This is a genomic window from Ensifer sp. 38_S197, from assembly GCF_056924495.1.
This window is the reverse complement of record NZ_JBXOVZ010000002.1, coordinates 1,013,222-1,068,652: the sequence shown is the minus strand read 5'-3', so window position 1 is coordinate 1,068,652 and position 55,431 is coordinate 1,013,222. Positions and strand designations below refer to the sequence as shown.

Sequence of the window (55,431 nt, the reverse complement as noted above, 5' to 3'; positions counted from 1 at the left end):
CTCGCGCTCGATGACGCCGTTGACGACGAAAGCGCTGCCGACCTGGCGCTGGCAATCGCTGCAGTGACAGCAGTTGACGAACATCGGCGCGGCCTTCAGCCGATAGCGGATCTTGCCGCAGAAGCAGCCGCCGTTCAGTGTTTCACTCATCCGTCTACCTCCTCCAGAGCCGGATCCTTATTCATCCCGGCGCCCTCCCGGCGACCGATCGTCGCCACCCAGGCGCGAGCCAGCGCCAGGCCGGCAGCATCGGCCTGTCGGCCATGGCGGGCTGCGTGCTCGCGATAGCGGGCAAGCCAGGTGGGGTCGAGCCGGTTGATCGTATCCGGGAAGGCGCGGTTCCAATCCTCGACCAGGTGCGTGTCCGCCTCGAAATGGAATTGAGTGCCATAGGCGGCGCGGCCGATGCGGAAGGCCTGATGGGTGGTGGCGGCGTTTTCGGCGAGATGCACAGCCCCATCAGGCAGTGTGAAGGTGTCGCCGTGCCATTGGAAGATCGGGAAGCTCTGGCCGACGCTGGACAGCACCGGGTCCTCGGCGCCTTCGCTGCGCACCTGGATCTGGCACCAGCCGAACTCCCTGGCGGCGCCCAGCAGATTTTCTGCGCCATAGGCCCGCGCGAGAAGCTGGCTTCCGAGGCAGATGCCAAGCACGGAGCGGCCGCTGTCGCCGAAAGCGCGCATCAGCGCGGCAAGATCAAGCAGATAGGGATAGGCGGCATCATCGAGCGCGCTCTGCTCGCCACCGAGCACGACGAGCGCATCATAACCGTCGGGCGTTGCCGGCACGGTATCGCCAAGATAGGCGCGAAGGATCTCGATCTGCGCCTTGACCTCGCGAAGCGCCGTGCCGACCTGGCCGAGCTCGGTCTTCGCCATGTTTTCAACCACCAATACCCGCATCGTCACCTTCCCTTCGCCGTCGCGAACCGAGATTGACCACGAGCGCGGCCGCCGTTCAAGAGGCACGATGATCCGCGCGCCGTGCTTTGCCGCGCCCCGGTACGGGTCTTGACTTCCTGGTCAAACTTTCCGACCCTTGCGTCATCATGATGTCGACGACTTCTTCCTCTCACTGCTTCCGGGTGTGCCCGATCGCAGGAACCTGACCCCGGCCCGGATGTTTGCGCTCTCCGGGTGAGGGGAGCCCTGCCGCGTCGGCAGAAGAAATTTCAGACGCGGCGAAACGAGCGCCGAATTCCCAGAAAATCGATTCCGAGCGCGCCCGCAGGCGCCACGGCCGAACACGGCAGGTCACATCATGGCGGCATCCCGCAAGAAACTTCCCCCCATCATCATCAATGCCGAGGACCACAAGCGGCTGACGGCATTGGCCTCATCGGCGCTCGAGCGCGTGCCCGACGTGGCCGAATCGCTTCTCTCCGAGCTCGACCGCGCTCGCATCGGCGCGCCGGGCGCACTGCCGGCCGACAGCGTGCAGATGGGTTCCATCGTTGCCTTTGAAGCCGACAACGGCTTTGCCAAGCAGGTGACGCTCGTCTATCCCGGCGAGGCCGATATCGAGGCCGGACGCATCTCTGTGCTGACGCCTATTGGAGCGGCCTTGATCGGCCTTTCCGTCGGCCAGTCGATCGACTGGCAAGACCGGTCCGGCAAGGTGCATCGCATGACCATCCGCAGCGTGACGCCCCAAGCAATTCCAGGAAAAGTGTGAAACGGTTTTCCGTCCGGAATTGCGTATTCTATGAGGGCGGACCGGCATTCCATGCCGCCAAACAAAAATGGGGAGGCCGGTTTTCGCCGCCTCCCCGTTTCCCTGTTCATCGTTCGATCGATCAGAGCTGCTTGCCGAGCCTGGCGTCGACCGACTGGCCGTTGGCACCGCGGATGGCGAAGAAGAACAGGATCGCCGCCCAGAGGATCGACTTCTCGGCACCGAACAGGCCCTCGCCCTGCACGATGCCGTGGAAATAGACGGTGACGAGCAGAACGATCATGCCGGCGAAAGCCGCCGGGCGGGTCAGTAGCCCGATCGCAACCAGGATGCCGCCGAAGAATTCGGTGGCGGCGAGAAGCGGCGACCAGAAGACACCGGGATAGAAGCCCAGGCCTTCGACCATGCCGATCGCGCCGAAGGGATCCGTGATCTTGCCGAAGCCGTGGACAGCCAGCAGGGCACCGGCGAGTACGCGCAGCAGCGTCTCGGCAAAACCATCGAGCGGCAGATAGATCTTTTCCAGCACCGGCAGAATGGCGCGCGGGCGGGAACTGGAAACGGTGACGTCGGTCATGAAGGGCCTCTCCGGCGGTTGGGGTGCGACAATTTGTGCAATGCCGCATCTCTCGCCACGAGCGCGGATCAAAGCAAGCTACCCGCCGATAAAAACATGACTAAATTGGTTGACAATTGTGTGAGCACGGCGTGAGCAACTACAGCGCCGCGCGTCTTATCGGACGCGCAAAGGTCGCCGTAGCACTTTGAATTGCTGCATGTTTTGCTAGGATTAAAGGAAACATGCAGTAAGCGCGACGACGCAGTTGTTTCCGCCAGACGCCGCCGGTATGGTCGCCGGCCCGAGACATGTCCGAGACCAAGCCATGGACCAGAAGCCGCGCATTACCATCCTCTATTGCACCCAGTGCAACTGGCTCCTGCGCGCCGGCTGGATGGCGCAGGAATTGCTGCAGACGTTCGGACAATCGCTTGGCGAAGTGGCGCTCATTCCCGGTACCGGCGGAAATTTCGAAATCCGGGTCGACGACGCGCTCGTCTGGGAGCGCAAGCGTGACGGCGGCTTTCCCGGCCCCAAGGAACTGAAGCAGCGTATCCGCGATATCATCGAGCCGGAGCGCGATCTCGGCCATACGGACAGGAGCTGATCCTGGATTTCGGAATTCTCGCCGGCGTCTTCTCCGCTGCGTTCCTGTCGGCCACGCTGCTCTTCGGCATGTCCGAGGCTGCGGTCGTTGCCGCGGCCTTGCACGGAGAGGCAGGTCGATCCGCCCTCTTCGTCGCGGCGACGCTCGGCAACGTGCTCGGCGCCGTCGTCAATTTTGTCCTGGGGCGCTTTCTCATTCGCTTCGAAGGGCGGCGCTGGTTTCCGGTTTCGGTGGCCAGCCGGCAAAAGGCGGAAGCGCTCTTTGCCCGCTACGGCCAGCCTGTGCTGCTGCTCTCCTGGCTTCCCGTCATCGGCGACCCGTTGACGCTGGTTGCCGGCCTGCTGCGTATGCCGCTGCCGCTGTTCCTGCTGTTCGTCTCGATCGGCAAGGCGGCGCGCTATGCCGTCATCCTGTACCTGACGCCCTGACGCCAGGCCGCCACAGCTCTGCGGTCGCCGTCTTAGCTGTGCGCGAAGATGTCCGTCTCGTCCCAGCCCAGCAGGTCGAGCTTGGAGCGCGTCGGCAGGAAGGCAAAGCAAGCGTCGGCAAGCTCCAGGCGGCCGTCGCGGATAAGGCGCGCCGTCAGCTTGTCGCGCAGCGCATGCAGGTGCAGGACATCGGAAGCCGCATATTCGAGCTGCGCCGGCGACAGGATATCCGCCGCCCAATCGGACGACTGCTGCTGCTTGGAGATGTCGACGTCGAGCATCTCCTTGAGATTGTCCTTGAGGCCGTGGCGATCGGTGTAGGTCCGGGTCAGCCGCGAGGCGATCTTGGTGCAGAAGACCGGCGTCGTCGTCACCCCGAAGGTGTGGAACAGCACGGCGATATCGAAGCGGCCAAAATGGAAGATCTTCTGGCGGGCTGGATCGGCAAGCATGGCGACGAAGTTCGGCGCTTGCCTCTGGCCGGCGGCGATACGGATCACGTCGGCGGTGCCGTCACCGGGCGAAAGCTGCACGACACAGAGACGGTCACGGCGGGGGATGAGGCCGAGCGTTTCAGTGTCGATGGCGATCGCGCCCGTATAGCGCGCAGCGTCAGCCGCGGAAATGTCGCCTTCATGGACCCGTATTGCATTCGCCATCGAAAATCCCCAGATCAAACGAAGTGGTGTCGCCTATAGCGCAAGTTTGGCGCCGGCGATACCGTTACCGTGTGCTACCAACCGGTCGCCCGTCCGAAAGTCCTGACAATGACGTCTCTTCGCTCCGCTCTCACCCTTTCGGCCCTTGCGCTGACTTTGGGGTTCTCCGCCATCCCGGCACCGGCACAGACCTACCGGGATCTGCCCGGCGTGCGCCAGATGGACCCGCTGAACGGCGGCGGCGACCATATTGTATGCGAACAGACCTTCATCGACCGCAATTATCCGTTCGAATCGACGGCTCGCGGCCGCCCCGTCTACGACACGATCTACAATTGCCGCCGCGGTGATGGACCGGTCTTCCAGGGCAGCGATCTGCCGCCGTCGCTCTATCGGCAGAAACGCGGCCTCGGCTACTGAGGCAATCCATCGTCGGCCGCTCCCCGCTCGTATGCTCCGCGCCCCGACGACCGCGCCGCTTGGCAAGGCGCGGATTTGTTCCTAGCCTGACGACACAAAGCGGGGCTGCCTCCGGCTACAGCGCCGCGCATCCTACCAGACGCGCAAAGATCGCTCTAGCACTTTGAATTGCTGCATGTTTTCATCCCTTAATCAGTTACGATCAAAGGAAACATGCAGTGGGAGGAACCATGTCCGATACGAAGCCGCTCGCCATCAGCGCACCCGCTCCGCGCACGCTCGACCTGATCTTCACGCCGGAGGCGTTGGAGGACCTGCATCGGCGCTACCGGATCGTCGAAGCCGATCCGGACGACATCGCCGGCCTCCGCGACGCTGTCTTGTCTGAAGCGCGTTACATCATCGGCCAGCCGCCGCTCGATCACGCCACGCTGCAGCGCATGGGCCAGCTCCGGGCGATCCTCAACGTCGAAAGCAACCTGATCAACAACATGCCCTACGAGGTGTTGTTCGAACGCGGCATCCATGTGGTGACCACCGGCCAAGTATTTGCCGAGCCGGTCGCCGAACTCGGCCTCGCCATGGCGCTCAACATCGCTCGCGGCATCGTCGACGCCGACCTTGCCTTCCGCGAGGGCCGCGAGCTCTGGGGCGGCGACGGCAACCGCTCGGCGCGGCTGCTCTCCGGCGCCGATATCGGCATCATCGGATTCGGCGACCTCGGCAAGGCGCTGAACCGCGTGCTCTCCGGCTTCCGCGCCAGGATCCGGGTTTTCGACCCCTGGATGCCGGCCTCGATCCTCCGAGACAATGGCGTCGAGCCGGCGTCGCTCGATACGGTGCTCGGCGATAGCGACTTCGTCTTCGTCGTCGCTGCGGTCACCAGCGAGAACGAAGGCTTCCTCGGCGAGAGGGCCTTTGCCCGTATGCGGCCGGGTGCCGCCTTCATCCTGCTCAGCCGCGCCGGCGTCGTCGACTTCGAAGCGCTGATGGCCGCCGTCGCACGCGGCCATATCGTGGCGGCCAGCGACGTCTTTCCGGAAGAGCCCCTGCCGCTCGACCATCCGGTTCGCCGCCTGCCGGGCTTCCTGCGTTCGGCCCATCGCGCCGGCGCGCTCGACAGCGCCTTCAAGAAGATGGGCGACATGGTGCTCGAGGACATGGACCTGATGGACCGCAACCTGCCGCCGATGCGCTGCAAGCGGGCCGAGCGGGAAACCGTCGCCCGTATGCGCTCGAAGCCAGTGTCGGTGAACTGAACCACCGATTTTTCGCGACACCTGTCGGCGGGGGCGTGCATCCCGCCGATTAACGTGTTTTATGGGATTGGCATTTAACTTCCCTTGCACACACGACCGCCATTGCAACGTTAAGGTGGTCGCCGGTTGATCGGTTCGGAAGCAGAGATTCGCAATGGCAGACACGGCGCCCGGTGCTCGACAAAGCGGAAAGCGCGATGGCTGGAACAGCTCGCTGCGGTCGCTGTTCAGCCTGGTCATGGTCGCGATGCTGATCGTCGTCTCCGCCACGCTCGTCGGGCTCGATTATCATCGCTCGCGCAATGCCGCCATTGCCGATGCCGAGGCCAACATGCGCGGCTTCATGGACCGCCTCGTCGACCGGCTGGGCGTTCTCTCGGGTGACACGACCGCCCTCGTCAATCTCGTTTCCTCGGTCGCCAACTCCTTCCTGGTACCCCCGCCCGAACGCATGAACGACAAGGTCGCGGTCCTGCGCGAGGGCATCACCCGCTCGCCGCACATCGACGGGGTCTATGTCGGCTACCCCAACGGCGCCTTCTTCCACGTGGTCGACCTCAAGCAGATCGCCTGGCGCATGGCGCTCGACGCGCCGCGGGGTGCCGCCATTGCCGTGCGCTCGATGGAAAAGGATTCAAGCGGCAAACCTCTTCAGCGCGTGCTTTTCCTCGATAAGGACGGCATGCAATTTTCGGAACGGCGTCTGCCGCCCTCCAGCTTCGATCCGCGGACCCGTCCGTGGTACCGCGCCGCGGTCAATGGAACGGCCGCGGTTTCGACGGGCCCCTACGAAAGCGCTACGACCGAAACGCCCGGAATGACGATCTCGCAGGCACATCGCGGCAACCCGAAGATCGTCATCGGCGCCGACGTTGTGCTCGACACGATCACCGATTTCCTCGCCCGCGAACGGCTGACCGCCGGCTCGGTCTCGTTCATCCTCGATTCCGTCGGGCGTCCGATCATCCATTCGGACCGCGTGATAATGCGACGCATCATGGCGGCGAAAGACAAGGACGCGCCGATCGTACAGGCCGAGAGCGACCCCTTGATCCAGAGCATTCGCCTCAATCCGCCGGCGCCCGGCAAGGCCGATTTCGTCGAGGTCGGAGACCGAACCTATCTCGTCATGGTGACGCCGCTCGAATCCGCACTGCTTCTCTCCGGCACCCGCGCCGTGGTGGCGGCACCGCTCGACGAGTTGATGGCCGAGGCCAACCAGACGCTCGTGCAAGGGCTCGCGATTTCCGGCTCGGTCGTCGCGCTCGCGGTGCTCGCCTCGCTGGTGCTTGCGCATTTGATCACCAAGGGGCTCAACCAGCTGACCGCCAGCGCCAACCGGCTGCAGGATCTCGACTTCACGACTCCCATCGACGTCTCGTCGCATGTCAGCGAAATCTCCACGCTCGGCGGCGCCATGAACCGGGCGCGCGATGCGATCTTCACCTTCGCGCTCTACGTGCCCAAGGAACTGGTGCGCAAGGGCATCGAATCGGGCCAGTTCAGCGGCCGCTCGGCCTGGCGGCAGGAGGTCACGGCACTCTTCACCGACATCTACGATTTCACCACGCTCAGCGAAAAATATCCGCCGGAAGAGGTCGTGGCGATGCTGTCGGAGTATTTCGACATCTTCAGCGAAACGGTGGGAGAGCACGAGGGAACGATCATCCAGTTCCTCGGCGATTCGGTGTTCGCCATGTGGAACGCGCCGGCCGCCGACGAAAAGCACGCCGAACATGCCTGTCGGTGCGCGCTGGCCGTCGAGGATCGCCTCAGCGCCTTCAACGAAACCCAGCGCAAGAAGGGGCTGCCGGAGTTTCGCACCCGTTTCGGCATCCACACCGGCACCGCCGTCGTCGGCAATGTCGGCGCCAGGGAGCGGCTACAATATACGGCGATGGGCGACACGGTGAACGTCGCCTCCCGCCTCGAGGGCATGAACAAGAACTACGACACGACGATCATGGCGAGTGGCGCCGTCGTCGCCCAGGCCGGCGCCGCGATCCGCTTCCGGCCGCTGGGCTCGGCGCAGGCGAAAGGGCGCGCCTCAGCGCTGGAGATCTACGAGGTGCTCGGCGCCGAACCGGAAGAAAAGGCACCCATGGGCACTCCGCCGATCAGCCCGGAAGAGGCTGAGGGCGGTTCTCGCGAAGGCACGTGACGTGCCTCATGGCCCGACGCTGCGGCGCTGACGGGTCACCCAGCGGATACCGGCGATGACAGCAAAGGCGAGCAGCGGCCAGACGGCCCAGAACACGCCGCGCCACGTCAGCAGGTTGATGGCAAGGACCACCAGTCCCGCAAGGGCCAGCACGCCGATGCCGCGATCGACCCTCGGATTTGCCCTGAGCCAGGCGAGACCCGACAGAATGCCGAATCCGAGCAGTGGCCAAACGGACCAGAGCACACCGTTCCAGGTCAGAAGGTTCAACGCGACCAGCCCTGCGGCGATGATAGCGAGCACGGGAAGAGATCCTCGCTTGGCTGCCGCAACCGCCCCCTCGACACCCTTTGCCTCGGCTCTGGATCGGCCGGCATCTCCGCTCGCCTGGCCAGCGGAGCGTCCGAAGGCCTGGGCGCCGGGCGCCGGGCGGGCATCGGCCGTGCCGATGCGCACCGCGTAGCTCGGCACGCCGCCATCGATGTTCTTCACTTCGAGCGGTCCCAGAAAATCAAAGCCGACGGCGACCTTGTTGCGCACCTGGTCGTAGACCGTGCTGGAAATGACGATGCCGCCGGCGGGTGCTGAGGCCTGCAGGCGCGCCGCGACATTGACGCCGTCTCCATAGAGGTCGTCCCCCTCGGCAATCACGTCGCCAAGATTGATGCCGATGCGAAAGAGCATCTGTTCCTCGGCAGGGCATTTGGCGTTGCGCCCCGCCAGTTCGTTCTGCACGTCGATCGCCGTCCGCACGGCTTCCACGACACTCGGGAACTCGGCAATCAGACCGTCGCCCCAGGTGTTGACGACGCGCCCCTCATGCGCCTCGATCAGCCGCCCCATGGCGTCGCGATAGCGCTTCAACGTGGCGAGCGTGCCCTCCTCGTCGGCACGCATCAGCCGGGTGTAGTCCTGGACATCCGCGGATAGGATTGTCGTCAGCTTGCGACGCGTCTCAGACATCGCCTTGTCCTCGCTCGAGTTCCGCCGCCACGGCGGACAATTGCATGGTACCGCATTTGCGCGACCCGCACGCCTTCGTTGCGGATAGAATATCAATGTTGACGGTCAAGGCTTCAAGGCACGTTGCGCGAAAATAGCGACAGCGTACAACCAGAGTGAGGGAAAGAGAGTGCCGCCCGGCGGGAAACCAGCTCGAATTCCGGCCAAACGCCAGAAACGAAAAAACCCCGGTTGACCGGGGTTTTTCAAAACCAAATCAAGGATTTGGCTTAGGGAATTTGGTGCCCAGAAGAGGACTCGAACCTCCACGCCTCGCGGCACAGGTACCTGAAACCTGCGCGTCTACCAATTCCGCCATCTGGGCGACGAGCGGGGGTGTAAAAGGCCAGAGCTGAAGTGTCAACAGGCTTTTTGAAGTTTTCGTGTCGGATTGCAAAAAACTCAGTTCGACGCGGTTCCTGCCCAACGGCGGATTGTGGATAGACCTCTTGAGAGCAGCGCTTCGGCAGCCTCCGACGTCTCGGCCTCGACGTAGCACCGCATCTCCGGCGCATTCCCCGAAGGCCGGAAATGGATGATCCGGCCATCGTCGAGCGTCACCCTGAGTCCATCGATGTCGCTGACGGCAGAGACGCCACCGATCGGCGACAGGAACTCCGCAAGATTTGCCGCGTCTCCGCGCAAATGGGCCATCAGCCGGGCGCTTGTTTCGACCGGAAAGTTCTCAAGCCGATCGCTGAGCGCCACAGGCAACCGGTAGGAAGCGGCGAGTGCGGAAAGCGAAAGCTTGGCCTCGGCCGCGGCGGCAAGTGCGGCAACGATTGGCAGGACGCTGTCGCGCGTGGGCAGGGCCTCGAGTGTTGTGCCGTTGACGACGAAGGGGCTCGCGGTCAGCGTCCCCCCATTGGCCTCGAAGCCGGCGACCTTCTGCGCACCCTCTTTCAGCGCCTGCTGCATGCCGGCGATGACGAAGGGCGAGCCGACGCGGGTGCGCAGAACCGAAAGCCCTTCCCTGCCCTCCAGCCCGGAGTTCGACGTCACCGGAGTAACGGCCAGTCTCGCGCCGAGGAAGCCACAGGCCATCAGGCCCAGCAGGTCACCGCGCAGGGGCAGTCCGTTCTCGTCGGCGACCAGCGGCCGGTCGCCGTCGCCATCCGCCGACACGATGGCATCCAGGCGATGTTCGCGAGCCCAATCCTGGAGTCGCTCGATCGTCTCCGCCGAAACTGCCTCGGTGTCGACCGGAACGAAGTGTTCCGAGCGCCCAAGGGCCACGACATCGGCACCAAAGTGAGCCAGCAGTTCGGCGATCAGGTCGCGAGCGACGGTGCTATGCTGGTAGACACCGACCTTGAGGCCGGACAGCGCGCCGGCCGGCAGCAATTGCCGGTTCCTTTCCATGAAAAGCGCGGCAGCCCGGGCCGCGTGATCCTCGCCGGTCCCGGCATCGGCAACCGGGGCAATCTGATTCGCGATACCGTCGGCGATGCGGCTGATCGCAACCTCGTCCTCCTTGTCGATCTCGCCGTCCGGGCGATAGAACTTGATGCCGTTGCGATCGGCCGGAATATGCGAGCCGGTGATCATCAACCCCGCCGCCTTGTTGGCGAGACCGTAAAGCGCCAGCGCAGGGGTAGGCACCGCGCCGCAATCGAAGACACGCAGCCCCGCGCGCGACAGGGCAGCGGCGCAAACGGCCGCGATCTCAGGGCTCGAATCGCGAAAATCGCGGGCGATCAGGATGGGATCGCCAGGCTTGCTGTGCCCAGCCGCCATCAGGTGCCGGGCAAAGGCGGTCGCATAGCGGGCGGAGGGCTCTCCCTTCAGTTCCTCCGAGAGGCCGCGCAAACCACTGGTGCCAAACTTCAATTGCATCGCGTACCTCGTTGAAATGGGATTGAATGACAAAAGAACCACAGCCACACGGCCGAAGGATCGGCGCATCGTGCTGGGGGGGATGAACGGACAGAAATCCAGCGGCTCCAGTAACGACCCGCCACGTCCGTCGCCATGAATAAACCAAGAAAAACAAACGTAATAGGGCAGGGACACAAGCGGAAGGCTTCGCCTTCTGAAAGTGAGGACAAAATGACGGGATTTCGCAATTTCGTTATCGGCTGCAGCTTGGCCGCCACCTCCCTGATCACCCCCATCGGGCCTGTTGAGGCAATGCCTATCCAGGCGCCCGATCTCCAGATCAAGGCACAGGGCGACGTCCAGAATGTGCAATACTACCACCGGCGCCACTGGGGCGGCGGTTGGGGCCATGGATGGGGGTCTGGCTGGGGGCCCTACTACCGTCACGGTTGGGGCGGACCGTACTATGGCTCGGGGCTGAGCTTCTACTTCGGCTCCGGCGGCTACTACGGTGGTGGTTATTATGGCGGCTATTACCCCCGCTATGGCTACTACCCACGTTACGGCTACTACCCGCGCTATGGCTACTACCGCGACTACTACCCGCGTCGCTACTACGGCGGTAACTACTACCATCGCGACCGATATGTGCACGGCGGCTCACATGTGAGCTGGTGCATGTCGCGCTACCGCTCCTACGATCCGGCAACCAACCGGTTCCTGAGCTACGGTGGGGCCTACAGGGTCTGCTACTCGCCTTACCGATAGGCGAAACGCAACGCAACGTGAGGGCGATTGCGGCTCACGCGTATCTCCGTGTGCAATCGCGGAGAGAGCTGGCTTCGTGTGCCAAGCCCGTTCCGATTTGTGAGAGACCACGATTAAGCCGCCATTAACCGCAACGACCTAACTTTCGGAAAGCTCCACGATGCTGTCCGGGGATGAAACATGCTGCTTCCGACCCAGCAATCGACCGCCACCGCAACGACCAGCCTGGTCGGCTCGATCCTCAAGGACATCGAAAAGCGGCAGGCGGAAGAAGAAGAAAAGGCCAGAGGTGCCAAGGACGACAAGGTCCTGAAGGCGCAGGTCCAGTCCGATGGCGCCCGCAAGGCGGCCAATGACAAGATCAACGCCCATTTCTTCGATCGCACCCGGAACGATCCCAACAGCAATCGCGCGGCTCTCATTCGTCAGGTGGGAGAGTTCTTCGACCTCGACCGCGAGACGTTCAAATCCGACGCCGCCTTCGCCAGAGCGCTCGAAAACGAGATCAAGGCCCTGGATCCCGGCGATATCGCCAAGGTCGAGAAGCAGCTTGGGCTCGATAAGCTCGGCGTCTCCCTCACCGACCTGACTGAAGCGCTCAAAAATCCGGGCGGCCGGGAAAACGAGACGTTGAAGGCGGCGCTTGGAGAGACGAGCGGCAATGGGTCCCAAAGCCAGGCACAGGCTGCCAAGGCGGTGGATCGGCTGAAGAGCGCAGCGGAACCCGGGTCACTCGAGGAAGCCCAGGTCGACAGCCTGCGCAACGATCCCACCCGCAGCACCGACAAGCAGTCGCTGGTCGAACAGGACGAGCAGCTACGCGCACTCCGCCTCAAGGATGAACTGAAAAATGTCGCCGAGCGCCGCGAAACCGAGCTGCAGCCTTTGGTCCGCTTCGACGAGAACGGCCTCTACAGCCTGACGGCGCAGAGTTTCTGATCATTTCCTGCGCACGATCCCCAGCCGCGCCATGACCTCCTTGGGGATGCCGTAGCGGCGAACGGCATCGCGGCTGTCGCGCAGCCCGCAGATCTCGCGCTGGATGAAGAAGGCCCAGACGGCATCGGCTGCTTCATCGAGAAGCCGCTCGCGCAAATCCGGGACCACCTCCCCCTTTAATTCCGACAGTGCGGCAAGGGCCTTTTCCACCTTCAGCCCATGCCGGCCGAGCGCATCGGCGCGCTCGGACATGAGCTCATATTCGAGCACGTTGAAGGCGCCGGTGGTCGAGAAGGTCGGGCTCAGGGCTTTTGGGGGACGAACGGTCATCCGGAACTCCTCAGAAGTCCTGAAGATGGCGCTGTTGATGTCCACAGACAAGGGCGGTCGACCGCCGCAGCCAGCGAAACATGGTTAAGATTTCATAAACCTCTTTCACCTAACCTCGAACATCATGCCGATTCCCCTGTCCGCGACGTTGTCGCGGTCGTTCGGCCATTGGCCTTCCGCATGCTTCTTCAAGAACATGCAGCAGCCCAAAGAGCGACAGCGACCTTTGCGCGCCTCATAGGACGCGCGGCGCTGTAGACGCGCATGAGGCGCCAACCCGTAAGTGACGAAGAAAACAGTCCGCGCGCGAGCCGGAAATCGGTCCATGTGCAAGCGTGCAACCGCGTTTCGTCGGTCAACGACGATTGGTCAACCCGAGGTCAAGCGAGATGGAGACCAGAATGCTGATACCCATCCAGACGGGCCGAGCGGCAGCCGCCTCCGCAGAAGACACGAGCACCAAGACGCAGCAGCCGGCAGCGCTGTTGCCCGCCGGCCAACGCGGTGAAGCCATACAAAAGATCCTGGACGCGCTGACCCGACATCTCTCGGGCCGCGAAATCCTCTCCAAGGACGCGTTGGTACGGCTGATGGAGGACCTGGCGCGCATCCTGAAGTTCCCGCCCCTGCCGCAGGAAGGCGGACGGGATTTCGTTCGCCGCCTCGTCGCCTTCCTCGAATCGATGCCTGCCTCCGATCGGCTGCTGCTCGAACGTCAGCTCGGCGGGCGCAGCCTCGCCGTCCGGGTCGCCTTGCTTGCAGAACTGCCGGCGATCCGCAATGGCACGAGCGCGCCGGGCGGCACCGCCACTCCGATGCCTGCTCAGGCACGCGACGTCATCTTGCGCAACCCCTCTCTCCAGCCGGCCATGCCTCTCAGCCCGGTTGCCGCACGCATGCCGGTCGCCGGCGAGGTCGCGCTGCTGCAAGCGGTGCTGCGCAAGACCTTTGGCGTCGGCAACGACACAGACGTGCTCGAAGCGCGGGGTGATGAGCCGGACCAGGCCGGGACGACGGAGGCGCCGCCAAAAGGCCGAAACGCAACGCCGGTCGAGCGAAGCGAAACGCGTGCGAGCACAGGCAAATCCGCGTCCGCGGAAGGCACGCCGGTCGAAAACGCCGCGCTGCTTGCAGGCGAAGTCGAGGAAACATCTCCGCAGGCGGTCCCCGGGGCCGAGCCTGAGCAAACCGTCCCATCGGCCGATGGCGGGCATGTCGAAAGCGAGGCGTTCGCCAGCGAGAGCACGGCCGCGCCGGGCGAGGCCGATGCGACAGCCGAATCCGCCGAGGATGCGGATCCCGATGGCACCTATGGGCCGATGCCTGATGCAGACGAGGAGAATGCTGCCAAGACAGCAACGGCGGCCGGACGCGGCAATCCCGAGGCCCGGCCGGTGCGGGTGCTTTTCGAGGCGATCAAGACGCTCATTCGCGACAGCGTGACCCCGCCCGGAAGCACTGCCGGCGCCGAGGCCAAGCCGGTGACCGAGCACGCCGATGGAGTGGATGCGCCGACGCCCGCCTCGGCAAAGGAAGGCGCCGCGCAAGCACGCGCTATCGACGGCGCGGACCGCCCGCGCGAGACGCCGGATGGCGGCAACACCTTGCCGTCCTTGCTCGACGAGCAGTCCGAGGACGCAAAGGCAACTCAACGCACGCCTGCGGACACGCGGCCGCAAGGTGCAACAGACGAACAGACGATGCAGCAGGTCATCGCCAGACTGGTCGAAAACGGTCTGCCGCGCGAAGCCATTCCCTTTGCCATGATCCCCTACCCGCCGGCCGCCGGGGATGCGGCGGAAGCCGAAAACCTCAGCCATGAAATGCCGGGCGGATCGGAAGATCAGGCATCGGACGAAGAGCAGGGCGCAGAAGAGGGCGACGACCACGATCAAGCGGACGGGGCGGAGCCAACGGACGAGGCCGCGCTCGACGACAGGGCGGCGGAAGCACCCGACGCCTATGATCTTTATCGCAGGCTCGGCGGCCTCGGCTGAAAGTCCAAGCCGAACAAGCATTCGGCCAAAGAAAAACCCGCGGAGATCGCTCTCCGCGGGTTTTCCAGTTCAGATGTCAGGCAACGATTACTCGTTGTTCTGGCGGTTCTTCAGAGCCGCGCCAAGGATGTCGCCGAGCGACGCGCCCGAGTCGGACGAACCGAACTGAGCAACGGCTTCCTTCTCTTCGGCGATTTCCAGAGCCTTGATCGACAACTGGATCTTGCGGTCCTTCTTGGAGAAGTTGGTGACGCGAGCGTCGACAACCTGACCAACCGAGAAACGCTCCGGACGCTGTTCGTCACGGTCACGCGCGAGGTCAGCGCGGCGGATGAACGAGGTGATGTCTTCGTGGTTGACGAGCTTCACTTCGATGCCGCCATCGTTGATCGCGATGACTTCAGCCGAAACAACGGCGTTCTTGCGCAGTTCGCCGGAAGCGGCGGCATCACCGACCGAGTCCTTGCCGAGCTGCTTGATGCCGAGCGAGATGCGCTCCTTCTCGACGTCGACGTCGAGAACAACAGCGCGAACGACGTCGCCCTTGTTGTACTCTTCGATGACCTGCTCGCCCGGACGGTTCCAGTCGAGGTCGGAAAGGTGGACCATGCCGTCGACGTCGCCGTCGAGGCCGATGAACAGGCCGAATTCGGTCTTGTTCTTGACTTCGCCTTCGACTTCGGTGCCAGCCGGATGGCTATGCGCGAACGCCTGCCACGGGTTCTCGAGCGTCTGCTTGAGGCCGAGCGAGATACGACGCTTGGTCGGATCGACTTCGAGAACGACGACGTCGACTTCCTGGCTCGTGGACAGGATCTTGCCGGGGTGTACGTTCTTCTTGGTCCAGGACATTTCGGAGATGTGGATCAGGCCTTCGATGCCCGGCTCCAGCTCGACGAACGCACCGTAGTCGGTGATGTTCGTGACGGTACCGGAGATCTTCTTGCCGACCGGGTACTTCGCACCGATGCCATCCCACGGATCCGACTCGAGCTGCTTCATGCCGAGCGAGATACGGTGGGTTTCCTGGTTGATGCGGATGATCTGAACCTTGACCTGCTGGCCGATGTTCAGGATCTCCGACGGATGGTTCACGCGGCGCCATGCCATGTCGGTGACATGGAGCAGGCCGTCGATGCCGCCGAGGTCGACGAACGCACCGTAATCGGTGATGTTCTTGACGACGCCTTCGACAACCTGGCCTTCTTCGAGGTTCTGAACGATTTCAGAACGCTGCTCGGCGCGGGACTCTTCCAGAACCGTACGACGCGATACGACGATGTTGCCGCGGCGCTTGTCCATCTTGAGGATTTCGAAGGGCTGCGGGTTGTGCATCAGCGGGGTGACGTCGCGGATCGGACGGATGTCGACCTGCGAGCGCGGCAGGAAGGCAACGGCGCCGTCGAGATCGACGGTGAAGCCACCCTTGACCTGGTTGAAGATGATGCCTTCGACGCGTTCGCCGGCTTCGAACTTCACTTCCAGGCGCTGCCAGCTCTCTTCGCGGCGAGCCTTTTCGCGCGACAGAACAGCTTCGCCGAGCGCGTTTTCGATGCGCTCAACATAGACTTCGACTTCGTCGCCGACCTTGAGCGAGCCGTCCTTGGCCTTCGCGCCGAATTCCTTCAGAGCGATGCGGCCTTCGACCTTCAGACCGACGTCGACAACGGCGACGTCCTTTTCGATGGCCGTAACGATGCCCTTGGCAACATAGCCTTCGGCGAGATCGGTCTTCGCGAAGGATTCTTCGAGAAGGGCGGCGAAATCGTCACGGGTTGGATTGGTAGCAGACATGGAATCTCCTGCATGCATCTCATTCGAGACGCACATGCGCCGGGGGCTGGTGTTGAACAGGCCTGAACCCAGTCCGCTCCATTTGAAGGAGCAATCCGGCGCGTGGACGGAATTTCAGGCTATGCAAGAAGAGCGTTTCAAACGAGGTTTATGAAAGGGCTCTTCTTCAGATCTTCTTCATCAGGGCCGCATCGATCAAAGTCTTCGCGGCCTGAAACGCCGCCTCTATACTCATTTCGGACGTATCAAGCAAGTGCGCGTCGTCGGCCGGCCGCAAAGGACTGTCGGCGCGGCCCATATCGCGCTCGTCGCGCTTCTTCACGTCCTCGAAGATCGCCGCATAGTCGGCCGGTTGGCCGTTGCCGATGATCTCGTCATAACGTCGCTTCGCCCGCACTTCCGGCGAGGCGGTGACATAAAGCTTCACCGACGCATCGGGGCAGACGACCGTGCCGATGTCGCGGCCGTCGAGAACGGTTCCGGGCTCGCGCAACGAAAAGACGCGCTGGGCCTCGACCAGCGCCCGCCGCACCGCCGGCATGACCGCGATCTTCGACGCCGCCTCGCCGATCGCGTGGGCGGAGAGGACCGAGCGATCGAGCCCGGCGAGCTCGACGTCGCGCGCCATCTTCTCGGCCACCGCCTCGTCGTCGAGCGGCAGGCCCGCATCCAGCAGCGCCTTGGCGGTGGCGCGATAGGTCAGCCCCGTATCGAGATGATGAAAGCCGTATTCCTCGGCAATCAAGCGCGAGAGCGTGCCCTTGCCGGCCGCGGCCGGCCCGTCGATGGCGATGGTGAACGTCATTTTCCAACCTGCATATGTATATGGTCGTCGTGCCTGGCGGCCCTGCAACCCTGAAACCTAATGGATTCTGCCTCGACGCCAAGTCTTTGCGCCAGATGCGGCTCCACGAATATCTTCTCGATACCGAAGCTGCTCCCCTCGCCGGAGAGCCAGCGGAGCGCCTCGCCGGTCCGGCCTTCCTCCAGCGACAAGGACCTCCACAGCGACTGCAAGAAGTCCAAGTCCCAACGCAAGGTCAAGAGGTCTTCGCGATCCCGGCACGGAAGAATGCTACCCGGGCGCGGCTGCTCGAAGGCGAAATAGCCGATCGGCGAACGGGTCGCCTTGTCCAGATAGCCGCCAGCGGCATCCTGATAGAAGAACGCGATATCGAGCTTCCGGCCGTCCGAATGGGATAGATGCGGGAACAGCGGAAAGCCATTGAAGAAGGGAAAATTGGCGTCGAGCGCCAAGGTCGTCGTTCCGGGGAAAGCCTGATCCATATGCCGCGACAGGGCAAAGGCCGCGTCCTTCAGTTCCGGAACGACATATTGACGGTTCAGGACACAGAATAAAGGCGACTGCATCCTGAGCCGCGACGTGCCCTCGTCGAAACAGGGCAGCGGAACCCGGCCGAAGATCGGTGCCACGGCATGGCTAAGCGCGCTTCCCGCCGCATAGAGACCCAGAAAGAGTGCAAGAAACACGGGAACACCCGCCCTTCTTCGGCACGTAAGACCAAGAGCAACAAGCCAGACAAGGCCGCCGATCTGTGTCAGCAGCGTCAGGAGAACGACGACCGCAATTGTCAACAGCCATTTGAGCTTTGCCGCCAGCGTCGTCGGCTTCACGCGATCCTTGCCCCCAGCCCGGTCATCAGATCCGTGAACCCCGGAAAGCTCGTCGCAATCATCGACACATCATCGACCTGAACCGGGTGCTCCGAGGCAAGCCCCAGGACAAGGAAGCTCATGGCGATGCGATGATCGAGATGGGTCTTCACGACCTCGCCTGAAGCAGCGCCTAATCCTTTGCCGCCGGGACGGCCGCGGACAACAAGCGAGGATTTGCCTTCGTCGCAATCGACGCCGTTGAGTTTCAGACCCGCAGCGATCGCGGCGAGGCGATCGGACTCCTTCACGCGCAGCTCATCGAGACCGCTCATGACGGTCGCGCCTTCAGCAAAGGCGGCGGCGACAGCGAGAATGGGATACTCGTCGATCATCCAGGCTGCACGCTCATCGGGCACCGTGACGCCTTTCAGATCGGAATGGCGCACCCTCAGATCCGCCACGTCTTCTCCGCCGGCCTGCCGGATGTCGATCACCTCGATGTCGGCGCCCATCTCCTGCAAGGTCAGGATCAGGCCCGTGCGGGTCGGGTTCATCAGCACGTTGCGGATCGTGATGTCCGAGCCCGGAACGACGAGTGCCGCAACCAGCGGGAAAGCCGCCGAGGACGGATCGCCCGGCACCTCGATCTCCTGGCCGACGAGCCGGCCACGGCCTTCGAGCCGGATGGTCCGGACACCGGCGGCATCGGCCTCCATCGAAAGTTCGGCGCCGAATCCGCGGAGCATGCGCTCCGTATGGTCGCGGGCCAGTACCGGTTCGATGACGGTCGTGATGCCCGGCGCATTGAGACCGGCAAGCAGCACCGCCGATTTCACCTGGGCGGATGCGACCGGCACTCGATAGGTGATCGGCGTCGGCGTCTTCGGTCCGCGAAGCGTCACCGGCAGGTGATCACCGGCAGCCGCCTTTACCTGCACGCCCATCTCGCGCAAGGGGTCGAGCACGCGCGCCATCGGCCGCCGGCCGAGCGAGGCATCACCGATGAAGGTCGTTTCGAAATCATAGACGCCGGCGAGGCCCATGATGAGCCGGCAACCCGTGCCGGCATTGCCGAAATCGAGCGGCGCTTCCGGCGCAAGCAATGCGCCGTTGCCGACGCCGTTGACGATCCAGGCGTCGCCGTCCTTGCGAAGCCTGGCCCCCATGGCCTGCATGGCCCGGCCGGTGGCGATCACGTCGTCACCCTCGAGCAGGCCGGTGATGCGCGTCTGGCCGGCGGCAAGGCCACCCAGCATCAACGACCGATGCGAAATCGACTTGTCGCCGGGAATGCGGATCGATCCCTTGAGGCCGTCGGATTTACGGGCGGTGGCGGGGCTTTGGCCCAATCCTTGCGACATGCGGTATCCTCGAAACAAGCAAGTCAGTGTCGTGCGCTCGAAGCGCACCAAAGTCGCGGCAGCACGTGAACGGCTGTCCGTTTTTATTCTTAGACCGGATAGGATTGAAGAAAACAATGCAGGCCGGCGCCTGCTTTCCGCAGCACCGCGACCACAACCCCTGCTGCATGCCTTCACAAATCACGGCGGGTGGGTATGCTTGCACGCGCCGGAACGCCCGGGACATAGGCGCTTGCAAGTTTTGTCTTTGACAGATGCTGTCAAGATGATTATGGGGACCGGCTAATCATCATAAGCTTGATACCCTTTCCACCCGCCGGCTTTCCGGCAAGCGCCGGCACGGCCGGCCATTCAAGAGGCTTTGACTGTGGCAAAACCGGAACTTGGAACAAAGCGCATCGACCCGGAAACGGGGCGCAAATTCTATGATCTGAACCGTGATCCGATCGTTTCGCCTTACACCGGCAAGTCCTACCCGCTGTCCTTCTTCGAAGAAAGCTCGGTCGCCAAGGTGCTCGAGAAGGAAGAAGAAGAAGACGTCACGGAAGTCGATGCAGAGAACACCGAAGTCGAACTCGTTTCGCTCGAGGATGCCGATGATGAGGCAGCGGGCGGCGACGACCTGCCGGATCTCGGCGACGACGATGTCGAAATCGACGGTGACGACGACGACACCTTCCTCGAAGCCGACGAGGACGAAGACGACGACGACATGAGCGGCCTCATCGGCGTGTCCGATGACGAAGAAGACGTCTAAGCGCTTCAAATGACATAGGAATGCTCCCGTCCTCGGCCTTTACGGCCCGGACGGGAGAAAATCGGCCCGGACTGAAAATAAATCCACAGGCCACGCATTTTTCGGCTTGCCATCCTCAAAAAGGGGAAGTAATAAGCCGCCACTCGCCGGGCACAACAGCCCGACGAACTTCCCGGACCGGCCTAGCCGGAACCCGATATGGGGCTATAGCTCAGCTGGGAGAGCGCTTGCATGGCATGCAAGAGGTCAGCGGTTCGATCCCGCTTAGCTCCACCAAACTTCTCCTTCGATTGAACACCCTTGGACCGTCAAGGTCCCTCGCCGCTTCCCAATTCGTCCAGCGAATCCAGGATCATGGTCAGCAGGCGGATGATGTCGGCCGACTCGAGCAGGGCGTTGCGGATTTCGCGTTCCGAACGGTTCGGCACGGAGGCGGCAATGTCGAGCAGGACATTGGTGACATCGGGCGCCTCGGTGTTCGGTTCCATGCCGGTCTGTTCGCGCATGCAGCGGATCAACGCCACTGCGCCTTCGAGCAGACGTTGTGCCTGTAATGGGGTGAGTTCATGGACCTCATTGGCGGCACGAAACAACTGGGATCTGAAGCCCGATATCGTGGTCATCTCCCGGATGATACTCCTTTCGGCTTCAAATGAAAGTGGTGGCCGCAGCCACCCGTGCAACGTTCGGATGAGCATGTTACGCGCGCGACCTTGCGCGAACACGAACAGGACTGCTGATCCGCACAGCCACGCATCGGGTCAGCCGGGCCGCTCCGATGCGCGTTTATGATTTGTTAAGCATCGAAACGCAGAAGCTGATGCCCATGTTCCTGATCTCGAAAATCTTCTGGCTGGTCGCGCAGCCGCTGTCGTTCTCCTTCTTCGCCGTCTTTGCCGGACTGCTGACGACAGGTGCGGGCTTGCGCCGCACCGGCACTGTCTTTTGCGGCCTCGGCGCGCTGGTGCTCTTTGTTTCGCTGTTCACCACTGCCGGCCCCTATGCCCTGCAAGCACTGGAGGATCGCTTTCCTCGCCCGGCGCCACCCGCCTCGCTCTCCTGCATCATCGTGCTCGGCGGCGCCTTCGAGAACGAAGTGATGGCAGGCCGCGGCGGCGCGGAGTTCAACCAGGCGGCGGACCGTTTTATCGAGACCCTGGCGCTCGCCAAGCGCTATCCCGAGGCGCGTATTCTCGTGTCCGGCGGCGACGGCTCGTTCAGCGGCGCCTATGCCGGCGATGCCGAGGCGTCGGAAAGCTTCCTCGCGGCGTTCGACGCCGGCGGCGAGCGGCTGATTCGCGAAGAGCAATCGCGCACGACCTTCGAGAACGCCCGCAACACCAAGGAATTGCTGGCGACGCACGGGCTTTCGAATTGCGTACTCGTCACCTCCGCCTTCCACATGCCGCGTTCGGTCGGGCTCTTCCGCGCCCTCGATATCCCCGTCATCCCCTGGCCGACGGACTACCGCACCAGCGGCAAGCTTGGCCTCGGCTTCGACTTCACCCAGCCGTCGCTCAACGCCCAGCTCACGACGACGGCGGTGCGCGAATGGATCGGGCTCATCGGCTACTACCTCGCGGGCCGGACAGCCTCGATCCTGCCGGCGCCCTGAGAGTTGACGCCGGGGCACGAGATAGCCCAGCTTCAAAGCGAACCGCCGATTCTAGTCCGGAGCGCCCATGCCGATCCTCGAAATCCTCGACTATGCCGGTGTCGCCGTCTTTGCAGCGACCGGAGCGTTGTCGGCGTCACGCAAGCAGCTCGACATCATCGGCTATCTCTTCCTCGCCTCCGTGACCGGCATCGGCGGTGGCACGATGCGCGACGTCGTTTTGGGCGCGACACCGGTCTTCTGGGTTACCAATCCGACCTATCTGCTGGTTTGCGCCACGGTGGCGGTCATCCTCTTCTTCACGGCCCATCTCTTCGACTCGCGCTACCGGGTCCTTGTGTGGCTCGATGCAATCGGCCTTGCGGCCTATTGCGTCATGGGTGCTGCGAAGGGATTTGCGGCCACGGGCTCCGCGGGTGTCGCGCTCGTTACCGGCATGCTGACGGCCACCTTCGGCGGCATCTTGCGCGATCTGCTCGCCGGAGAGCCTTCAGTGCTGCTCAGGCCGGAAGTCTACGTCACAGCGGCGTTGATCGGCGCCGGCGCCTTCGTGCTTGCGACGATGGCCGGCTTGCCGCTTGCGGCGGCATCGACGCTCGGCGTGATTTCGGCCTTCGTCGTGCGCGGCGGCGCACTCAAATACGGCTGGACGCTGCCGACAGGCAAGGCGCTGCCGGGCAGAGATCCGGACGATGTGATGTGAATTGGGGCACGATCGACACGAAGGCCGCGATCAACTTATTTTGAAGATCGCCCTGCGGGCCAGTTTGAAACCCCGCCGTTCCGGACGGAACACCGCTTCACACTTTTCCCAGAACCGTGCCGATGTCAGCGGCCGTTCTTGCGACGCAGACGGATCACGACGTCGACATGCGAAATCTCCATACCCTCGGGCGGCGCCGGGAGATTGTCGATCTGGATGTTGCTGACGGGAATATCGAGAACCTCGTTCTGGCCCTCAATGAAGAAGTGATGATGATCCGATACGTTGGTGTCGAAATAGGTCTTGGCACTTTCGACCGCCAGGACGCGGATCATTCCGGCTTCTGTGAACTGGTGCAGCGTGTTGTAGACGGTTGCCAGCGAAACCGGCACCCCGGCCATGACGGCTTCTTCGTGCAATTCCTCGACGGTCAGATGGCGATCACCCTTGGCAAAGATCAAATCGGCGAGGGCAACGCGCTGACGGGTCGGACGGAGGCCTGAGTGGCGCAGCCTTTCTTCCGAACTCACTTCTGTTGCTTTCGTCATCAAGGGTCGTTCCATGTATCCCGGCGAAATTCACAATACTTCCGTTGCGATATAACTTTTGCGCCCCGCGCTTTCAATAGATTCTCATCCAGACATGCGTTGCAAAGCCTGAAAAACCGGTCAAACTCGGGGAAGGCTGGCAATTAACTCTGGTCGCGCCCACATTGATCCTGTAAGCGACGGCGGAACGAAAATGCCATCTGAGGCGGCGGTGACCGGGCCGGAAACGAGAAGATCCGGGTTCCCCGCGCTTCATTTCAAGCCGAACTTGCTCTAAAGCAGATCGGATAACACGTTAAGTCATTCGGGGAAGCACCTATTCATGACCACCAGACAATCCAGCTTCAGCTACGAGGAAATCCTGGCCTGCGGCCGTGGCGAGCTGTTTGGCCCCGGCAACGCGCAGCTGCCGCTGCCGCCGATGCTGATGGTTCATCGCATCACTGAGATTTCCGAAACGGGCGGCGCCTTCGACAAGGGCTTCATCCGCGCTGAATACGACGTGCGTCCCGACGACTGGTACTTCCCCTGCCACTTCCAGGGCAATCCGATCATGCCGGGCTGCCTCGGCCTCGACGGCATGTGGCAATTGACGGGCTTCTTCCTGGGCTGGCTCGGCGAGCCCGGCCGCGGCATGGCGCTCTCGACGGGCGAAGTGAAATTCAAGGGCATGGTTCGCCCCGAAACCAAGCTGCTGCAGTACGGTATCGACTTCAAGCGCGTCATGCGCGGCCGGCTCGTGCTCGGCACTGCCGACGGCTGGCTGAAGGCCGATGGCGAAACTATCTATCAGGCAACCGACCTGCGTGTCGGGCTGTCGAAGGATAAGGCCGAGTAAAGACCAGGCCTGCCTGCACCGAACGAAATAAAGAAAAGGTCAGTATCATGAGACGGGTTGTTGTCACGGGCCTCGGCATCGTTTCCTCGATCGGAAACAACGCCGACGAAGTCACGGCGTCGCTGCGCGATGCAAAGTCGGGCATCACGTTTTCTCCCGATTTCGCGGAAAACGGCTTCAAGTGCCAGGTCTGGGGCGCCCCGTCGCTCGACCCGACCGAGCTCGTCGACCGCCGCGCCATGCGCTTCCTGTCGCAGGGCGGCGCCTGGAACCACGTGGCGATGAAGCAGGCGATCGCCAATTCCGGCCTCGAAGAGTCGGTCGTTGCCCGCAACGAGCGCACCGGCATCATCATGGGCTCGGGCGGCCCGTCCACCCGTACGATCGTCGACGCCGCCGACATCACCCGCAAGAACGTCAGCCCGAAGCGCATCGGCCCGTTCGCCGTTCCGAAGGCCATGTCGTCCACGGCTTCCGCAACGCTCGCGACCTGGTTCCAGATCCACGGCGTCAACTACTCGATCTCTTCTGCCTGCTCGACCTCGGCGCACTGCATCGGCAATGCGGCCGAGATGATCCAGTGGGGCAAGCAGGACGTGATGTTCGCCGGCGGCCACGAGGATCTCGACTGGACCATGTCGAACCTCTTCGACGCCATGGGCGCCATGTCCTCGAAGTACAACGAAACGCCGGCGACGGCATCGCGTGCCTATGACGTCAACCGCGACGGCTTCGTCATTGCCGGCGGCGCGGGCGTTCTCGTTCTCGAAGAACTGGAGCACGCCAAGGCCCGTGGCGCCAAGATCTATGCCGAAATCGTCGGCTACGGTGCGACCTCCGACGGTTACGACATGGTGGCCCCGTCGGGCGAGGGCGCGATCCGCTGCATGCGCCAGGCGCTTTCGACGGTGAAGGGCGACGTCGACTACATCAACACCCACGGCACCTCGACTCCGGTTGGCGACAGCAAGGAGATCGGCGCGATCCGCGAAGTGTTCGGCAGCAAGATGCCGCACATCCAGTCGACGAAGTCGCTGACCGGCCACTCGCTGGGTGCTGCCGGCGTACAGGAATCCATCTACGGCCTCTTGATGATGCAGGCCGGCTTCATCGGCGAAAGCGCGCATATCAGCGAACTCGACCCCGAATTCGAGGGCGTTCCGATCGTTCGCAAACGCATCGACAACGCCAAGATCGATACGGTTCTTTCGAACTCCTTCGGCTTCGGCGGCACCAATGCCACGCTCGTTTTCCAGCGCTACAACGGATAACACGATGACGGGACTGATGATTGGAAAGCGTGGCCTCATCATGGGTGTGGCCAACAACCACTCTATTGCCTGGGGCATCGCCAAGGCGCTTGCGGCGCAGGGCGCCGAACTCGCCTTCACCTACCAGGGCGAGGCCCTCGGCAAGCGTGTCAAGCCGCTGGCCGCCGAACTCGGCTCCGACTTCCTGCTCCCCTGCGACGTCGAAGACATCGAGTCCGTCGATGCCGTGATCTCTGCGATCAAGGAGCGCTGGGGCAAGCTCGATTTCGTCGTGCATGCCATCGGCTTCTCCGACAAGAACGAGCTGAAGGGCCTCTATGCCGACACCTCGCGCGACAATTTCAGCCGCACGATGGTGATCTCCTGCTTCTCCTTCACCGAGATCGCCAAGCGCGCGGCCGAGCTGATGAACGACGGCGGCTCGATGCTGACGCTCACCTACGGCGGCTCGATGCGCGTCATGCCGAACTACAACGTCATGGGCGTCGCCAAGGCCGCGCTCGAGGCTTCCGTACGCTACCTCGCCGCCGATTACGGCGCGCGCGGCATCCGCGTCAACGCGATCTCCGCCGGCCCGATCCGCACGCTTGCCGGCGCCGGCATTTCCGACGCCCGGGCGATGCTGTCCTGGCAGCAGAAGAACTCGCCGCTGCGCCGCACCGTCACAATCGACGACGTCGGCAACTCGGCTCTCTATCTGCTGTCGGATCTGTCGCGCGGCGTCACCGGCGAGATCCATTACGTCGACTCCGGCTACAACATCACCTCGATGCCGGCTCTCGACACGCTCAGGACAGCCGACGCCGAGTGAGGCGTTCAAGCGGAAACGCATGACAAAGCCCACGGACTACAGCGACCTTTGCGCATCTGATAAGACGCGCGGCGCTGTAGTCCGTGGGCTTTGTCATTGATGGGCGGTTCAAACCAATACGAACAGCACGAACAAGGCGGCGATGACCGCCAGCACGACAAATCCCGTATGGGTGCGCCGCCCCGGATCCAGCGGCAGATGATAGAGGCTTTTCAGGAACGACATGGGCACTTCGGAGGTGGCCCCATGTCCCTCGGCATGCTTGATGTCCCTGGCGACAGCCTCGGCCGCATCCTCGGTCAAGGGCGGCCTGTTCACTCCCGACGTCATCGCACTCATCCTCCGACGAGAAACACCGACGGCGTCATGGTGGGCCCGAACAGGAGCGATGGCAACAGGCAAACTGTCGCTGCTCGTCGGCCGAAGCGAAGGGCACAGAAGGCAACGAGCCGGGCGAATGGCCCGGCTCGTTGCTCGATCCTCGATGGTCTTCAGCGCTTCGCCCAGAGCACCTTGAAGCGGGCGTTGCGGCAGGTTTCGCCGTATTCCTTGGCGTTCTCAGCCAGTACCTGCTCGTAGGGCAGGCCGCGATTGGCGACCAGCATCAGCTTGCCGCTCTGCTTCAGCGCCTTCAGCGCCGTCTTGATGATGGCAATGCCGAGCGCCGGCTCGGCGGCGTGGGCCTCGTGGAAGGGCGGGTTCATGACGATGAGATCGTACTTGTCGCGCGGCTCTTCGCTCGTCAGGTCGAACCAGTAGAAGCGCGCCGGCGTCGACGGGGCATTTGCCATCATGTTGACGCGGGCAGCCTCCAGTGCCTCGTGATCGGCCTCGAAGAGATCGACGCCCTTGAGGCCCGGCGAGGCTTCGGCGAGCTTGACGGCGAGATAGCCCCAGCCGGCGCCGAAATCGGCAGCATGGCCGTGGAAATCGTTCGGCAGGCGCGAGGCGAGCAGTTCCGAGCCCGCATCGATGCGGTCGTGCGAGAACATGCCAGGTGACGCCTCGAACAGGCCTTCGACGCGTACCGGCGCCTTGGCGAGCTTGTGCACGGCATCCGTGACATCGTCGGGGCGGGTGAACCAGAAGGCGACGCCGTGATATTTCGGCAGGTGGTCGCCCTCCCACTCGAACTTGGCGATCCGCTTCTTCAGCGACTGGATGCCGTCTTCCTTGCCGCCGGCAACGACGATCAGGCCACCCTCACGCGTGCGCTTCAACGCCTCCGCGATCCGGTCCTCGTTCTCGCCCTTGTGCTTGCCGCAGAGCACCAGCGTGACGTCGTAGTCCTCGCCGGTGATCTCCGGCGTCACATCGGCGCGTACGGCCTCCAGGGCGCGATAGAGCGGCCTCAGCGGCTGCACGGCCGCGACCGAGGCTTCGAAGCCCTGGGGCAGCTTGTAGCCAGCCTCGGCGCCGAGAAAGAGAACGCGCTCGCCTTCGCCCGGCGGGTCGATCACGCCGCTATCGAACGGGTAAAACAGGGTCTTCAACGCATCTCGGCTCATCGGTCTATCCGTCTCTTCCTACAAGAAAGGGGCGCGGAGCGATCCGCCCCGCGCCCCGAATGCATTCGGGTGAAGCCTGCTTATTCGGCGGCTTCGCCGTCGCCCTTCTTCTCAGACTTCTCGGCAACGATTTCCTTGCCGGTCGCCTGGTCGACAACCTTCATCGACAGGCGAACCTTGCCGCGCTCGTCGAAGCCCATGAGCTTGACCCAGACCTTGTCGCCCTCCTTGACGACGTCGGTCGTCTTGGCAACACGCTCGGCGGCGAGCTGCGAGATGTGGACGAGGCCGTCACGGGCGCCGAAGAAGTTGACGAAGGCGCCGAAGTCGGCGGTCTTGACGACCGTGCCTTCATAGATCTGGCCAACTTCCGGCTCGGCGACGATCGAGTGGATCCACTTGCGGGCCGCTTCGATTTCCTTGCCGGACGAGGAGGCGATCTTCACGGTGCCGTCGTCTTCGATGTTGATCTTGGCGCCGGTCTTTTCGACGATTTCGCGGATGACCTTGCCGCCGGAGCCGATGACTTCGCGGATCTTGTCGACCGGGATGTTCATGACTTCGATGCGCGGAGCGAACTCGCCGAGCTGGCCGCGGCTTTCGGAGATGGCCTTGGCCATTTCGCCGAGGATGTGGAGACGGCCGCCCTTGGCCTGGTTGAGCGCGATGCCCATGATCTCTTCGGTGATGCCCTCGATCTTGATGTCCATCTGGAGCGAGGTGATGCCGGCTTCCGTGCCGGCGACCTTGAAGTCCATGTCGCCGAGGTGGTCTTCGTCGCCGAGGATGTCGGAGAGAACGGCAAAGCGCTCATCTTCCTTGATCAGGCCCATGGCGATACCGGCAACCGGCTTTGCCAGCGGAACGCCGGCATCCATCAGCGCCAGCGAGGTGCCGCAGACGGTGGCCATCGAGGACGAGCCGTTCGACTCGGTGATTTCCGAGACGACGCGCAGGGTGTAGGGGAACTGTTCCGCCGTCGGCAGCATCGGGTGGATGGCGCGCCAAGCGAGCTTGCCATGGCCGATTTCGCGGCGGCCCGGGGAACCCATGCGGCCCGTTTCGCCGACCGAGAAGGGCGGGAAGTTGTAGTGCAGCATGAAGTTTTCCTTGTACATGCCCGTCAAGGAATCAACGTACTGCTCGTCTTCGCCGGTGCCGAGCGTGGCAACGACGATCGCCTGGGTTTCACCGCGGGTGAAGAGCGAGGAGCCGTGAGTGCGCGGCAGAACGCCGACTTCGGCGACGATCGGACGAACGGTTTCGAGATCGCGGCCGTCGATGCGGCTCTTGGTGTCGAGGATGTTCCAGCGAACGATCTTGGCCTGCAGGTGCTTGAAGACAGCGCCGATTTCTTCCGCCGTATGGGCCGGATTCTCGATGCCCTCGGGCAGGAAGTGTTCCTTCACCTTGGCCTTGACGGCGTCGACGGCAGCGTAGCGGGCAGCCTTCTCGGTGATCTTGTAGGCATTGCGCAGCTCGTCTTCGGCGATCGAGAGCATGGCGTTCTCGAGAGCGGAATGATCTTCCGGCTCGAATTCGCGCGGCTCCTTGGCGGCCACTTCAGCAAGCTTGATGATCGCGTCGATGACCGGCTGGAAGCCCTTCTGACCGAAGACGACGGCGCCGAGCATGATGTCTTCCGGCAGTTCCTTGGCTTCGGATTCGACCATCAGCACCGCGTCCTGGGTGCCGGCGACGACGAGGTCGAGGGTCAATTCGTCCATCTCGTCGAGATGCGGGTTCAGAACGTACTGGCCGTTGATGTAGCCGACGCGCGCGCCACCGATCGGGCCCATGAAGGGGATGCCCGACAGCGTCAGCGCAGCCGAAGCGGCGACCATCGACAGGATGTCCGGATTGTTCTCGAGGTCATGCTGCATGACCGTGACGATCACCTGGGTGTCGTTCTTGTAGCCTTCCGGGAAGAGCGGGCGGATCGGACGGTCGATCAGGCGCGAGACGAGCGTTTCGTTTTCGCTCGGACGGCCTTCGCGCTTGAAGTAGCCACCCGGGATCTTGCCGGCGGCATAGGTCTTTTCCTGGTAGTTGACGGTCAGCGGGAAGAAGTCCTGGCCCGGCTTCGGCGCCTTGGCCGAAACGACGGTGGCGAGAACGACGGTTTCGCCGTAGGTGGCGAGAACGGCGCCATCAGCCTGGCGGGCGATCTTGCCGGTTTCGAGCTTGAGCGGACGCCCAGCCCATTCGATTTCAACCTTGTGGGTATCGAACATGTTCTGTCCTTCGTGTGCGGCGGACCTTTCCGCGGCTGTTGCAGCGCGGGTGGTCGAGGGGCCGCATGGAATGGCGCATCACGGGCAAGACAACGGGAGGCTTCACGCTTGAAATCGGCTTGTTTCCGCTTCACCGGGCCGCTCATCGGCGACGTTCCGGCAAGCAGGGCCGAAGCATCCTGCAATCCTGCCCCATGACGGGCCATCGGTTGATCCGCGAAACCGGCCCATCCGGTTCGCTGGATTCTCTCCTGAAGCCACGCTTCCTAGGCGGCCGGAGAGTTCATTCGTCGAGCGTGCACCGCTCCATAAAAAAGCCGGCGGGTCGCAAAGACCCGCCGGACAAGTCGCTTAGCGACGGATGCCCAGGGCACCGATCAGCTTGCTGTAGCGCGCTTCGTCTTTCTTCTTCAGATAGTCGAGGAGCGAACGACGGCTGGAAACCATTGCGAGCAGACCACGGCGGGAATGGTTATCCTTCTTGTGGCCCTTGAAGTGCTCGGTCAGGTTGTTGATCCGTTCGGTCAGGATAGCAACCTGGACTTCCGGGGAACCGGTATCGCCTTCGACGGTTGCAAATTCCTTGATGAGCTGAGCCTTACGCTCTGCAGTAATCGACATCGGATGATCCTTTCGATTTCGAGGATTTCGGGACGCCTTCAGCCGGGATGTCGTCCAGCTGCGGCCGTGAACGCAACGGGCATGCGCCTTTTGCTGGCGTGCCTATAAACGAAATGGATGAAAAAGGAAAGGGTCATGAACTGGCACTCCGGAAGGCCGGTGGGACGCATCAGTTGCTCGTCGGGCGCGGTCGCATCGGCGCGGATTTCTGCAGGTCGCGATTGACCGAAACGCAGTCGAGATAGGCGGAGAAAGCCCAGCCAAGCGCTCCGGCCTCGTTGGCGACCAGAGACCAGCGCTTGCCCCCGAGATTGCGCTCGCCCGCCCTCTTCACCCTCGTGCCGTTTGACAACGTCATCACGAACCGACCGTTCGGCGCGTCGCGGATATTGAGCGGCGTCCCGGTCGGGTCCGCGATGGTGCAAGCGATATCCGTACCGCGCGCCGGCCCGCCCGTCAAAAGGAGGAGCGCCGGGATCGCGGCCAGCAGAGACAAGCGACCGAACGACCGTTTCATCGCGTGCGCCCTCCCCCGGCTCGCCTTCATGACCCTTCTTCCTTCGCATCGCGGGGAATGGTGATCCGCCACTCAATGCCGTCGGCATGCATTACCCGCTCCAGTGCAGCGTTCAGCGCCATGCCGAGCATGCGCTCCAATACCAGGGTCCCGAAGCCCTTGCGGACCGCATCCGAAGGCTTGCCCGCGAGATCCGCGCCCTCCTCCCGCCAGCGAATGGCAATGCCGTCATCCTCCAGCGACCAGCTCAGCTTGACGACCCCGGTGGTGTTGGCAAGCGCACCGTATTTGGTGGCATTCGTCGCAAGTTCGTGCAGGGCCATGCCGAGCGTCTGGGAGATCTGCGTGTCGAGCCTCAGGGCGGGGCCGGAAAGGATCATGCGTTTCGGATCGTCGGGCGTAAACGGCTGCAATTGGTTCTGGGCGAGCTCGCGGAAATCGACGCCTTGCGCCGCGTTGGCAATCATCAGATCCGTCGAGCGCGCAAGCCCGGCAATACGCTTGCGGAAGGATTCGGCGAAGTCCGCGGCACTCTCGGCCGAATAGACCGACTGGTTCAGCATGGACTGGATGACGGTCAGCTGGTTCTTCGAGCGGTGCGCCACCTCGCGCATGAGGAAGCGGATCTCGTTTTCCGCCTTGCCGCGCGCCGCGGCGGCGCGTGCCAGCGCCGTCGAGACCTGCTCGACCTCGGAGATCATGTGCGGCCGCGATTCGATCCGTTCGCCGGCACCGAGACGGCGCGCATCCTGCGCCACCAGCTTGACGCCCTGCGACAACAGCCGCGCGATCGCCAGCGAACCGGCGATCGCGATACCGGCGAAGAGGATGCCGCCGAGCGACAGCCAGAGGAACGACCAGACGGCCGGCGCATCGACGGTTGCGCGCGGTGCCCAGGCAATGATCCGCCATCCGGTGACGACGGAGAACTCGGTCGCGACGCGATATTCCGTGCCGTTTTCCTTGATGTTGCGGACGCCGATGCTGATCGCCGGCACCTTATCGAGGAAGAACGGTTCGCCAGCCTTCACGGCCGCATCCGACGAGATGATGACCTTGCCTGCGCTATCGACCAGCGCTGCGTTCCAGCCGGGGGAGAGCGTATCGCGGTTGACGGCCTTGGCCATGTTCTCGGCGTTTTGCGTCAACGTCAGCACATACTCCTCGCCGGTCGACAACTTCGCCGGCAGGTAAACGTTGAACACCCATTTTCCCGCGGTCTGGCCGAAGAAGACGTTGGAGACGAGTGGCGCGCCATTGTTGGTAAAGGCGCGCTCGACGGAGTCCGGATCCGAGACCCTGTTGAGCTTTGTGCCGAAAGGCACGCGAGTGTTGAGCAACTGGTTGTGCTTCCGGTCGATGACGATCAGGTAGGAATCCGTATCGGCAAGTGCAGTCGAGGCCCTGCCGTAGAAGGCCTCCATGTTGCCGTCTTCGATTTCTTGCGATGTCGACAGCACCTTCAGCGTCGTCAGCATGCCTTCGATGTCACGCTCGACGATACGCGTGACCGACCCGGTCGAGGCCTGCAGCAGCGCCGTGATCACTTGCTCCTGCTGATCGACGCTGCGCTTCAGCACCACGAGCGAAAAAATGAAGGCCGGAACGATGGCTACCAGCAGCAGCGACGTCAGGTAAAAGCTGAAGGGCCGGGTCAGGCGATGACGAAGGAGATCGGCGATCGCCGACAGGCCATTCGCCGCTCTTCGCTTTCCTTCTTCCGACACGCCCGTCACCTCAGTCGTCCGTCTTCATTCCGAGCCAGCGGGCACAGCCGCGTTCGGCGGACGCTGTCGAAGGCGGCGTGAACGCCAATCGGGTCTGGAGCACGGCAAGGAAACGGAATCACCTCGGACGGATTAGAAGCCCATGCCGGGGATCATGCGTCAAGGATGGGGCAAAGGCAAACGCTTCCGGGCGTTTAGCCGGTGGCGAAAACACGCTTCGGCCGGAACTCGCCCTCGGCGATCTCGCCGATGGCAACCAGCTTGCCGCGTGCCGTCGCATAGGCTTCAGGCGTCGCAAGCGGGGCATCGCGGCCGCGCAGAATGATCGGGTTGCCCATTCTCAGGCGATGCGCCTGATCGTCGTTGACGGCGACATGCGGCAGGTTGGAAAGCGCCTCGCCAGTCTCGATCAGATACGTGTCGAGCGCAGCCAGGCGTTCTTCGTCACCCTCGATTTTTTCCAGCGCCACCAGATCGGCGAGCGGCACCATGTCCTCTTCGCCAAACGGCGCGACGAAGGTGCGGCGCAGCGAGGCGATATGGCCGAAACAGCCGAGGTCGCGCCCCATGTCGCGGGCGAGCGAGCGCACATAGGTGCCCTTGCCGCATTCGATTTCGAAATGCGCGAGATTGGGGGCGGCCCCCAAGAGCGTCAGGCGGTGCACCTCGACCTCGCGGGCCGGGATCTCGACCGTCTCGCCATCGCGGGCGAGATCGTAGGCGCGCTCGCCGTCGATCTTGATCGCCGAGAATTGCGGCGGCACCTGGCTGATGACGCCGGTATATTTCGGCAGCAGCGCGCGGATCGCCTCTTCGTTCGGTCGTTCGCTCGACGAGTGCGTGACCTCGCCTTCGAGATCGTCGGTCGAGCGTTCCTCGCCCCAGGCAACGGTGAATTCGTAGATCTTGCGGCCGTCCATCACGTAGGGAACGGTCTTCGTCGCATCACCGAGCGCGATCGGCAGCATGCCGGAGGCCAACGGATCGAGCGTGCCGGCATGGCCGGCCTTCTGGGCCTTGAACAGCCACTTGATCTTCGAGACGGCTTCGGTGGAGCCGAAGTCGAGCGGCTTGTCGAGGATCAGCCAGCCCGAGATCGGGCGGCCTTTGGGCTTACGCGGTTTGGACATGAAATCTACTATTCTTCGTCTTCGCTGGTCTGGTCGAGATCGCGGCTGACTTCCGGCGAGCGCAGGAGCGCGTCGATCTTCTTGTAGTTGTCGAAGCTCGTATCGTCGCGGAAACGAACGTCGGGCATGTATTTCATCTGCCTGAGCTGCGGGCCGAGGCGGCCGCGAATGTACTTGGCATTGCGGTTGAGCGCCGCGATGACTTCGGCATGATTGGGCACGCCGAGCGGCGTAACATAGGCCGTGGCAATCTTCAGATCAGGCGACATTCGCACTTCCGAGATCGCGATGACGGTCTTTTCGATCACGGAATCGCGGACCTCGCCACGCTGCAGAACCTGGGTAATGGCGGCGCGCACCTGTTCACCGACGCGCAGCATGCGCTGGGAGGGGGCAGAGGATGTGGCTTTGCTCATGGACGGTACCTCAAAAAAATGCGAGCGCCGAAGGATAACCCGGCGCCCGCATAATCTCTAATCGGACGGATCTTAAAGCGTCCGCGTGATGTGCTCGACGCGGAAGCACTCGATCGTGTCGCCGGCGCGGATGTCTTCGTAGTTCTCGAAGGCCATGCCGCACTCCTGACCGACGTTGACTTCCGAGACCTCGTCCTTGAAGCGCTTGAGGGTCTTGAGCTTGCCTTCGTGGATAACGACGTTGTCGCGAACCAGACGGACGCCGACGCCACGCTCGACCTTGCCCTCGGTGACGCGGCAACCCGCGACCTTGCCGACCTTGGTGATGTTGAACACCTCCAGGATTTCGGCGTTGCCGAGGAAGGTTTCGCGGCGCTCCGGCGAGAGCAGACCGGACATCGCCGCCTTCACGTCATCCACCAGATCGTAGATGATGTTGTAGTAGCGGATCTCGATGCCGGCACGCTCGGCGGCCGAACGGGCCTGCGCGTTGGCGCGGACATTGAAGCCGATGATCGCGGCGTCCGACGCTTCGGCGAGCGAAATGTCGGACTCGGTGATACCGCCGGCACCCGAATGCACGATGCGCGCACGCACTTCGTCGGTTCCGAGCTTTTCGAGAGCACCGGCGATCGCTTCGATCGAACCCTGCACGTCGCCCTTGATGACCAGCGGGAACTCCTTGAGACCGGAGGTCTGGAGCTGGCTCATCATCTGCTCGAGCGAACCGCGCGAGCCGGACTGGCGAGCAACCGCCTTCTCACGGGCAAGCCGCTGGCGGTATTCGGAGATCTCGCGGGCGCGGCCCTCGTTTTCGACCACGGCGAACTTGTCGCCGGCAGCCGGCGTGCCCGAAAGGCCGAGAACCTCGACCGGCATCGACGGACCGGCTTCCTTGACGTGTTCGCCCTTGTCGTTGACGAGTGCGCGCACACGGCCCCACTGATCACCTGCAACGATGATCTGGCCGGGCTTCAGCGTGCCCTTCTGGACGAGGACGGTCGCAACCGCACCGCGGCCGCGGTCAAGCTCGGCTTCGACCACCGTACCTTCCGCCGTCCGGTTCGGATTGGCGCGCAGGTCGAGGATTTCGGCCTGAAGCAGGATCGCTTCCAGGAGCTTGTCGAGGTTGGTGCCGTTCTTCGCGGACACTTCCACGTCGAGAACTTCACCGCCCATGGATTCGACGAAGACTTCGTGCTGCAGCAGTTCGGTGCGAACCTTCTGCGCATTCGCCGTCGGCTTGTCGATCTTGTTGATCGCCACGATGATCGGAACGCCGGCCGCCTTGGCATGGTTGATCGATTCGATCGTCTGCGGCATCACGCTGTCGTCAGCCGCAACCACCAGGATCGCGATATCGGTCGCCTGGGCACCGCGGGCACGCATGGCGGTGAACGCTGCGTGGCCGGGGGTGTCGATGAAGGTGATCTTGTTGCCGTTCTGCTCGACCTGGTAGGCGCCGATGTGCTGGGTGATGCCACCGGCTTCGCCGGCCACCACGTTGGCGTGGCGGATCGCATCGAGCAGCGAGGTCTTGCCGTGGTCGACGTGGCCCATGATCGTAACGATCGGCGGACGCGGCAGCATCTCCTCTTCGGCGTCCGAAACGTTGAAGATGCCCTCTTCGACGTCGGATTCCGAAACGCGCTTGACCGTGTGGCCGAATTCGCCGGCGATGAGTTCCGCCATATCGGCGTCGATCAGATCGCCGGGCTTCATCATCTGACCTTCCTTCATCAGGTACTTGATGACGTCGACGGCGCGTTCGGACATGCGCTGCGACAGTTCCTGAATGGTGATGGTTTCCGGCAGGACGACTTCGCGCGAGATCTTCTCGCGGGTTTCCTGCATCTGGCTGCGCTTGAACTTCTCCTGGCGGCGACGCATGGCCGACAGCGAACGGTTGCGCTGGCCGCCGTCCTCGTCGACCGCAGCCGTCAGCGTCAGCTTGCCCTGGCGGCGGCCGTCGTCGCCCTTCGGGCGGGCCGGAACCTTAGCAGGCTCAGGACGCACGACCTTGCCGCGCGCCGGACCGGCATTGCTGCGCGAGCCGCGATCGTCGTCTTCGTCATCGCTGCGGCGACCACGGGCGGCAACGCCCGCAGGTGCCTGCGGCGCGGCGGCAGGTGCCGGACGCGGCGATTGCGGACGATTGTCGGGGCGACGCTCGGCGACCGGCGCCGGTGCAGCGGCGGCTGCAGCAGCCGGGCGCTCCGCGACCGGTTCGGCCGGCTTCTCGGCAACGGCGCGCGCAGCTTCTTCAGCGGCGCGGCGCTCGGCCTCCTCCTTCTCGCGGAGGATCCGTTCTTCTTCCTCGCGCTTGCGGCGGGCTTCGTCCTCGGCGCGGCGCTTGGCTTCCTCGGCATCGCGGATCTGGGCTTCGGCCAGGGCGCGACGCCGCGCTTCCATCTCACCGGCGGAGAGATCGTTCAGGACGACGCCGACGCGCGGGCGGTTCTGCTCCTGGCGCGGCTGATGTGCCTGCGGCTGTGGCGCCGGACGGCCCGAAGGCTGCGGCTGTTGAGGACGCTGCTCCGCCGGACGCGCGGCCGCACTCACGGGCGTGATCGGACGCTCGTCCTTGGGCCGATTGAAAGAAGTCGGGCGCTTTCTGGTTTCGACCACGACCGCTTTGGTGCGGCCGCGGCCCATGTCCTGACGCACCGTTCCCTGCTGAACCCCATGGGGCTTCAGGGTCAGCGTCTTCTTGCCTGCTACGCTGATGGTCTTGTCGTCTTTGTCGTCGGTCATTCCGTTCCGTTCCTAGCGATCAGGCCCGGATGCGTATCACCCGACCCCGTCTTCCAATTTGTCTCAAACAATACCCGCGATGCCGGCACTCGCCGGTGACGCGCGTCATTGCTGTGGCTTGCCAGCGCCGCCTTCGGCCCGGACCGGGACGGATCCTCGGTACTTTTCGAGCATGATTGCGCGCTTCACTACACCCTCACCCGCCTGCCCTGCAAGCGCTGCGGCATGGATAAAAGCATTACTTCCCAAAAGGCCCTCCATTTCCGCCCCGGTGAAGGGACGGAACGAAGGTATTTCCGTTTCGTCGTCGGCCACGAAGCTCATCGCCTTGCGGGCCTGGTCTATCTTGCGCACGCCGTCGGCCGCAGCATCGGCCGCATGGAACACGGCAAGCGCCGCAAGGCCGCGCACGGCCTGCTCCGTCTTCGTCGCGCCGGAGATGAACTGGGCGGCCTTGCGCGCCATGTTCATCATGCCGGCCAACTGCTCGGCGAGCAGCCGGTCGACGTCGTCGGCAAGTGTCGCGTCGGCCTTGACGTCCGCCTTCAGGGCGCGGGCGAAGAACTTCTTCGCCACCGCCTTTTCGACGAGCACCCGCTCGGCCTTCACCCAGCAGCCGCGTCCCGGAAGCTGCCGCTTCAGATCGGGAACGACGCGACCGTCGGGCCCGGCAACGAAGCGGATCAGTTCGTCGGGCGAACCGCTTTCACGGGTGACGATGCAGGTCCGCGTGCTGCCGTTCCGATCCTTCGGCCCCCTATCGGTGGGCAGGACGTCGGCATCATCAGAGGCGATCATCGTCCTCAGGCGTCCTGCTCGGCGCCTTCGGCAACGTCGATCGGCTCTTCGCCTTCGGCCTCATCGCTTGCCAGATCCTCTTCCGTGATCCAGCCGGCCGCCAGGCGGGCCTGAACGATCATGGCTTCGGCTTCGGCGCGCGAAACGTCGAACTTCGAGAAGGTGCCCTCGAAGCGCTTGGTCTCGCCGTCCTTGCGCTCGCTCCAGCCGACGAGATCGTCGGCCGCGCAACCGGCAAAGTCCTCGATCGTCTTGATGCCTTCTTCGCCAAGCGCAACGAGCATCTGGCTCGTCAGGCCGTCGATCGAGCGCAGTTCGTCGGCAACGCCGAGTTCCTTGCGCTTGGCATCCATTTCCGCTTCGAGCTTGTCGAGGAACTCGCGCGCACGGGTCTGGATTTCGGTTGCGGTCTCCTCGTCGAAGCCGTCGATCGACGAGATTTCGTCGAGATCGACATAGGCGAGCTCCTCGACGGCGGCAAAGCCTTCGGAAGCCAGAACCTGGCCGACCATTTCGTCGACGTCGAGTGCTTCCATGAAGAGGTTGGTGCGCTCGGTGAATTCCTTCTGGCGACGCTCGCTCTCTTCCTGCTCGGTGAGGATGTCGATGTCCCAGCCGGTCAACTGCGACGCGAGGCGAACGTTCTGGCCGCGACGACCGATGGCGAGCGACAGCTGCTCGTCCGGAACGACCACTTCGATGCGCTCCGCATCTTCGTCGAGAACGACCTTGGCCACTTCTGCCGGCTGCAGCGCATTGACGATGAACGACGCCGGATCCTGCGACCACGGAATGATGTCGATCTTTTCGCCCTGCAGTTCGCCGACGACCGCCTGAACGCGCGAGCCGCGCATACCGACGCAGGCGCCGACCGGGTCGATCGACGAGTCGTTCGAGACCACCGCGATCTTGGCGCGCGAACCGGGATCACGGGCAACCGACTTGATCTGGATGATGCCGTCGTAGATCTCGGGTACTTCCATGGTGAAGAGCTTCACCATGAACTGCGGATGGGTACGCGACAGGAAGATCTGCGGGCCGCGCTGCTCGCGGCGAACGTCGTAGACGAAGGCGCGGACGCGGTCGCCGTAACGCATGTTTTCGCGCGGGATCATCTCGTCACGGCGGATGATGCCTTCGCCACGACCGAGGTCGACGATGACGTTGCCGTATTCGACGCGCTTGACCGTACCGTTGACGATCTCGCCGACGCGATCCTTGAATTCGTCAAACTGGCGATCACGCTCGGCTTCGCGGACCTTCTGCACGATGACCTGCTTGGCAGACTGGGCGGCGATACGGCCGAAGTCCATCGGCGGCAGCGGATCGGCGATGAAATCGCCGAGCTTGGCATCCGGATTGCGATCGCGAGCAAGCTCGAGCGGGATCTGCGTGGAGTAATCGTCAGCCTTCTCGACGACTTCCAGAAGACGCTGCAGGCGGATTTCACCGGTCTTCGAGTTGATGTCGGCGCGGATGTTCGATTCCGACCCATAGCGCGAGCGGGCGGCCTTCTGGATCGCATCGGCCATTGCGGCCAGAACGATCTCGCGGTCGATCACCTTTTCACGCGCGACGGCATCCGCGATCTGCAGAAGCTCGAGCCGGTTAGCACTGACTGCCATGTCTTGTCTCCGTTTGGGTTGCAGGGGGCTTCACGCTCCGCCCGACTTATTCCTCAATAGGTGAATCTTCGTCTTCGAAATTCTCGTTCGCGGCGCGCGCAGCCTTCGCCTTCTTGTCGGCCGTCAGCGCATCGCGGATCAGATCGTCGGTCAGGATCAGCCGCGCTTCGGAAAGCGTGGTGAACGGGATGACGACAACAGGCTCCTCACCGTACGCAGGCTGGTCGCGCTCGAGCCGGAAACCATCGTCGTCGACGGAAACGATCTTGCCGCGGAACCGCTTGCGGCCATCGACCAGAACCGACGTCTCGCATTTCAGCAGGTGACCCTGCCAGCGGAAGAAGTCGGACTTGCGCACCATCGGGCGGTCGATGCCCGGCGACGACACTTCGAGATGATACGCCTTGTCGATCGGATCTTCCACATCGAGCACCGGCGAAATGGCCTTGGAGATCTCTTCGCAGTCCTCGACGGTCATGGTGCCGTCGTTCCGCTCGGCCATGATCTGCAGCGTCAGTCCGTTCTGGCCGGACATGCGCACACGCACCAGGCGATAGCCCATCGGCACGATAACCGGCTCGATGATATCGGCGATGCGCTGGTCGAGACCGGTTTCGGTGATCAGGCGCGGTTCATTTGCATTTTCAGCCGTTGTCGTATCGGACAAACGATCATCTCCTCATCGGACCGGCTAATAAAAAAGAGCGGGTCCTGACGGGCCCACTCTTCATCTACCGATCAAGAATTTGAGGCTCATATACGCTTCATCGCCGCAAATTGCAAGGCGTTGGGCCGTGTGCTTCAAATGCCTCGATCCGCGCGCAGCCGACGATCTTCGATGACAGGGTCAGTTTCAGCGGGTGGCACTTCGCGTCCTCCGGCCTATAACAGGAATCGAACCGCTTCGAAACGACAATCAAGGACGAGAGAGAAGACGAGGTGCCCCACCGTATTTCGCCGCTTGCACCCTTCAAGCACGACATCTTCCGCACGATCTGGATTGCGAGCCTCGCATCCAATTTCGGCGGCCTCATCCAATCGGTCGGCGCCGCCTGGCTGATGACCTCGATCTCCTCATCGGCGAACATGGTGGCGCTGGTGCAGGCATCGACCTCGCTGCCGATCATGCTCTTCTCGCTCGTCTCGGGCGCGCTTGCCGACAATTTCGATCGACGGCGGATCATGCTGGTGGCGCAATGTTTCATGCTGCTCGTCTCGGCGCTTCTGACGATCTGTGCCTATGTCGGGCTGATCACGCCCTGGCTGCTCCTGCTCTTCACCTTCCTCATTGGCTGCGGTACGGCGCTCAACAACCCATCCTGGCAGGCCTCGGTCGGCGACATGGTCCCGCGCGACGACCTGCCGGCGGCAGTGGCGCTGAACAGCATGGGCTTCAACATCACCCGCAGCGTCGGCCCCGCCATCGGTGGCGCGATCGTTGCGGCGGCCGGCGCCGCGGCCGCCTTCTTCGCCAACACGCTCAGCTATTTCGCGATCCTTTTCGCGCTGCTGCGTTGGCGACGGGAGGTGCCGACGAACACCCTGCCGCGCGAGACGCTGGGCCGCGCCATATCCGCGGGCCTGCGCTATGTCGCCATGTCGCCCAACATCGGCAAGGTGCTGCTGCGCGGTTTCCTCTTCGGCCTCTCGGCAAGCGCGATCCTCGCACTCCTGCCGCTCGTCGCCCGCGACCTCGTTCAAGGCGGGCCGCTCACCTACGGCCTGATGCTCGGCGCCTTCGGCCTCGGCGCGATCGGCGGGGCGCTGCTCAGCGCGCGCTTGCGAGAAAAGCTGTCGAGCGAGGCGATCGTCCGTATCGCCTTCACCGGCTTTGCCGCCAGCGCCGCGATCACGGCGCTCAGCACCTATGCCTGGCTGAGCTGTCTCGTGCTGCTCGTCTCCGGTGCCTGCTGGGTGCTGGCGCTGTCGCTTTTCAACACGACCGTGCAGCTTTCGACGCCGCGCTGGGTCGTCGGGCGGGCACTGTCGCTCTACCAGACGATGACCTTCGGCGGCATTGCCGGCGGCAGCTGGCTCTGGGGCACGGCCGCCGAACAATACGGCGCCGCCAACGCGCTGATGGGCTCCTGTCTCCTGATGTTCGCTGGCGTCGTGGTCGGCTTCCGGCTGCCCTTGCCGGAGTTCACCTCGCTGAACCTCGATCCGCTCAACCGCTTCAACGAACCACCGCTCGAACTCGATCTGAAGCCGCGCAGCGGCCCGATCGTCATCATGATCGACTACGAGATTGCCGATGACGACATCCCGGAATTCCTGACGACCATGGCGGAACGCCGGCGCATCCGCATCCGTGACGGCGCGGGGCATTGGGCACTGATGCGTGACCTCGAAAACCCGACCACCTGGACCGAGACCTACCACGTGCCGACCTGGGTCGAATATGTGCGCCACAACCAGCGCCGCACCCAGGCCGACGCCGCCGTGGGCGACAAGCTGACGGCGCTGCACAGCGGCGCTGCACCGCCGCGGGTGCACCGAATGATCGAGCGCCAGACGATCGTGCCGACCCACTACGAGCGCTACAAGCGCCAGGTCAATGTCGACATGCACTGAGGTTCTTCGCCAGCGCCTGCACCGACATCGACCGAGACGACAGAAAGAGGCCTTGCGCCGCAGGGCCTCTTTCGTGTTGGCGGTTCCGCGTCCGGCTGGAACGACCTAGAGCGTGCTGCATTTTTCCGGAATCGGGGATTCGCAAATCAGTTGGGATGTGATTCCCTGTCCATGCCGGGAGGATGGCCGGCATGGATGACGCGAGCTTATTCGGAGGACCTGCGGGAGCGGGCGCTAGCCCGATTGCGTAGCGGGGAGACGACGCGGTCGATCGCGGCCGCGCTTTCGATTGCTCCCTCCTGCGTTTCAAAATGGAAGCGACGTCTTGCCGAGACCGGCTCTCTTGAGCCCGGCCGTGTCGGCGGACGCAAGAAGCGCACCCTGTCGGGCGAGCGGGCGGACTGGTTGCGTGAACGCTGTCAATCCGGGCCGTTTACGACACGGGGATTGGTGGCGGAATTGGCCGAACGTGGCATCAAGACCGACCGTCGAGCGGTTTGGGTCTTTGTTCGAGCCGAAGGCCTGAGCTTCAAAAAAAACAGTTCTGCCGGCTGAGCAAACGCGAGTGGACATTGCCCGCAAGCGGCTGCGATGGAAGACCCACCAGCATCGGATCGAAGCCCGTCGGCTGGTCTTTCTCGATGAAACCTGGATCAAGACGAATATGGCGGCGCTCAGGGGCTGGGCGCCGCGCGGCCGGCGGCTCGCTGCGCCGGTCCCACACGGCCACTGGAAAACCCTGACCTTCATCGCCGCCTTGCGCTGCGACCGTATCGATGCGCCTTGGGTCATCGACGGGCCGATCAACGGCGAGCTCTTCACCCTCTATGTCAAGAAGGTCCTCGTGCCCACGCTCGCCAAGGGCGACATCGTCGTCCTCGACAATCTCGGCAGCCACAAGGGACAAGCCGTCCGTCGCGCCGTCAGGGCCGCAGGGGCGCACCTCTTCTTCCTGCCGCCCTACAGCCCCGACCTCAATCCCATCGAGCAGGTCTTTGCCAAACTCAAGCATCTCATCAGGAAAGCAGCCCCACGGACCGTCGAGGCAACATGGCGCAAGGCCGGTGAATTGCTCGACACCTTCTCGCCAGCCGAATGCGCCAATTATCTCAGAAACTCAGGCTATGCTTCCGAATGAAAGCAGCATGCTCTAGCGCAGCTTCGCCTTCAGCGAAGCATCGGGGAAGCAGGTTGCGGCAAGGCCGCTCTTCGCCTGCCAGTCGCCGAGCGAGCGACGCGTCTTGTAGCCGGGAAGACCATCGACCTTGCCGACATCGTATCCCTTGGCAACCAGCGCCTTCTGCATGGCGAGAACGTCCGAGCGCAGCATGTTGCCGACGTCGCCCCAGTCGCCACGAAACGCGCCGCCGCCGGTGGCGATGCGGTCGGCGAGGTTGCCGATGAACAGCGCGTAGAGGTCGGAGTTGTTGTACTCCTTGAGCACGTAGAAGTTCGGCGTGACGATGAATTCCGGCCCATGCCGGCCGGCCGGGACCAGCATCATCGAGGATGCCGCAAGCTCGTGCGACGGGAACCCCTTGCCGGAGATCCGTGTGATGCCCTTGTCGGCCCAGTCCGAGATCGGCCGGGCTAGGTCCGGCCCTTCCTGCGCGCAGGAAACGGCTTCGGGGATCGATACTTCAAAACCCCAGTCGCGGCCGCGCTGCCAGCCTTTCTTGACGAGATAGTTGGCGATCGAGGCCAGGCTGTCCGGCACCGAATTCCAGATGTCGCGGCGGCCGTCGCCGTCGAAATCGACGGCATATTGCAGGAAGCTCGACGGCATGAACTGCGGCTGGCCCATGGCGCCGGCCCAGGAGCCGCGCATCGCCGCCTCGTCGACGTCGCCGCTGTCGAGAATGTGCAGCGCCGCGATCAGTTCACGCCGGAAGAGGTCGGGCCGGGTCGACATGAAGGCCTTGGTCGCCAAGACGTCGACGACCGGATAGGGGATCTTGGCGCGGCCGAAGCCGGATTCTCTGCCCCAGATCGCCACCACCACCGAGCCGGGAACGCCATAGGTGCGTTCGATCTTCTTGAGGGTCGAGGCATGGGTGGAGGCAAGACTGCGGCCGGTCGCCGCGAGACCCTGCAAGCGCTTTTCCGAAAAGTAGCTGCCGGGCGAGGAGAACTCCGCCTGGCTCTGCTTCTGCTCCTTCGGCTTCGGAAAACCGGGCGGCGCCAGATCCGGCAGATCCCAGTTGAGCTTCACCTCGGAAAACGCCGCCTTGAACGAGCCGGCAGAAATGCCTGCCTGCTTCGCTTCCGGCCACAGATCATTCTGGAGCCAGGTGCGGAACTGAGCTTCAACATCCGCCTTGGTGGCGGCGTGAGCGGGAAGGTGAAGGACAAGGAAGGCGGCGACGGCTGCGAGGAGGGGAGCACGGCGCTTGCCCCCCTCACGACCGGCAAACCACGAGTGAACACGAGATTTCGAACGCATCTGCATCCCTTCAGATCGACGTGCGGGCACGAAGTGCCGCCGCCAGCGTGCCTTCGTCGAGATAGTCCAGTTCGCCGCCGACCGGCACGCCATGGGCGAGCCGGGTGATCTTCACCTCCATGCCCTCGAGCTGGTCGGTGATGTAGTGCGCCGTTGTCTGGCCCTCGACCGTCGCATTGACGGCGATGATCAGTTCGCGAACGCCGCCATTGGCGACGCGCTGGACGAGCCCCTTGATGTTGAGATCGTCAGGACCGACGCCGTCGAGCGGCGAAAGCGTGCCGCCGAGCACATGGTAGGCAGCATTCAGCGCCCCCGCCCGTTCCAGCGCCCAGAGATCGGACACGTCCTCGACGACGATGATCACCGATTGGTCGCGTCGCTCGTCGGAGCAGACGGTGCAGGGATCGATCGTATCGACATTGCCGCAGCAGGAGCAGATCCGGACCTTGCGGTGCGCCTCGCCCATCGCATCGGCGAGCGGGCCCAGCAACTGGTCCTTCTTCTTGACGAGATGGAGGGCGGCGCGCCGGGCCGAACGCGGCCCGAGCCCCGGGACCTTTGCCAGGAGCTGGATGAGTTTTTCGATTTCGGGGCCGGTGACTCGTTTTGCCATGCCGCGCTTTTAGCCCATATCGGCCCCGAACGGAATCGTCTTCGAAGCGCCAGGGCGACGCCTTTCAGGGTATCTCCGGCGTCTGTGGTCGCAAGCCTTGCCCTTGGCGACGAGCTCGCTCTCGTGCGGAGCCAAAGCGGCTATGTCTGCCCGGACTGGATAGGTGGACCAGGGCGCTTACCGCCCAGCAACCTCTTCGAGGGTGAAGACGATCAGAACGGCAGCTTCATGCCGGGCGGGATCGGCAGGCCGGCGGTCAGCTCGCGGGTCTTTTCCGCCTGGACGGCTTCGGCCTTGTCCTTGGCGTCCTTGTGGGCGGCAACGATCAGGTCTTCGAGGATCTCGACATCATCTTCCTTGAAGAGCGAGGGGTCGATCTTCAGGCTCTTGAGGGTGCCCTTGCCGTCGAGGCGAACGGTCACCAGACCGCCGCCGGACGTGCCGTCGACTTCGAGTGCGGCGATCTCCGCCTGCATCTTCTCCATCTTGGCCTGCATTTCCTTGACCTTGCCCATCATCCCCATGATGTCGCGCATCGTCGTCTCCTGTTGTTCTGTTTCTGCTCGCAGACGGGACTATTCGATGTCGTCGCCAGGGACGATATCGCCATCGGCGGATTCGGCTGTCGCCGGAGCAACGCTCTCGGCCTCTTCTTCGACGGCGCGAATGCGCACGTCGGTGATCTTTGCGCCCGGGAACCGGGCGAGAATGGCGGCAACGTCCGGATCCTGGCGCGCATCGTTGACGCGCTGCTCCTGCGCCCGCTGTTCGGCTTCGATCAACGTCGGCTCGCCGCGCTCGCGGCTGTAGCTGACGATCCAGTGGATGCCGGTCCATTCCTTGAGCTTGACCGCAAGCTCGCCGAGCAGCGTCTTCGGCGCGTCGTCGGAGACGTTGACGTCGAGACGGCCGGGTTCGATATGCACGAGCCGCAGGAAGCCGCGCACCAGCGTCTTCAGCTTGATGTCGCGGTTCTTGGCACAAAGTTCTGCGATATCCGCGATCGAATTGACCGAAACCGACGGCTGCGGCCTGGCAGCCGTAACGGCCATCGGCCGCTCCTCGATGCGACCGACCGTGACCGGCTGGGATGCCGCATCCGGCACGGCACGCAGCATCGTCGCGCCATTGCTCGTCGGGCGCTGAGCCGGCATCGCCTGGATGGCCTGGGCCGAAACCGGGCCTGAGGCCGAGGCCTGTGCTCCACCGCCACTGCCGCCGGCCGGTCCCGGGCGGGCACCGCCGCCTTCGCCACCGGAAAGCTCGAGCAGACGCCGCGCAGCCTCTTCCGGCGCCGGCAGATGTGCGGCATGTGCCAGACGGATCAGCACCATTTCGGCAGCCCCCGCCGGGCGCGACGAGCTTTCGGCTTCCGGGATGCCCTTCAGAAGCATCTGCCAGATGCGCGAGAGCGCCGTGACGGCGACGCTTTCGGCGAAGACGGCGCCGCGGGTGCGTTCGATCTCGCTCAGCGACTGATCGTTGACCGCATCCGGCACGTATTTCATCCGCGTAACCAGATGGGTGAAATCGGCAAGGTCGGTCAGCACGACCGTCGGATTGGCGCCGGCCTCATACTGTGCGGTGAATTCCTGAAGCGCCGCAGCAACGTCGCCTTTGACGATATGGTCGAAGAGGTCGACGATACGGGCGCGGTCGGCAAGGCCGAGCATGGAGCGCACGGTCTCGACCTCGACCGCGCCGCCGCCGTGCGCAATCGCCTGGTCGAGCAGCGACAGGCCGTCGCGCGCGGAGCCCTCGGCGGCACGAGCCACCATCGCGAGCGCCTCGGGATCGAAGGAAACGCCTTCCTTGCCGAGAATCGTCGAGAACAGGCCGACGAGATCGGAGGCGCTGATGCGGCGCAGATCGAAGCGCTGGCAGCGCGACAGGACCGTGATCGGAACTTTTCGGATTTCGGTGGTGGCGAAGATGAACTTTACGTGCTCAGGCGGCTCTTCGAGCGTCTTCAACAGGCCGTTGAAGGCCTGGGTCGAGAGCATGTGCACTTCGTCGATGATGTAGACCTTGTAGCGCGCCGATACCGGGCGGTAGCGCACCTGCTCGATGATCTCTCTGATGTCATCGATACCGGTATGCGAGGCGGCGTCCATTTCGATGACGTCGACATGGCGGCCGTCCATGATCGCCTGGCAATGCTCGCCCGGCACACGCAGGTCGATCGTCGGCCTGTCGGTGTCCGATGTCTTGTAGTTCAGCGCACGGGCGAGGATGCGGGCAGTGGTGGTCTTGCCGACCCCGCGCACGCCGGTCAGCATGTAGGCCTGCGCGATGCGCCCCGTTTCAAAAGCGTTGGTGAGCGTGCGCACCATCGGCTCCTGGCCGACCATCAGGTCGGAGAAATCCTTGGGGCGGTACTTGCGCGCCAGAACACGGTAGGCGGCCGGTTTCTCAACGGATGAAATGGACGTGTCGTCGCTCATCGACCCTGCCGCTGTTCGAACTCTTGTCCCGACAGGACGGAAAAGGTGGGAGGCTGGCACGATGACCCGTGCCGGGGCTCGTTAGGGCTGCTTCCTTCCGGACCTGACCCGGTTGGCGAGTGGCTCGTCCACCACCAACCTCCCGGCTTCCATATCGGCAATATCGAAAGCAAATGCAAGCCAAGCCATCAAAAAACTGATATCGATATGCAAAACAAGGCGAATCCGTTGTCTTGCCTGAGGAGAATGCGTTGGCGACCTTCACCCTTGACGACCGGCTCGAACGCGACGGCATCCCGATCGCCTCGATCGGCCTTTGCCAGATGCGGCTGATGAATGACCGTCGCTGGCCCTGGCTCGTGCTCATTCCGCAGCGTGAAGGCATTTCGGAAATCTTCGACCTGACCCCGCTCGACCAGACGATGCTGACCTTCGAGACGACGATGGCGGCAACCGCCCTCAAGAAGGTTACCGGCGCCGAAAAGATCAATATCGGCGCATTGGGCAATATCGTCCGGCAGCTACATGTGCATATCATTGCCCGCAACGACGGCGACCCGAACTGGCCGGGGCCAGTCTGGGGCTTCGGCAAGTCGGAGCCGTGGGACGAGAAAGAACATCAGGCCTTCGCAGCGCGCATTCTGGAAAACCTCTGAACATGACGAAATCGATCTTTGACCTTCGTAGCCCGCATCCGGAGCCAAGCACCCTCGTCGCCTTTTCCGAAAACCACCTGGACCGCCAGTCCGAGCACCGCGCCGACGATTGCGTCGAAGTGGCGCTCAAGCACCCGGGCGCCCATTTCCTGGCCTTCTCGGGACCGAAGCTGATCGTCAAGCACGACGAGAAAATCATCGACCCGCTGTTCGCCCCCTACGAACTCGAAGGGCTCGAGCCGATGCTCGACGAGACGATCCTGCTCGGCTACCTGCCGAACGGCGAGCCACGGCTTGCGGTGCCGACCGGCCTCACCGAAGAGACAATCACTGAGCCCTTCAAGATTGCCGACGGCCGCACGCTCTACCGCCAGCAGATGCTGCCGGAGGAGTTGCTCGGGCAGTTCGCGCAGGCCTCGAGCCTGATTACCTGGAACGCCAACAACCGCTTCTGCGGCCGCTGCGCCGGTCCGATGGAAGGCGCAGCCGGCGGCTACCGTCGCGTCTGCACCGCCTGCGGCCATATGGTCTTCCCGCGGACAGACCCGGTCGTCATCATGATGACGATCGACCTCGAACGCGATCTCTGCCTGCTCGGCCGCAGCCCGCATTTCGCCCCGGGCATGTATTCCTGCCTCGCCGGTTTCGTCGAGCCCGGCGAGACGATCGAAAACGCGGTGCGGCGCGAAACGCTCGAGGAGTCCGGCATCCATATCGGCCGGGTGCGCTACCATGCCTCGCAGCCCTGGCCGATGCCGCACACGTTGATGATCGGCTGCTATGCCGAGGCGAAATCGACCGTCATCAAGCGGGACGAGCAGGAGCTGGAGGACGTGCGCTGGTTCACCCGCGAGGAAACGATCGCGATGCTCGAACGCTCGACCGGCGTTGCCGATACCGGCGACGAGCATATTCCGCCACCGAAGGGTGCGATTGCACACCAGTTGATGCGCGACTGGCTCGCCTGGGGCGAACGGGCGTGACGGAATCAGGATGGCGATAGGAGGCGTTCGGCTTGTCCCGCTCCGAACGATTGCTCGATCTTCTGCAGGTGCTGAGGCGCTACCGCCAGCCGGTAAGCGGCCAGAAGCTGGCGGAGGAAACCGGCGTCAGCCTTAGAACGCTCTATCGCGACATCGCCAGCCTGCAGGCCCAGGGCGCCCATATCGAGGGCGAACCGGGGCTCGGATATGTGCTGAAACCGGGCTTCATGCTGCCGCCGATGATGTTCTCGGCCGAGGAAATCGAGGCACTGGTGCTCGGATCGCGCTGGGTCTCCAAGCGCACCGACGACGATCTCGCCGGGGCCGCAGCGAACGCGCTCGCCAAGATCGCCGCGGTGCTCCCGGCCGAGCTTCGCGACGAGCTGGACAGCTCGACCCTGCTCGTCGGGCCGAGCCCGCCGGCCACCAACGGCATCGACATCGCCGCGCTCAGGCGGGCGATCCGCAACGAACGCAAGGTGGAACTCAGCTACGTCGACAACGACGGCAGCGAAACGGAGCGGACGATCTGGCCTTTTGCGCTCGGTTTCTTCGAAAATGTCCGCATGGTCATGGCCTGGTGTGAACTCCGCCTGGATTTCCGGCACTTCCGCGCGGACCGCATGCGCCGGATGACGGTCACCGAGGCACGCTACCCCCGCCGCCGCCAGGTGCTGATGAAGGACTGGCGCGCCAGCCAGAATATTGCCGCGTCGAACCGACAGACGGTCGGCTCCTGAGGCGCGCTGCACGATACTGACAGAAGTTGGCAGCGGCCGACCCTAGCCTGCAACTCCCGCAACAAGGAGGCAGAGCATGGCCAAGGCAAATCTGATCGTACTTTATGTCAAGGATCCGCTGGCAAGCGTCGAGTTCTACCGCAAGGTCTTCGAACAGGAACCACGCGTCGTCTACCAGACCTTTTCGTCCTTCGAGCTACCCGGCGGCTTCACGCTCGGGCTCTGGGCCGAACACACGGTCGCGCCGGAGCCGACGGCATCAGGCCATCGTTCGGAACTGGCATTCATGGTGGAGGATGAGGGCGCGGTGCGCGCGCATTACGACAAATGGAAGGCGGAAGGGCTGCAGATTGCGCAGGCATTGACCGAGATGGATTTCGGTCCGACTTTCGTCGCGCTCGATCCGGATGGTCACCGGCTGCGCGTCTGCCTCTACGATTCGTGACGGGAAAGGCAGCGGCGCGCATCCCGCCGACCGCTGCAGTGCCGCACATCTCGCGGGATGTGGAAAGGTCGCTGCAGCATTTTGAAGTGCGGCGGGATGCGCGAATGGTACGGATTAGCGGCCGTAGACGGCGGCGTGAATCTGCGAACGGGACAGACCGATATCGCTCAGTGCATGGTCGTCGAGAGCATTCAGCTCGCGGATCGCACGGCGGGTCTTCGCATATTCCATGATCTTCTGACGGATCTTCATCTTTAACACTCCTTACTTGAACGGACGTTAGATAGGCATTTGCCTAAATTTTGTGTACCGCCGCGATTGCAAGTTAGGCATGCGCCAGACGCGTAGCCGGTTAACGAATATTTGCCGCATTCGTCAGCGGCAATGAGATCGCGAAGCCAATGATTCGCACCGGAAATCCGGGCGAAATTCACCTGCCGCAAGCAATCACAAATATAGCAGAAAACGTTAGCCAGCCTGCAGTCAGGAAGGCGCTAAATGCGGCGGCAGGGTCAAGCATAGGCTATAACAGGTCAGAAATGAGGCATTTCCAGACCTTGCTCGCCCGTTGGACCGAGGTACGGCGAGAGGGGCGATGAGCCGCCATCCTCCCTTCGTGTCACCGGACGCGAGGGCACTCGTCCAGCGCGTGCCCTCCCTTCAGAGGTTTCTTGAACCGGTGGAACGGCTTGGTTCAGAGAACACCGCGCATCGGATGCGCCTTGTAGGTGCCGAGGATACGCACCTTCTCGGAGAAGAAGCGAAGTTCATCCATGGCGTGACGCACGCCGATATCGTCCGGATGCCCTTCGATGTCGGCATAGAACTGCGTGGCCACGAACTTGCCGCCGAGCTGATAGCTCTCGAGCTTCGTCATATTGATGCCATTGGTCGCGAAACCGCCCATCGCCTTGTAGAGTGCGGCCGGGATGTTGCGGACATTGAAGACGAAGGTGGTGATGATCAGCTCGTCGTCGCTGCTGCGCGCGATGCGCTGTTCTTCGCGGGAAAGCACGACGAAGCGGGTGACGTTGCTTTCGGTATCCTCGACGTTCTCGGCGATGATCTCCAGGCCATAGAGGTCGGCGGCAAGCCGCGGCGCAAGCGCGGCCATTGAGCGGTCGCCTTTTTCGGAGACGAGCTTTGCCGCACCGGCTGTGTCGCCGGCGACAACCGGCTTCCAGCCATTGGAGCGCACGATCTTGCGGCACTGGCCGAGCGCGTGGATGTGGCTGTGCACCGTGCGGATTTCATCCCGCGTCACGCCAGGCAGCACCATCAACTGGAAGCGGATCGGCATGAAATATTCGCCGACGATGTGCAGCCGCGATTCCGGCAAGAGGTGATGGATGTCGGCGACGCGGCCGGCGATCGTATTCTCGATCGGGATCATCGCGAGGTCGGCGTCACCGTTCTCGACTGCGACGAAGGCATCCTCGAAGGTCTGGCAGGGCAACGGCTCCATCGACGGGAACATGTCGCGGCAGGCCATGTCGGAATTGGCGCCGTAGTCGCCCTGGAAGGAAATCCTGTTGGTCTTGACGGTCACGGTGGCTTCCTTCTCAGGCTTATTCGGAGTGGCGGGCGGAAAGGATACGGCGGGCTTTTTCCAGCTCCACCGGCGTGTCGACGCCGAGTGGAACCGAATCGACGATCTCGACATCGATGCGCATGCCGGCTTCGAGGGCGCGTAGCTGCTCGAGCGATTCGCGGCGCTCCAAGGTGGAGGGTTGAAGCGCGACGAAGCGCTCCAGCGCCCGGCGGCGATAGGCATAGAGGCCGATATGATGATAAAGCGGGCCCTGACCATAGGGCGCGGTCGCGCGGGTAAAATAAAGTGCGCGCAGCCGCGATTCGCTAAGCGGCGAGCCGACGACCTTGACAATGTTCGGGTTGGTCTTTTCGCCCTCTTCGGTGATTGGCACCGTCAACGTCGCGATATCGGTGCCGGGGTTTTCAAGCGGGTTCAACGCGGCGCGGATCGATGCGGGCTCGACCGTCGGCAGATCACCCTGCACGTTGATGACAATCTCGGCTTCGCCGTCCGGATCGGCCTTCAGCAGCGCCTCATAGATCCGGTCGGAACCGGACTGGTGGTCGATGCGGGTCATCATCGCTTCGAAGCCGGCCGCGCGCACCACGTCGAAGACCTGTTGATCGTCGACGGCGACGACGACCCGGCCGACATCCGCTTCCTTGGCGCGGGTGGCAACCTGAACGATCATCGGCAGGCCGCAAATATCGGCGAGCGGCTTTCCGGGCAGGCGTGTCGAGGCCATGCGCGCCGGAATGAGCACGATAGCTTTACCTGAATTTTCGCGATTCATGATCTGGCCTTCAAAAACCCCGCTGAAAGTGTCAATAAGTCTCAGTTAGGGGCCGATAATCACTGTTGCAACGCAGAGCCAAAAGACATAGGTTCCGCGCGATTTCAAGATAGGCCGGGTTTTTGTTTGCGCCGGTGGCAAAGGGAGCGTTTGCAGATGAATTCATATGTGAACATGGGCGTGGGTGCCTTTCTGGGGACGGTCTTCGTTCTGATGTCCGTGTCCATTGCATCGGAAGGCATTTTCCATTCCGAAGCTCCCGAGAAGGAAGGCTTCACGATCGTCGCCGAAGAAGGCACGGCTGAAGCCAATGCCGGCGGTGGCGGCGAAGAAGCCGAAGTCGATATCAAGCCGCTGCTCCTCAAGGCCGATGCATCTGCCGGTGCTGCCGTGTTCAAGAAGTGCGCAAGCTGTCACACCGCCGAGAAGGGCGGCCCGAACAAGGTCGGACCGAACCTCTGGGGCGTCGTCAACCGTCCGATCGCCTCGCATGAGGGCTTCAGCTACTCGGCCGGCATGAAGACCTTCTCCGAAGGTGGCAAGGTCAACTGGGACTACGACCACCTCAGCTTCTTCATCGAAGCCCCGAAGAAGCATGTTCCGGGCACCGCCATGGGCTTTGCCGGTCTGAAGAAGCCGGATGAGCGCGCCAACCTGATCGCCTGGCTGCGCGAGCAGGCCGATTCTCCGGCTCCGCTGCCGGATGCTGCTGGCGGCGCTGCCGAAGGCCAGGCCGCTCCGGCTACAGAATCCAAGCCTGCCGAGGGCCAGCCGGCACCGGCGCAATAAGCTGCGCGGCTGGAAACAGTTCAAAAGGCCCGGCCCGCGCCGGGCCTTTTTGCATTGCAGGACACGGCAACGTCATGCTCCTAAGCGAGATGGCGAGGATTTCGCTCCTCCCGAGGAAACACACTCCCGAATTTCCTGAGCAGTTACACCAGTAGATAGGCCCATACCGAAACGCTGATGACGCCGAGCGCGGTCGTCAATGTGATCGTCGAGGAGGCGAGCGCGTGGCCGACGTTGAAATGGTTGGCGATCAGCCAGGCGTTTACGCCTGTCGGAACCGCCGATGTCAGCACCAGCGCCGTCGTCCAGTTGTCGTTGAGACCAAGCAGGTGACAACTGGTGAAGACGACCCCCGGCATGATGAGGAGCTTCAGAACACTCGTAAAGGAGGCAAGGCCGAGATTGCCGGCAAGGCCGTACTTGTCGAGCGCCATGCCGATCGAGACCAGCGCCGCCGGTGCCGCCATCGCGGCAAGCTGGTCGACGACGGTCTTCACCGGTCCGCCGAGCGGCTGGCCGATGAGATGAAAGGCAGCGCCGCAAGCAAGCCCGATGACCAGCGGATTGCGCACCAAATTGCGGCCGACGCCGGCGAGAAGCTGCAACGGGTTTTGCCCTGGCTTGCCGCTCGTGCGGCGCTCGGCACGCTCCATCAGCAGCGTGCCGGCGATCATCATCACAGGCAGATGGACGGACAGCAGGATCGAAATCGCGACAATGCCCTCCTCGCCGACGATGCGCGAGACCAGCGGCAGACCGATGAACACGGTGTTGGCGAAGGCCGAGGAGACGCCGGCCAATACGCCCATGCGCGCATCGCGGCCGAAAATGAGCATCGCCGCCAGATGCCCGACCGTCCAGGTCACCGCGACGCCGGAGAAATAGGCGACCCAAAGCGGCCACGGCGAACCGTCCTTGAAATCGGCCTCCGCAATCGTGCGGAACAGCAGAATGGGAACCGCGACGCGAAAGACGAAGTCCCCGAGCGCCTCGCCGACAGCCGGTTTCAGATAGCCTGACCGAACCAAAAGCCAGCCGGCAAGGATCAGAATGAAGATGGGCAGGACGTTCTGGAAAATGTCGGACATGCGCGGGCCTTGGGATGGGACTGCCAGCAATAACCGGGTTCACGCCAGGATCGCAAGCGCGCGGCGGCAGCCGTTTTGAAGGGAACCTTCGCAAGACCGCAGGCGTTCGGGAAGAGCATGAGGAAGGTGCCATGCCGCCAGAGAAGCCCATTTATGCCCACAGGGACGACGATCCGCATCTCACGGATGACGCGCTCGCCGACAAGGTGCGGCGTTTCATCGGCTATGCGACGATGATCGACACCAGCGCAGTCTCCGTGATGGCACTCGGCGAGATCGTGGTGTTGACCGGTGTGGTGGCGAGTGAGGCGGACGTCATCTGTGCCGGCGATGCGGCAGCATCGGTGGCCGGCGTTGCCAGCGTCGAGAACCGGCTGACCGCGAGGCCGGACACGGCAGACTAAGTCGAAAGCCACCCCCCCTGTCCGCATTCCCCAGGACAACTTTCGGGCGAAACGCTATCGATCCATCCGCAGACACATATTTCGATCGATTCGAACGGAAGTTGGAAATGGGACTGAGGGCCAGGGCTTTCGGGTGATTGCGCAGCTAGGTTGTCGAAACCTGGCCTCGATGCTAAACACGTCGACGTTTGATCGACGAATAACATTTCGGATGACCGCATGAGGACCGACGAGTCAGCAACCAGGTAGGCCGCAACAACGGTTGAAAAGTTGTTGCGGCGTCTGTCGGCTCATACTTCCAAGATCGATGAAGTGGCAGATCGCCGCCGAATGTTCCCCATTTGCGCGGATGTTTCATCATGCCCGATCATAACCCACCCACCTGGTCCTACAGGCTGCCGGCGGCGCTGCTGCTGATGGCGCCCTTTGATATCCTGGCGTCACTCGCCATGGACATCTACCTGCCCGTCGTGCCTCAGATGCCTCGTATTCTCGGCACATCGCCGGCAATCGTCCAATTGACGCTCAGCCTCTACATGCTCATGCTTGGCTTCGGACAAGTTCTCTTCGGCCCGCTGTCCGACCGCCTCGGCCGCCGTCCGGTGCTTCTCGGTGGCGCGACTTTATTTGCACTGACGTCGTTGCTGCTGGCACTC

Annotated in this window: 57 protein-coding genes, 2 tRNA genes and 1 other RNA gene (2 of these 60 only partly in view); 25 read left to right on the top strand and 35 right to left on the bottom strand. The window is 63.2% G+C overall.

The window, feature by feature from the left end; all coding sequences use genetic code 11:
* On the bottom strand, positions 1-150 hold the 5' end (the start) of the coding sequence (locus AC1Z3V_RS18285; RefSeq protein ID WP_483500871.1) for a GFA family protein. The gene continues 330 nt to the left of window position 1, outside the view; only the first 150 of its 480 coding nucleotides appear in the window; it begins with the start codon at positions 148-150; its stop codon lies beyond the left edge, outside the window.
* Complete coding sequence (locus AC1Z3V_RS18280; protein ID WP_483500869.1) at positions 147-902, bottom strand: type 1 glutamine amidotransferase; 756 nt, start codon at positions 900-902, stop codon at positions 147-149. The genes AC1Z3V_RS18285 and AC1Z3V_RS18280 overlap by 4 nt, the downstream gene beginning before the upstream one ends.
* Before the next feature lie 358 nt (positions 903-1,260).
* On the opposite strand from AC1Z3V_RS18280, the gene rnk reads away from it, so the two are divergent.
* Entirely contained in the window at positions 1,261-1,674 is a 414-nt protein-coding gene (rnk, locus tag AC1Z3V_RS18275) for a nucleoside diphosphate kinase regulator (protein ID WP_429810763.1), read from the top strand.
* Between the two features lie 121 nt (positions 1,675-1,795).
* Here the strand turns inward: rnk and AC1Z3V_RS18270 are convergent, their stop codons facing one another.
* Positions 1,796-2,251 carry a DoxX family protein gene (locus AC1Z3V_RS18270; protein WP_483500867.1) on the bottom strand — a complete coding sequence of 152 codons (456 nt, stop codon included), beginning with the start codon at positions 2,249-2,251 and terminating at the stop codon, positions 1,796-1,798.
* A gap of 307 nt (positions 2,252-2,558) precedes the next feature.
* On the opposite strand from AC1Z3V_RS18270, the gene AC1Z3V_RS18265 reads away from it, so the two are divergent.
* Both AC1Z3V_RS18265 and AC1Z3V_RS18260 read left to right on the top strand, forming a co-directional pair.
* Complete coding sequence (locus AC1Z3V_RS18265; RefSeq protein ID WP_173515196.1) at positions 2,559-2,840, top strand: Rdx family protein; 282 nt, start codon at positions 2,559-2,561, stop codon at positions 2,838-2,840.
* Between the two features lie 68 nt (positions 2,841-2,908).
* Complete coding sequence (locus AC1Z3V_RS18260; protein ID WP_483500865.1) at positions 2,909-3,268, top strand: YqaA family protein; 360 nt, start codon at positions 2,909-2,911, stop codon at positions 3,266-3,268.
* Positions 3,269-3,300: 32 nt separating this feature from the next.
* On the opposite strand, the gene AC1Z3V_RS18255 is transcribed toward AC1Z3V_RS18260, so the two are convergent.
* Positions 3,301-3,927, bottom strand: a complete 627-nt coding sequence (locus AC1Z3V_RS18255) for a ribonuclease D (protein WP_483500863.1) — start codon at positions 3,925-3,927, stop codon at positions 3,301-3,303.
* 108 nt (positions 3,928-4,035) lie between these two features.
* On the opposite strand from AC1Z3V_RS18255, the gene AC1Z3V_RS18250 reads away from it, so the two are divergent.
* The 3 genes from AC1Z3V_RS18250 to AC1Z3V_RS18240 all read left to right on the top strand — a co-directional run bounded on the left by AC1Z3V_RS18250 (position 4,036) and on the right by AC1Z3V_RS18240 (position 7,767).
* Positions 4,036-4,347 (top strand): hypothetical protein, encoded by a 312-nt coding sequence (locus AC1Z3V_RS18250; RefSeq protein ID WP_483500861.1) that lies wholly within the window; start codon positions 4,036-4,038, stop codon positions 4,345-4,347.
* A 230-nt stretch (positions 4,348-4,577) separates the two neighbouring features.
* Complete coding sequence (locus AC1Z3V_RS18245; RefSeq protein ID WP_483500859.1) at positions 4,578-5,606, top strand: hydroxyacid dehydrogenase; 1,029 nt, start codon at positions 4,578-4,580, stop codon at positions 5,604-5,606.
* A gap of 154 nt (positions 5,607-5,760) precedes the next feature.
* Positions 5,761-7,767, top strand: a complete 2,007-nt coding sequence (locus AC1Z3V_RS18240) for an adenylate/guanylate cyclase domain-containing protein (RefSeq protein ID WP_483500857.1) — start codon at positions 5,761-5,763, stop codon at positions 7,765-7,767.
* 6 nt (positions 7,768-7,773) lie between these two features.
* On the opposite strand, the gene AC1Z3V_RS18235 is transcribed toward AC1Z3V_RS18240, so the two are convergent.
* From AC1Z3V_RS18235 to AC1Z3V_RS18225, 3 genes are all read right to left on the bottom strand, one after another.
* A complete protein-coding gene (locus AC1Z3V_RS18235) occupies positions 7,774-8,730 on the bottom strand; it encodes an adenylate/guanylate cyclase domain-containing protein (protein WP_483500855.1) in 957 nt (318 codons plus the stop codon).
* A 279-nt stretch (positions 8,731-9,009) separates the two neighbouring features.
* A tRNA-Leu gene (locus AC1Z3V_RS18230) sits at positions 9,010-9,094 on the bottom strand.
* A 77-nt stretch (positions 9,095-9,171) separates the two neighbouring features.
* Positions 9,172-10,605 carry a phosphomannomutase gene (locus AC1Z3V_RS18225; RefSeq protein ID WP_483500853.1) on the bottom strand — a complete coding sequence of 478 codons (1,434 nt, stop codon included), beginning with the start codon at positions 10,603-10,605 and terminating at the stop codon, positions 9,172-9,174.
* Between the two features lie 294 nt (positions 10,606-10,899).
* On the opposite strand from AC1Z3V_RS18225, the gene AC1Z3V_RS18220 reads away from it, so the two are divergent.
* Positions 10,900-11,355, top strand: a complete 456-nt coding sequence (locus AC1Z3V_RS18220) for a BA14K family protein (RefSeq protein ID WP_429810755.1) — start codon at positions 10,900-10,902, stop codon at positions 11,353-11,355.
* Positions 11,356-11,535: 180 nt separating this feature from the next.
* On the top strand, positions 11,536-12,294 hold the full coding sequence (locus AC1Z3V_RS18215; RefSeq protein ID WP_429810754.1) for a hypothetical protein: 759 nt from the start codon (positions 11,536-11,538) through the stop codon (positions 12,292-12,294).
* Here the strand turns inward: AC1Z3V_RS18215 and AC1Z3V_RS18210 are convergent, their stop codons facing one another.
* Positions 12,295-12,624, bottom strand: coding sequence for a DUF6665 family protein (locus tag AC1Z3V_RS18210; RefSeq protein WP_429810753.1), 330 nt, complete (start codon positions 12,622-12,624; stop codon positions 12,295-12,297). It abuts the gene before it with no gap.
* Between the two features lie 401 nt (positions 12,625-13,025).
* On the opposite strand from AC1Z3V_RS18210, the gene AC1Z3V_RS18205 reads away from it, so the two are divergent.
* The gene (locus tag AC1Z3V_RS18205) at positions 13,026-14,621 is read left to right on the top strand and encodes a hypothetical protein (protein WP_483500851.1); all 1,596 of its coding nucleotides are present in this window, start codon (positions 13,026-13,028) and stop codon (positions 14,619-14,621) included.
* A gap of 87 nt (positions 14,622-14,708) precedes the next feature.
* Here the strand turns inward: AC1Z3V_RS18205 and rpsA are convergent, their stop codons facing one another.
* From rpsA to aroA, 4 genes are all read right to left on the bottom strand, one after another.
* Positions 14,709-16,433 carry a 30S ribosomal protein S1 gene (rpsA, locus tag AC1Z3V_RS18200; protein WP_173518052.1) on the bottom strand — a complete coding sequence of 575 codons (1,725 nt, stop codon included), beginning with the start codon at positions 16,431-16,433 and terminating at the stop codon, positions 14,709-14,711.
* 148 nt (positions 16,434-16,581) lie between these two features.
* On the bottom strand, positions 16,582-17,220 hold the full coding sequence (cmk, locus tag AC1Z3V_RS18195) for a (d)CMP kinase (RefSeq protein ID WP_483500849.1): 639 nt from the start codon (positions 17,218-17,220) through the stop codon (positions 16,582-16,584).
* Positions 17,217-18,050, bottom strand: a complete 834-nt coding sequence (locus AC1Z3V_RS18190; RefSeq protein WP_483500847.1) for a hypothetical protein — start codon at positions 18,048-18,050, stop codon at positions 17,217-17,219. Before AC1Z3V_RS18190 ends, cmk begins: the two co-directional genes overlap by 4 nt.
* Positions 18,047-19,393 (bottom strand): 3-phosphoshikimate 1-carboxyvinyltransferase, encoded by a 1,347-nt coding sequence (aroA, locus tag AC1Z3V_RS18185; RefSeq protein ID WP_483500845.1) that lies wholly within the window; start codon positions 19,391-19,393, stop codon positions 18,047-18,049. The genes AC1Z3V_RS18190 and aroA overlap by 4 nt, the downstream gene beginning before the upstream one ends.
* Before the next feature lie 367 nt (positions 19,394-19,760).
* Between aroA and AC1Z3V_RS18180 the strand changes: the two genes are divergently transcribed.
* Both AC1Z3V_RS18180 and AC1Z3V_RS18175 read left to right on the top strand, forming a co-directional pair.
* Positions 19,761-20,150, top strand: a complete 390-nt coding sequence (locus tag AC1Z3V_RS18180; RefSeq protein WP_483500843.1) for a TIGR02300 family protein — start codon at positions 19,761-19,763, stop codon at positions 20,148-20,150.
* A gap of 200 nt (positions 20,151-20,350) precedes the next feature.
* A tRNA-Ala gene (locus AC1Z3V_RS18175) sits at positions 20,351-20,426 on the top strand.
* 32 nt (positions 20,427-20,458) lie between these two features.
* On the opposite strand, the gene AC1Z3V_RS18170 is transcribed toward AC1Z3V_RS18175, so the two are convergent.
* Entirely contained in the window at positions 20,459-20,848 is a 390-nt protein-coding gene (locus AC1Z3V_RS18170) for a hypothetical protein (protein WP_483500841.1), read from the bottom strand.
* Positions 20,849-20,976: 128 nt separating this feature from the next.
* On the opposite strand from AC1Z3V_RS18170, the gene AC1Z3V_RS18165 reads away from it, so the two are divergent.
* Both AC1Z3V_RS18165 and AC1Z3V_RS18160 read left to right on the top strand, forming a co-directional pair.
* On the top strand, positions 20,977-21,765 hold the full coding sequence (locus tag AC1Z3V_RS18165) for a YdcF family protein (protein ID WP_483504109.1): 789 nt from the start codon (positions 20,977-20,979) through the stop codon (positions 21,763-21,765).
* Between the two features lie 67 nt (positions 21,766-21,832).
* On the top strand, positions 21,833-22,468 hold the full coding sequence (locus tag AC1Z3V_RS18160; RefSeq protein WP_483500839.1) for a trimeric intracellular cation channel family protein: 636 nt from the start codon (positions 21,833-21,835) through the stop codon (positions 22,466-22,468).
* A 125-nt stretch (positions 22,469-22,593) separates the two neighbouring features.
* On the opposite strand, the gene irrA is transcribed toward AC1Z3V_RS18160, so the two are convergent.
* Positions 22,594-23,016, bottom strand: a complete 423-nt coding sequence (gene irrA, locus AC1Z3V_RS18155; RefSeq protein WP_429810745.1) for an iron response transcriptional regulator IrrA — start codon at positions 23,014-23,016, stop codon at positions 22,594-22,596.
* 322 nt (positions 23,017-23,338) lie between these two features.
* Between irrA and fabA the strand changes: the two genes are divergently transcribed.
* From fabA to fabI, 3 genes are read left to right on the top strand one after another with little or no spacing between them, the layout of a single operon-like run.
* On the top strand, positions 23,339-23,854 hold the full coding sequence (fabA, locus tag AC1Z3V_RS18150) for a 3-hydroxyacyl-[acyl-carrier-protein] dehydratase FabA (protein WP_173515178.1): 516 nt from the start codon (positions 23,339-23,341) through the stop codon (positions 23,852-23,854).
* Positions 23,855-23,901: 47 nt separating this feature from the next.
* Entirely contained in the window at positions 23,902-25,125 is a 1,224-nt protein-coding gene (gene fabB, locus AC1Z3V_RS18145) for a beta-ketoacyl-ACP synthase I (protein WP_483500837.1), read from the top strand.
* A gap of 4 nt (positions 25,126-25,129) precedes the next feature.
* Positions 25,130-25,936, top strand: coding sequence for an enoyl-ACP reductase FabI (gene fabI / locus AC1Z3V_RS18140; protein WP_483500835.1), 807 nt, complete (start codon positions 25,130-25,132; stop codon positions 25,934-25,936).
* Positions 25,937-26,044: 108 nt separating this feature from the next.
* On the opposite strand, the gene AC1Z3V_RS18135 is transcribed toward fabI, so the two are convergent.
* From AC1Z3V_RS18135 to rimP, 12 genes are all read right to left on the bottom strand, one after another.
* Positions 26,045-26,266, bottom strand: a complete 222-nt coding sequence (locus AC1Z3V_RS18135; protein ID WP_173515175.1) for a hypothetical protein — start codon at positions 26,264-26,266, stop codon at positions 26,045-26,047.
* A 161-nt stretch (positions 26,267-26,427) separates the two neighbouring features.
* Positions 26,428-27,444, bottom strand: coding sequence for a class I SAM-dependent methyltransferase (locus tag AC1Z3V_RS18130; RefSeq protein ID WP_483500833.1), 1,017 nt, complete (start codon positions 27,442-27,444; stop codon positions 26,428-26,430).
* Positions 27,445-27,524: 80 nt separating this feature from the next.
* Complete coding sequence (gene pnp, locus AC1Z3V_RS18125; protein WP_483500831.1) at positions 27,525-29,678, bottom strand: polyribonucleotide nucleotidyltransferase; 2,154 nt, start codon at positions 29,676-29,678, stop codon at positions 27,525-27,527.
* A gap of 351 nt (positions 29,679-30,029) precedes the next feature.
* On the bottom strand, positions 30,030-30,299 hold the full coding sequence (gene rpsO / locus AC1Z3V_RS18120) for a 30S ribosomal protein S15 (protein ID WP_173515172.1): 270 nt from the start codon (positions 30,297-30,299) through the stop codon (positions 30,030-30,032).
* A gap of 169 nt (positions 30,300-30,468) precedes the next feature.
* On the bottom strand, positions 30,469-30,816 hold the full coding sequence (locus AC1Z3V_RS18115) for an SH3 domain-containing protein (protein ID WP_483500829.1): 348 nt from the start codon (positions 30,814-30,816) through the stop codon (positions 30,469-30,471).
* Positions 30,817-30,842: 26 nt separating this feature from the next.
* A complete protein-coding gene (locus AC1Z3V_RS18110) occupies positions 30,843-32,552 on the bottom strand; it encodes a sensor histidine kinase (RefSeq protein WP_483500827.1) in 1,710 nt (569 codons plus the stop codon).
* 185 nt (positions 32,553-32,737) lie between these two features.
* Positions 32,738-33,673, bottom strand: coding sequence for a tRNA pseudouridine(55) synthase TruB (gene truB / locus AC1Z3V_RS18105; protein WP_483500825.1), 936 nt, complete (start codon positions 33,671-33,673; stop codon positions 32,738-32,740).
* Positions 33,674-33,681: 8 nt separating this feature from the next.
* Complete coding sequence (rbfA, locus tag AC1Z3V_RS18100; protein WP_483500823.1) at positions 33,682-34,089, bottom strand: 30S ribosome-binding factor RbfA; 408 nt, start codon at positions 34,087-34,089, stop codon at positions 33,682-33,684.
* A 72-nt stretch (positions 34,090-34,161) separates the two neighbouring features.
* Entirely contained in the window at positions 34,162-36,843 is a 2,682-nt protein-coding gene (infB, locus tag AC1Z3V_RS18095) for a translation initiation factor IF-2 (protein WP_429810736.1), read from the bottom strand.
* A gap of 105 nt (positions 36,844-36,948) precedes the next feature.
* Positions 36,949-37,641 carry an RNA-binding protein gene (locus AC1Z3V_RS18090; protein ID WP_483500821.1) on the bottom strand — a complete coding sequence of 231 codons (693 nt, stop codon included), beginning with the start codon at positions 37,639-37,641 and terminating at the stop codon, positions 36,949-36,951.
* Between the two features lie 5 nt (positions 37,642-37,646).
* Entirely contained in the window at positions 37,647-39,266 is a 1,620-nt protein-coding gene (nusA, locus tag AC1Z3V_RS18085; RefSeq protein ID WP_429810734.1) for a transcription termination factor NusA, read from the bottom strand.
* Between the two features lie 46 nt (positions 39,267-39,312).
* Positions 39,313-39,933, bottom strand: a complete 621-nt coding sequence (gene rimP, locus AC1Z3V_RS18080; RefSeq protein ID WP_173515164.1) for a ribosome maturation factor RimP — start codon at positions 39,931-39,933, stop codon at positions 39,313-39,315.
* A gap of 272 nt (positions 39,934-40,205) precedes the next feature.
* On the opposite strand from rimP, the gene AC1Z3V_RS18075 reads away from it, so the two are divergent.
* The gene (locus AC1Z3V_RS18075; RefSeq protein WP_483500819.1) at positions 40,206-41,840 is read left to right on the top strand and encodes an MFS transporter; all 1,635 of its coding nucleotides are present in this window, start codon (positions 40,206-40,208) and stop codon (positions 41,838-41,840) included.
* A 195-nt stretch (positions 41,841-42,035) separates the two neighbouring features.
* A protein-coding gene (locus tag AC1Z3V_RS18070; RefSeq protein WP_483500817.1) for an IS630 family transposase occupies positions 42,036-42,978 on the top strand; the annotation gives its coding sequence in 2 pieces (ribosomal slippage) (positions 42,036-42,371 and positions 42,373-42,978; 942 coding nt in all).
* Between the two features lie 12 nt (positions 42,979-42,990).
* On the opposite strand, the gene AC1Z3V_RS18065 is transcribed toward AC1Z3V_RS18070, so the two are convergent.
* From AC1Z3V_RS18065 to ffs, 5 genes are all read right to left on the bottom strand, one after another.
* Positions 42,991-44,283, bottom strand: coding sequence for a lytic murein transglycosylase (locus tag AC1Z3V_RS18065; RefSeq protein ID WP_483500815.1), 1,293 nt, complete (start codon positions 44,281-44,283; stop codon positions 42,991-42,993).
* A 10-nt stretch (positions 44,284-44,293) separates the two neighbouring features.
* Positions 44,294-44,899, bottom strand: a complete 606-nt coding sequence (gene recR / locus AC1Z3V_RS18060; RefSeq protein WP_429810731.1) for a recombination mediator RecR — start codon at positions 44,897-44,899, stop codon at positions 44,294-44,296.
* Between the two features lie 212 nt (positions 44,900-45,111).
* Positions 45,112-45,435 (bottom strand): YbaB/EbfC family nucleoid-associated protein, encoded by a 324-nt coding sequence (locus tag AC1Z3V_RS18055; protein ID WP_029742357.1) that lies wholly within the window; start codon positions 45,433-45,435, stop codon positions 45,112-45,114.
* A gap of 39 nt (positions 45,436-45,474) precedes the next feature.
* On the bottom strand, positions 45,475-47,343 hold the full coding sequence (locus AC1Z3V_RS18050; protein ID WP_483500813.1) for a DNA polymerase III subunit gamma/tau: 1,869 nt from the start codon (positions 47,341-47,343) through the stop codon (positions 45,475-45,477).
* 45 nt (positions 47,344-47,388) lie between these two features.
* Positions 47,389-47,486, bottom strand: an RNA gene (gene ffs, locus AC1Z3V_RS18045) — signal recognition particle sRNA small type.
* 108 nt (positions 47,487-47,594) lie between these two features.
* Here ffs and AC1Z3V_RS18040 point away from each other — a divergent pair.
* From AC1Z3V_RS18040 to AC1Z3V_RS18025, 4 genes are all read left to right on the top strand, one after another.
* Entirely contained in the window at positions 47,595-47,999 is a 405-nt protein-coding gene (locus AC1Z3V_RS18040) for an HIT family protein (RefSeq protein ID WP_429810729.1), read from the top strand.
* A gap of 2 nt (positions 48,000-48,001) precedes the next feature.
* Entirely contained in the window at positions 48,002-48,982 is a 981-nt protein-coding gene (gene nudC, locus AC1Z3V_RS18035; protein WP_429810728.1) for an NAD(+) diphosphatase, read from the top strand.
* Between the two features lie 32 nt (positions 48,983-49,014).
* On the top strand, positions 49,015-49,722 hold the full coding sequence (locus AC1Z3V_RS18030) for a helix-turn-helix transcriptional regulator (protein ID WP_483500810.1): 708 nt from the start codon (positions 49,015-49,017) through the stop codon (positions 49,720-49,722).
* Between the two features lie 76 nt (positions 49,723-49,798).
* Positions 49,799-50,167, top strand: a complete 369-nt coding sequence (locus AC1Z3V_RS18025; RefSeq protein ID WP_429810726.1) for a VOC family protein — start codon at positions 49,799-49,801, stop codon at positions 50,165-50,167.
* 114 nt (positions 50,168-50,281) lie between these two features.
* Here the strand turns inward: AC1Z3V_RS18025 and AC1Z3V_RS18020 are convergent, their stop codons facing one another.
* From AC1Z3V_RS18020 to AC1Z3V_RS18010, 3 genes are all read right to left on the bottom strand, one after another.
* The gene (locus tag AC1Z3V_RS18020) at positions 50,282-50,419 is read right to left on the bottom strand and encodes a DUF1127 domain-containing protein (protein WP_173515153.1); all 138 of its coding nucleotides are present in this window, start codon (positions 50,417-50,419) and stop codon (positions 50,282-50,284) included.
* A gap of 442 nt (positions 50,420-50,861) precedes the next feature.
* Entirely contained in the window at positions 50,862-51,716 is an 855-nt protein-coding gene (locus AC1Z3V_RS18015; protein ID WP_429810725.1) for a prephenate dehydratase, read from the bottom strand.
* A gap of 19 nt (positions 51,717-51,735) precedes the next feature.
* On the bottom strand, positions 51,736-52,494 hold the full coding sequence (locus AC1Z3V_RS18010; RefSeq protein WP_483500808.1) for a 3-deoxy-manno-octulosonate cytidylyltransferase: 759 nt from the start codon (positions 52,492-52,494) through the stop codon (positions 51,736-51,738).
* Between the two features lie 156 nt (positions 52,495-52,650).
* On the opposite strand from AC1Z3V_RS18010, the gene AC1Z3V_RS18005 reads away from it, so the two are divergent.
* A complete protein-coding gene (locus AC1Z3V_RS18005) occupies positions 52,651-53,283 on the top strand; it encodes a c-type cytochrome (RefSeq protein WP_429810723.1) in 633 nt (210 codons plus the stop codon).
* Positions 53,284-53,426: 143 nt separating this feature from the next.
* Here AC1Z3V_RS18005 and AC1Z3V_RS18000 read toward each other — a convergent pair whose 3' ends face one another.
* Positions 53,427-54,371, bottom strand: a complete 945-nt coding sequence (locus tag AC1Z3V_RS18000) for an AEC family transporter (protein WP_483500806.1) — start codon at positions 54,369-54,371, stop codon at positions 53,427-53,429.
* 131 nt (positions 54,372-54,502) lie between these two features.
* Between AC1Z3V_RS18000 and AC1Z3V_RS17995 the strand changes: the two genes are divergently transcribed.
* Positions 54,503-54,775 carry a BON domain-containing protein gene (locus tag AC1Z3V_RS17995; RefSeq protein WP_429810721.1) on the top strand — a complete coding sequence of 91 codons (273 nt, stop codon included), beginning with the start codon at positions 54,503-54,505 and terminating at the stop codon, positions 54,773-54,775.
* 359 nt (positions 54,776-55,134) lie between these two features.
* Positions 55,135-55,431 carry the 5' end (the start) of a CmlA/FloR family chloramphenicol efflux MFS transporter gene (cml, locus tag AC1Z3V_RS17990; protein WP_483500804.1) on the top strand. Its footprint extends 900 nt past the window's final position, so 297 of the gene's 1,197 nt are visible here — the first part of the coding sequence; the start codon lies at positions 55,135-55,137; the stop codon falls past the right edge of the window.

Coding starts and splice junctions, on each gene's coding strand:
- AC1Z3V_RS18280 (WP_483500869.1), bottom strand. CDS start 902: ATGCGGGTATTGGTGGTTGAAAACATGGCGAAGACCGAGCTCGGCCAG.
- rnk (WP_429810763.1), top strand. CDS start 1,261: ATGGCGGCATCCCGCAAGAAACTTCCCCCCATCATCATCAATGCCGAG.
- AC1Z3V_RS18270 (WP_483500867.1), bottom strand. CDS start 2,251: ATGACCGACGTCACCGTTTCCAGTTCCCGCCCGCGCGCCATTCTGCCG.
- AC1Z3V_RS18265 (WP_173515196.1), top strand. CDS start 2,559: ATGGACCAGAAGCCGCGCATTACCATCCTCTATTGCACCCAGTGCAAC.
- AC1Z3V_RS18260 (WP_483500865.1), top strand. CDS start 2,909: ATGTCCGAGGCTGCGGTCGTTGCCGCGGCCTTGCACGGAGAGGCAGGT.
- AC1Z3V_RS18255 (WP_483500863.1), bottom strand. CDS start 3,927: ATGGCGAATGCAATACGGGTCCATGAAGGCGACATTTCCGCGGCTGAC.
- AC1Z3V_RS18250 (WP_483500861.1), top strand. CDS start 4,036: ATGACGTCTCTTCGCTCCGCTCTCACCCTTTCGGCCCTTGCGCTGACT.
- AC1Z3V_RS18245 (WP_483500859.1), top strand. CDS start 4,578: ATGTCCGATACGAAGCCGCTCGCCATCAGCGCACCCGCTCCGCGCACG.
- AC1Z3V_RS18240 (WP_483500857.1), top strand. CDS start 5,761: ATGGCAGACACGGCGCCCGGTGCTCGACAAAGCGGAAAGCGCGATGGC.
- AC1Z3V_RS18235 (WP_483500855.1), bottom strand. CDS start 8,730: ATGTCTGAGACGCGTCGCAAGCTGACGACAATCCTATCCGCGGATGTC.
- AC1Z3V_RS18225 (WP_483500853.1), bottom strand. CDS start 10,605: ATGCAATTGAAGTTTGGCACCAGTGGTTTGCGCGGCCTCTCGGAGGAA.
- AC1Z3V_RS18220 (WP_429810755.1), top strand. CDS start 10,900: ATGCCTATCCAGGCGCCCGATCTCCAGATCAAGGCACAGGGCGACGTC.
- AC1Z3V_RS18215 (WP_429810754.1), top strand. CDS start 11,536: ATGCTGCTTCCGACCCAGCAATCGACCGCCACCGCAACGACCAGCCTG.
- AC1Z3V_RS18210 (WP_429810753.1), bottom strand. CDS start 12,624: ATGACCGTTCGTCCCCCAAAAGCCCTGAGCCCGACCTTCTCGACCACC.
- AC1Z3V_RS18205 (WP_483500851.1), top strand. CDS start 13,026: ATGCTGATACCCATCCAGACGGGCCGAGCGGCAGCCGCCTCCGCAGAA.
- rpsA (WP_173518052.1), bottom strand. CDS start 16,433: ATGCATGCAGGAGATTCCATGTCTGCTACCAATCCAACCCGTGACGAT.
- cmk (WP_483500849.1), bottom strand. CDS start 17,220: ATGACGTTCACCATCGCCATCGACGGGCCGGCCGCGGCCGGCAAGGGC.
- aroA (WP_483500845.1), bottom strand. CDS start 19,393: ATGTCGCAAGGATTGGGCCAAAGCCCCGCCACCGCCCGTAAATCCGAC.
- AC1Z3V_RS18170 (WP_483500841.1), bottom strand. CDS start 20,848: ATGCTCATCCGAACGTTGCACGGGTGGCTGCGGCCACCACTTTCATTT.
- AC1Z3V_RS18165 (WP_483504109.1), top strand. CDS start 20,977: ATGTTCCTGATCTCGAAAATCTTCTGGCTGGTCGCGCAGCCGCTGTCG.
- AC1Z3V_RS18160 (WP_483500839.1), top strand. CDS start 21,833: ATGCCGATCCTCGAAATCCTCGACTATGCCGGTGTCGCCGTCTTTGCA.
- irrA (WP_429810745.1), bottom strand. CDS start 23,016: ATGACGAAAGCAACAGAAGTGAGTTCGGAAGAAAGGCTGCGCCACTCA.
- fabA (WP_173515178.1), top strand. CDS start 23,339: ATGACCACCAGACAATCCAGCTTCAGCTACGAGGAAATCCTGGCCTGC.
- fabB (WP_483500837.1), top strand. CDS start 23,902: ATGAGACGGGTTGTTGTCACGGGCCTCGGCATCGTTTCCTCGATCGGA.
- fabI (WP_483500835.1), top strand. CDS start 25,130: ATGACGGGACTGATGATTGGAAAGCGTGGCCTCATCATGGGTGTGGCC.
- AC1Z3V_RS18135 (WP_173515175.1), bottom strand. CDS start 26,266: ATGACGTCGGGAGTGAACAGGCCGCCCTTGACCGAGGATGCGGCCGAG.
- AC1Z3V_RS18130 (WP_483500833.1), bottom strand. CDS start 27,444: ATGAGCCGAGATGCGTTGAAGACCCTGTTTTACCCGTTCGATAGCGGC.
- pnp (WP_483500831.1), bottom strand. CDS start 29,678: ATGTTCGATACCCACAAGGTTGAAATCGAATGGGCTGGGCGTCCGCTC.
- rpsO (WP_173515172.1), bottom strand. CDS start 30,299: ATGTCGATTACTGCAGAGCGTAAGGCTCAGCTCATCAAGGAATTTGCA.
- AC1Z3V_RS18115 (WP_483500829.1), bottom strand. CDS start 30,816: ATGAAACGGTCGTTCGGTCGCTTGTCTCTGCTGGCCGCGATCCCGGCG.
- truB (WP_483500825.1), bottom strand. CDS start 33,673: ATGTCCAAACCGCGTAAGCCCAAAGGCCGCCCGATCTCGGGCTGGCTG.
- rbfA (WP_483500823.1), bottom strand. CDS start 34,089: ATGAGCAAAGCCACATCCTCTGCCCCCTCCCAGCGCATGCTGCGCGTC.
- infB (WP_429810736.1), bottom strand. CDS start 36,843: ATGACCGACGACAAAGACGACAAGACCATCAGCGTAGCAGGCAAGAAG.
- AC1Z3V_RS18090 (WP_483500821.1), bottom strand. CDS start 37,641: ATGATCGCCTCTGATGATGCCGACGTCCTGCCCACCGATAGGGGGCCG.
- nusA (WP_429810734.1), bottom strand. CDS start 39,266: ATGGCAGTCAGTGCTAACCGGCTCGAGCTTCTGCAGATCGCGGATGCC.
- AC1Z3V_RS18065 (WP_483500815.1), bottom strand. CDS start 44,283: ATGCGTTCGAAATCTCGTGTTCACTCGTGGTTTGCCGGTCGTGAGGGG.
- recR (WP_429810731.1), bottom strand. CDS start 44,899: ATGGCAAAACGAGTCACCGGCCCCGAAATCGAAAAACTCATCCAGCTC.
- AC1Z3V_RS18055 (WP_029742357.1), bottom strand. CDS start 45,435: ATGCGCGACATCATGGGGATGATGGGCAAGGTCAAGGAAATGCAGGCC.
- AC1Z3V_RS18050 (WP_483500813.1), bottom strand. CDS start 47,343: ATGAGCGACGACACGTCCATTTCATCCGTTGAGAAACCGGCCGCCTAC.
- nudC (WP_429810728.1), top strand. CDS start 48,002: ATGACGAAATCGATCTTTGACCTTCGTAGCCCGCATCCGGAGCCAAGC.
- AC1Z3V_RS18025 (WP_429810726.1), top strand. CDS start 49,799: ATGGCCAAGGCAAATCTGATCGTACTTTATGTCAAGGATCCGCTGGCA.
- AC1Z3V_RS18020 (WP_173515153.1), bottom strand. CDS start 50,419: ATGAAGATCCGTCAGAAGATCATGGAATATGCGAAGACCCGCCGTGCG.
- AC1Z3V_RS18010 (WP_483500808.1), bottom strand. CDS start 52,494: ATGAATCGCGAAAATTCAGGTAAAGCTATCGTGCTCATTCCGGCGCGC.
- AC1Z3V_RS18005 (WP_429810723.1), top strand. CDS start 52,651: ATGAATTCATATGTGAACATGGGCGTGGGTGCCTTTCTGGGGACGGTC.
- AC1Z3V_RS18000 (WP_483500806.1), bottom strand. CDS start 54,371: ATGTCCGACATTTTCCAGAACGTCCTGCCCATCTTCATTCTGATCCTT.
- AC1Z3V_RS17995 (WP_429810721.1), top strand. CDS start 54,503: ATGCCGCCAGAGAAGCCCATTTATGCCCACAGGGACGACGATCCGCAT.